This is a genomic window from Streptomyces indicus, assembly GCF_900100315.1.
Taxonomy (GTDB): domain Bacteria; phylum Actinomycetota; class Actinomycetes; order Streptomycetales; family Streptomycetaceae; genus Streptomyces; species Streptomyces indicus.
Window position 1 is genome coordinate 1 of sequence record NZ_FNFF01000002.1, and the last position, 57,671, is coordinate 57,671.

At 70.4% G+C, this 57,671-nt stretch carries 43 protein-coding genes (1 of these 43 running past the window's edge); 22 read left to right on the forward strand and 21 right to left on the reverse strand.

The genetic code is table 11. From position 1 onward, the window contains the following. Together dapA and BLT97_RS06610 are read right to left on the reverse strand one after the other, a co-directional pair. The coding region (gene dapA / locus BLT97_RS06605) for a 4-hydroxy-tetrahydrodipicolinate synthase (protein ID WP_093607821.1) at positions 1–608 on the reverse strand (608 nt) is incomplete at its 3' end. Positions 609–868: 260 nt separating this feature from the next. Beyond that, positions 869–1,105, reverse strand: a complete 237-nt coding sequence (locus tag BLT97_RS06610; RefSeq protein WP_093607822.1) for a hypothetical protein — start codon at positions 1,103–1,105, stop codon at positions 869–871. A 281-nt stretch (positions 1,106–1,386) separates the two neighbouring features. On the opposite strand from BLT97_RS06610, the gene BLT97_RS06615 reads away from it, so the two are divergent. After that, complete coding sequence (locus tag BLT97_RS06615; protein WP_093607823.1) at positions 1,387–1,941, forward strand: hypothetical protein; 555 nt, start codon at positions 1,387–1,389, stop codon at positions 1,939–1,941. Positions 1,942–2,045: 104 nt separating this feature from the next. Here BLT97_RS06615 and BLT97_RS06620 read toward each other — a convergent pair whose 3' ends face one another. The 6 genes from BLT97_RS06620 to eccD form a co-directional block, all read right to left on the reverse strand. Next, entirely contained in the window at positions 2,046–2,492 is a 447-nt protein-coding gene (locus tag BLT97_RS06620) for a hypothetical protein (RefSeq protein WP_093607824.1), read from the reverse strand. A gap of 7 nt (positions 2,493–2,499) precedes the next feature. Continuing rightward, positions 2,500–3,255, reverse strand: coding sequence for a 4-hydroxy-tetrahydrodipicolinate reductase (gene dapB, locus BLT97_RS06625; protein WP_093607825.1), 756 nt, complete (start codon positions 3,253–3,255; stop codon positions 2,500–2,502). 53 nt (positions 3,256–3,308) lie between these two features. Continuing rightward, positions 3,309–4,688, reverse strand: coding sequence for a M16 family metallopeptidase (locus BLT97_RS06630; RefSeq protein WP_093607826.1), 1,380 nt, complete (start codon positions 4,686–4,688; stop codon positions 3,309–3,311). Further along, positions 4,685–6,913, reverse strand: a complete 2,229-nt coding sequence (locus BLT97_RS06635) for a polyribonucleotide nucleotidyltransferase (RefSeq protein WP_093607827.1) — start codon at positions 6,911–6,913, stop codon at positions 4,685–4,687. The genes BLT97_RS06630 and BLT97_RS06635 overlap by 4 nt, the downstream gene beginning before the upstream one ends. Positions 6,914–7,180: 267 nt before the next feature. Continuing rightward, entirely contained in the window at positions 7,181–7,471 is a 291-nt protein-coding gene (gene rpsO / locus BLT97_RS06640; RefSeq protein WP_093607828.1) for a 30S ribosomal protein S15, read from the reverse strand. A gap of 222 nt (positions 7,472–7,693) precedes the next feature. Then, the gene (eccD, locus tag BLT97_RS06645) at positions 7,694–9,208 is read right to left on the reverse strand and encodes a type VII secretion integral membrane protein EccD (protein WP_245769192.1); all 1,515 of its coding nucleotides are present in this window, start codon (positions 9,206–9,208) and stop codon (positions 7,694–7,696) included. A gap of 426 nt (positions 9,209–9,634) precedes the next feature. Here eccD and eccCa point away from each other — a divergent pair, with 426 nt between their 5' ends. From eccCa to BLT97_RS37500, 4 genes are all read left to right on the forward strand, one after another. Beyond that, positions 9,635–13,600 carry a type VII secretion protein EccCa gene (eccCa, locus tag BLT97_RS06650; RefSeq protein ID WP_093607830.1) on the forward strand — a complete coding sequence of 1,322 codons (3,966 nt, stop codon included), beginning with the start codon at positions 9,635–9,637 and terminating at the stop codon, positions 13,598–13,600. A 142-nt stretch (positions 13,601–13,742) separates the two neighbouring features. Beyond that, entirely contained in the window at positions 13,743–14,225 is a 483-nt protein-coding gene (locus BLT97_RS06655) for a hypothetical protein (RefSeq protein ID WP_093607831.1), read from the forward strand. Beyond that, entirely contained in the window at positions 14,225–16,492 is a 2,268-nt protein-coding gene (locus tag BLT97_RS06660) for a DUF6571 family protein (protein ID WP_093607832.1), read from the forward strand. Before BLT97_RS06655 ends, BLT97_RS06660 begins: the two co-directional genes overlap by 1 nt. A 5-nt stretch (positions 16,493–16,497) precedes the next feature. Further along, positions 16,498–17,121, forward strand: a complete 624-nt coding sequence (locus BLT97_RS37500) for a hypothetical protein (RefSeq protein ID WP_143041314.1) — start codon at positions 16,498–16,500, stop codon at positions 17,119–17,121. A gap of 117 nt (positions 17,122–17,238) precedes the next feature. Here BLT97_RS37500 and BLT97_RS06665 read toward each other — a convergent pair whose 3' ends face one another. The 3 genes from BLT97_RS06665 to eccE all read right to left on the reverse strand — a co-directional run bounded on the left by BLT97_RS06665 (position 17,239) and on the right by eccE (position 19,654). Further along, entirely contained in the window at positions 17,239–17,472 is a 234-nt protein-coding gene (locus BLT97_RS06665) for a DUF397 domain-containing protein (RefSeq protein WP_093607833.1), read from the reverse strand. 131 nt (positions 17,473–17,603) lie between these two features. Then, on the reverse strand, positions 17,604–18,323 hold the full coding sequence (locus tag BLT97_RS06670; RefSeq protein ID WP_093607834.1) for a hypothetical protein: 720 nt from the start codon (positions 18,321–18,323) through the stop codon (positions 17,604–17,606). Further along, complete coding sequence (eccE, locus tag BLT97_RS06675) at positions 18,320–19,654, reverse strand: type VII secretion protein EccE (RefSeq protein WP_093607835.1); 1,335 nt, start codon at positions 19,652–19,654, stop codon at positions 18,320–18,322. The genes BLT97_RS06670 and eccE overlap by 4 nt, the downstream gene beginning before the upstream one ends. A 217-nt stretch (positions 19,655–19,871) precedes the next feature. Between eccE and eccB the strand changes: the two genes are divergently transcribed. From eccB to BLT97_RS06710, 7 genes are all read left to right on the forward strand, one after another. Beyond that, positions 19,872–21,383 (forward strand): type VII secretion protein EccB, encoded by a 1,512-nt coding sequence (eccB, locus tag BLT97_RS06680; protein ID WP_093607836.1) that lies wholly within the window; start codon positions 19,872–19,874, stop codon positions 21,381–21,383. 12 nt (positions 21,384–21,395) lie between these two features. After that, positions 21,396–22,763, forward strand: a complete 1,368-nt coding sequence (mycP, locus tag BLT97_RS06685; protein WP_093607837.1) for a type VII secretion-associated serine protease mycosin — start codon at positions 21,396–21,398, stop codon at positions 22,761–22,763. A gap of 264 nt (positions 22,764–23,027) precedes the next feature. Further along, positions 23,028–23,501 carry a hypothetical protein gene (locus tag BLT97_RS06690; protein ID WP_093607838.1) on the forward strand — a complete coding sequence of 158 codons (474 nt, stop codon included), beginning with the start codon at positions 23,028–23,030 and terminating at the stop codon, positions 23,499–23,501. Between the two features lie 5 nt (positions 23,502–23,506). After that, positions 23,507–25,252: a hypothetical protein gene (locus BLT97_RS37505; RefSeq protein ID WP_143041315.1), complete on the forward strand. Its 1,746-nt coding sequence runs from the start codon at positions 23,507–23,509 to the stop codon at positions 25,250–25,252. A gap of 37 nt (positions 25,253–25,289) precedes the next feature. Further along, the gene (locus BLT97_RS06700; protein WP_245769193.1) at positions 25,290–26,531 is read left to right on the forward strand and encodes a S8 family serine peptidase; all 1,242 of its coding nucleotides are present in this window, start codon (positions 25,290–25,292) and stop codon (positions 26,529–26,531) included. A gap of 54 nt (positions 26,532–26,585) precedes the next feature. Then, positions 26,586–26,927, forward strand: a complete 342-nt coding sequence (locus BLT97_RS06705; protein WP_093607841.1) for a WXG100 family type VII secretion target — start codon at positions 26,586–26,588, stop codon at positions 26,925–26,927. Positions 26,928–26,967: 40 nt separating this feature from the next. Continuing rightward, entirely contained in the window at positions 26,968–27,270 is a 303-nt protein-coding gene (locus BLT97_RS06710; RefSeq protein ID WP_093607842.1) for a WXG100 family type VII secretion target, read from the forward strand. A 69-nt stretch (positions 27,271–27,339) separates the two neighbouring features. On the opposite strand, the gene BLT97_RS06715 is transcribed toward BLT97_RS06710, so the two are convergent. Further along, positions 27,340–28,707: an outer membrane protein assembly factor BamB family protein gene (locus BLT97_RS06715; protein ID WP_176953680.1), complete on the reverse strand. Its 1,368-nt coding sequence runs from the start codon at positions 28,705–28,707 to the stop codon at positions 27,340–27,342. Between the two features lie 622 nt (positions 28,708–29,329). On the opposite strand from BLT97_RS06715, the gene BLT97_RS06720 reads away from it, so the two are divergent. The 9 genes from BLT97_RS06720 to BLT97_RS06760 all read left to right on the forward strand — a co-directional run bounded on the left by BLT97_RS06720 (position 29,330) and on the right by BLT97_RS06760 (position 44,537). Further along, positions 29,330–32,458, forward strand: coding sequence for an SCO5717 family growth-regulating ATPase (locus BLT97_RS06720; protein WP_093607844.1), 3,129 nt, complete (start codon positions 29,330–29,332; stop codon positions 32,456–32,458). A 347-nt stretch (positions 32,459–32,805) separates the two neighbouring features. After that, complete coding sequence (locus tag BLT97_RS06725; RefSeq protein ID WP_093607845.1) at positions 32,806–34,716, forward strand: ABC transporter substrate-binding protein; 1,911 nt, start codon at positions 32,806–32,808, stop codon at positions 34,714–34,716. 42 nt (positions 34,717–34,758) lie between these two features. Then, on the forward strand, positions 34,759–35,835 hold the full coding sequence (locus tag BLT97_RS06730; RefSeq protein ID WP_093607846.1) for an ABC transporter permease: 1,077 nt from the start codon (positions 34,759–34,761) through the stop codon (positions 35,833–35,835). Positions 35,836–35,849: 14 nt separating this feature from the next. Continuing rightward, positions 35,850–36,794 (forward strand): ABC transporter permease, encoded by a 945-nt coding sequence (locus BLT97_RS06735; RefSeq protein WP_093607847.1) that lies wholly within the window; start codon positions 35,850–35,852, stop codon positions 36,792–36,794. Further along, the gene (locus BLT97_RS06740; protein WP_093607848.1) at positions 36,791–37,876 is read left to right on the forward strand and encodes an ABC transporter ATP-binding protein; all 1,086 of its coding nucleotides are present in this window, start codon (positions 36,791–36,793) and stop codon (positions 37,874–37,876) included. Before BLT97_RS06735 ends, BLT97_RS06740 begins: the two co-directional genes overlap by 4 nt. Continuing rightward, the gene (locus BLT97_RS06745) at positions 37,873–38,853 is read left to right on the forward strand and encodes an ABC transporter ATP-binding protein (protein ID WP_093607849.1); all 981 of its coding nucleotides are present in this window, start codon (positions 37,873–37,875) and stop codon (positions 38,851–38,853) included. The genes BLT97_RS06740 and BLT97_RS06745 overlap by 4 nt, the downstream gene beginning before the upstream one ends. Positions 38,854–39,022: 169 nt before the next feature. Further along, positions 39,023–40,003: a protein kinase family protein gene (locus BLT97_RS06750; protein ID WP_176953682.1), complete on the forward strand. Its 981-nt coding sequence runs from the start codon at positions 39,023–39,025 to the stop codon at positions 40,001–40,003. Positions 40,004–40,089: 86 nt separating this feature from the next. After that, positions 40,090–42,288 (forward strand): protein kinase domain-containing protein, encoded by a 2,199-nt coding sequence (locus tag BLT97_RS06755; RefSeq protein ID WP_093607850.1) that lies wholly within the window; start codon positions 40,090–40,092, stop codon positions 42,286–42,288. Positions 42,289–42,398: 110 nt separating this feature from the next. Then, positions 42,399–44,537: a protein kinase domain-containing protein gene (locus tag BLT97_RS06760; RefSeq protein ID WP_176953683.1), complete on the forward strand. Its 2,139-nt coding sequence runs from the start codon at positions 42,399–42,401 to the stop codon at positions 44,535–44,537. Positions 44,538–44,658: 121 nt separating this feature from the next. Here BLT97_RS06760 and BLT97_RS06765 read toward each other — a convergent pair whose 3' ends face one another. The 9 genes from BLT97_RS06765 to rimP form a co-directional block, all read right to left on the reverse strand. Further along, positions 44,659–45,609 (reverse strand): bifunctional riboflavin kinase/FAD synthetase, encoded by a 951-nt coding sequence (locus tag BLT97_RS06765; protein ID WP_093607852.1) that lies wholly within the window; start codon positions 45,607–45,609, stop codon positions 44,659–44,661. Positions 45,610–46,015: 406 nt separating this feature from the next. After that, entirely contained in the window at positions 46,016–49,867 is a 3,852-nt protein-coding gene (locus BLT97_RS38405; RefSeq protein ID WP_093607853.1) for a trypsin-like peptidase domain-containing protein, read from the reverse strand. Between the two features lie 254 nt (positions 49,868–50,121). Further along, positions 50,122–51,033, reverse strand: coding sequence for a tRNA pseudouridine(55) synthase TruB (gene truB / locus BLT97_RS38875; RefSeq protein ID WP_093607854.1), 912 nt, complete (start codon positions 51,031–51,033; stop codon positions 50,122–50,124). Continuing rightward, complete coding sequence (gene rbfA, locus BLT97_RS06780; RefSeq protein ID WP_093607855.1) at positions 51,030–51,479, reverse strand: 30S ribosome-binding factor RbfA; 450 nt, start codon at positions 51,477–51,479, stop codon at positions 51,030–51,032. The genes truB and rbfA overlap by 4 nt, the downstream gene beginning before the upstream one ends. A gap of 70 nt (positions 51,480–51,549) precedes the next feature. Further along, positions 51,550–51,843 carry a DUF503 domain-containing protein gene (locus BLT97_RS06785; protein WP_093607856.1) on the reverse strand — a complete coding sequence of 98 codons (294 nt, stop codon included), beginning with the start codon at positions 51,841–51,843 and terminating at the stop codon, positions 51,550–51,552. A gap of 196 nt (positions 51,844–52,039) precedes the next feature. Next, positions 52,040–55,090: a translation initiation factor IF-2 gene (gene infB, locus BLT97_RS06790; protein WP_093607857.1), complete on the reverse strand. Its 3,051-nt coding sequence runs from the start codon at positions 55,088–55,090 to the stop codon at positions 52,040–52,042. Between the two features lie 148 nt (positions 55,091–55,238). Next, positions 55,239–55,517: a YlxR family protein gene (locus BLT97_RS06795; RefSeq protein ID WP_093607858.1), complete on the reverse strand. Its 279-nt coding sequence runs from the start codon at positions 55,515–55,517 to the stop codon at positions 55,239–55,241. Between the two features lie 138 nt (positions 55,518–55,655). Continuing rightward, a complete protein-coding gene (gene nusA, locus BLT97_RS06800) occupies positions 55,656–56,642 on the reverse strand; it encodes a transcription termination factor NusA (RefSeq protein WP_093607859.1) in 987 nt (328 codons plus the stop codon). A gap of 2 nt (positions 56,643–56,644) precedes the next feature. Further along, entirely contained in the window at positions 56,645–57,160 is a 516-nt protein-coding gene (gene rimP / locus BLT97_RS06805) for a ribosome maturation factor RimP (protein WP_093607860.1), read from the reverse strand. 220 nt (positions 57,161–57,380) lie between these two features. On the opposite strand from rimP, the gene BLT97_RS06810 reads away from it, so the two are divergent. After that, a protein-coding gene (locus BLT97_RS06810) for a hypothetical protein (RefSeq protein ID WP_245769194.1) crosses the window boundary here: on the forward strand, positions 57,381–57,671 show its 5' portion. Its footprint extends 237 nt past the window's final position; the window shows 291 of its 528 coding nt (coding positions 1–291); its start codon is at positions 57,381–57,383; its stop codon lies off the right edge, out of view.

Below are 57,671 nucleotides of genomic sequence, written 5' to 3' on the forward strand. Positions count from 1 at the left end.
GAGAGCAGCGGCAGGTTGAGCATGTCGTCGCCCGAGTACCAGGCGAGGCCGGAGCGGGTGATGGCCCAGCTGGCGCGGCCGAGGTCACCCTTGGCGTCCTTGTTGGCGACGATCCGCGGGTGCTCGGCGAGGCGCACGATCGTCTCGGTGGAGATCGGGACGCCGCTGCGGCCGGGGATGTCGTAGAGCATCACCGGCAACTCGGTGCTGTCGGCGATGGCGGAGAAGTGCCGGAAGAGGCCTTCCTGCGGCGGCTTGTTGTAGTACGGCGTGACCGTCAACAGGCCGTGTGCGCCTGCCTTTTCGGCGGCGCGGGCCAGCTCGATGCTGTGGTGCGTGTCGTTGGTGCCGACGCCGGCGACGATGTGGGCGCGGTCGCCGACCGCCTCGAGTACGGCCCGTACGAGATCCGCTTTCTCCGCGTCGCTGGTGGTCGGGGACTCGCCGGTGGTGCCGTTGATGATCAGGCCGTCGTTGCCTGCGTCCACCAGATGGGCGGCGAGCCGCTGTGCGCCGTCGAGGTCGAGAGCGCCGTCCGCCGTGAAGGGCGTGACCATGGCGGTGAGGACCCGCCCGAAGGGGGTCTGCGGAGTCGAGATCGGAGCCATGGGTAACACGCTACTCGCTGCTCAGTGCGTGGTCGCCCCTCGGGGGAGGCGGCGGGGCGTCACAGGGCGTGACAGAAGGAGCCCGGCACTGCCTGCTCGGGGGTTCAAGCAGTGCCGGGTCCGTTTGATCAGGCTAGATGAACTTCCCGAAATGCCGCAATACGGACACTTCGCAAGGAGGTTCGGGCGAGGACGCAAGATCACTCACGGTTACGGAAATGTGCGCCCGGCCCCGGTAACCGGGCCCATCCGGCAGGACGTCAGCGGTCGGCGGCTTCCGAGTGCTGCGTCTGGGCCGGAGAGGTGTCGGGCGACAGGGCGGGCATGCCGAACAGCAGAGCGCCCACCAGACCGGCGACGACGGTGAGGCCCACCAGGGTGCGACCGGCTATCTGGCCCGCGGTCGGGCGCTCCTTGGGCGGCGGGGTGACATTGCTGCGGAACTTGTCGGCTTCGGCGATGAAGGCGAACGGAACGGGCTCTCGCCGACGGAACATGGTGGGCGCTTCTCCTCGGGTCACTCGTGGCTTCTGTGGTCTCGTACCCATACAGACGCGTAGAACCGCCCAAAGGTGCCCCGTAAACGGAAATTTCATCGAAGAGCGCACACGCACCCGGCGGCAGCCGCCCCACTTGACGCACACGTACCCCGCAGGCGCCCGCCTAGCCTGAACGGCGCGGCGCGACTCCCCTTGGCCCCCCGGGACTGGTCGCCCGCGACATGCCTGGGTAGCCTCACCGAGCAAACCTTTGAGCGGGCTTGAGTGAGGATTACGTCGTGCCCCTAGCCTTCCTGACGGCCGACCGCGCATTCGACCAGGCGGACGACGTCGCGCTGCCGTACGACGACCGTGACCAGTGGCGGCGGCCCTACCGGCCCGGCCCCTGGCGCGTCGGTGCCGCCGCGCTCCTGCTGCTCCTGGCCTCGTACATGCTGCTCGCAGCGATGATCATCGCGCTCGCGGACGGGCCGTCCAGCGGTGCCGTGTGCGCGGGCGGCGCGCTTCTGGTGATCGTCGCCGCGCTCCGGCTGCTGCGCGTCGGCACCTGGGTGAGCGCCCGCGGGGTACGCCGGGTCGGCTTCTTCACCACGCGGACCGCGCCCTGGGCCGAGGTCACCGCCGTCCGCACCACGCAGCAGCCGGTGCGCTGGCTCGGGCTGCCGCGGACCGTGCAGGGGCAGGCCGTGGTGCTGGTGCAGGGCGTCGGCAAGCCGCTCACCGACCCGCTGATGACCTCGCACAACGCGGACTTCCTCGGCCGGCCCGAGGCGTTCGACCGGGCCGCCGACACCGTGGAGGCGTGGGCGGACGAGTACCGCTCGGGCCGCTGAGGACCTTGGCCCGCCGCTGAGTCGGCGCCGCTGATTTTCGGACAGATGTGAAAGAACCCCGCCGGGCCGGAGCCTGGCGGGGTTCTCTCATGCTTGCCGACCGGTCAGGCCGGTCGTCGCTCGTGCAGGGCGATCGCCCGCTGCATCGCCTTGCGGGCGCGCGGGGTGTCGCGGGCGTCGTGGTAGGCGACGGCGAGCCGGAACCAGCAGCGCCAGTCGTCCGGCGCGTCCTCGGTCTCCGCGCGGCGCCGGGCGAAGACCTCGTCGGCCGAGTCGCGGTCGATACGGCCGCTGGGCAGCCGCTTCAGCTCGTCGACCGGGAGCCCGCCCTCGGCTTCCAGCTCCGCGGCCAACTTCCCTGCCTTGCGGGCGAATTGGGTCGTCTTCCAGAGGAACCACAGGCCGATGAGCGGCAGCACGAGCACCGCCACACCGAACGTGACGGTGAGCAGCGTGCCCTGCTGTATGAGCAGGATCCCGCGGCTGCCGACCAGGACGAAGTACACGACCAGGGCGGCGGCCAGGGCGAAATAGGTGACCTTTGCGCGCATCGGTCCGTCAGTTGCCCAGGTCCAAGAAGTGCTCCAGGCCGAAGGTGAGGCCCGGGGTGTCCACCACGCGGCGCACACCGAGCAGGATGCCCGGCATGAACGACTTGTGGTGCAGCGAGTCGTGGCGGATCGTGAGCGTCTCGCCCTCCCCGCCGAGCAGCACCTCCTGGTGCGCGAGCAGACCGCGCAGGCGGACCGAGTGCACCGGGACGCCGTCCACGTCCGCGCCGCGGGCGCCGTCGAGGGCCGTGGAAGTGGCGTCGGGCTGCGGGGCGCAGCCTGCCTTCTCCCGGGCCGCCGCGATCAGCTGGGCGGTGCGGTGTGCGGTGCCCGAGGGGGCGTCCGCCTTGTTGGGGTGGTGCAGCTCGATGACCTCGACGGACTCGAAGAAGCGGGCCGCCGCTTGTGCGAACTGCATCGTGAGGACCGCGCCGATGGAGAAGTTCGGGGCGATCAGGATGCCGGTCGCCGGGGACTTCGCCAGCCAGTCCGTCACCTGCGCGAGGCGCTCGTCGGTCCAGCCGGTGGTGCCGACGACGGCGTGGATGCCGTGCGCCGTGCAGTACTCGAGGTTGCCGAGCACCGCGTCCGGGTGCGTCAGGTCGATGGCGACCTGGGCGCCGGTCTCCGTGAGCGCCTCGATGGAGTCGTCGCGGTCGAGCGCCGCCACGAGCTCCATGTCCTCGGCGGCTTCGACGGCGCGTACGGCCTCGGAGCCGATGCGGCCCTTCGCGCCGAGGACCGCCACACGCAGCTTGCTCATCTACTTGATTCCTTACGGGAGTTGGGCGACGAAACGAACCTGGAGCCGTGGGCTCAGGCGACCGTCTCGTGCAGTCGGGCCGCCTGGCGGTTCTTCAGCGGGCCGATCACCGACAGCGAGGGCCGCTGTCCCAGGATCTCGCGTGCCACCTCCCGTACGTCGTCGGGGGTGACCGCGGAGATACGGGCCAGCATGTCGTCCACCGACATGTGGGTGCCCCAGCACAGCTCGCTCTTGCCGATCCGGTTCATGAGCGCACCGGTGTCCTCCAGGCCGAGGACCGTGGAGCCGGAGAGCTGGCCGATCGCGCGGGAGATCTCCTCGTCGGTGAGACCGTGCTGGGCGACCTGGTCGAGCTCGTCGCGGCAGATCTTCAGGACGTCGTGGACCTGGTTCGGACGGCAGCCCGCGTACACGCCGAACAGGCCGCAGTCGGCGAAGCCCGAGGTGTACGAGTAGACCGTGTACGCCAGGCCGCGCTTCTCCCGCACCTCCTGGAAGAGGCGCGAGGACATGCCGCCGCCGAGCGCGGTGTTGAGCACGCTGAGCGCCCAGCGCCGGTCGTCGGTGCGGGCCAGGCCCGGCATGCCGAGGACGACGTGGGCCTGCTCGGTGGAGCGCTCGATGAGCTCGACCTTGCCTGCGGTGCGCAGGGTGCGGTGGCCGTCGCGCGGGGCGATCGGCCGGGCGTCCGTGGCCCGGAGCGCGCCGGCCTTCTCGAAGGCGGCGCGGACCTGGCGTACGACCTTGGCGTGGTCCACGTTTCCGGCGGCGGCGACCACCAGGTGGCGCGGGTCGTAGTGCTTCTTGTAGAAGCGGCGGATCCGGGTCGCGTCCAGCGCGTTGATCGTGTCGACCGTGCCGAGGACCGGGCGGCCCAGCGGGGTGTCGCCGAGCATCGTGTGCGCGAACAGGTCGTGCACGCAGTCGCCGGCGTCGTCCTCGGTCATCGCGATCTCTTCGAGGATCACGTTGCGTTCGGCGTCCACGTCGGCCTGCTCGATGAGCGAGCCGGTGAGCATGTCGCACACCACGTCGATGGCGAGCGGCAGGTCCGTGTCGAGCACCCGCGCGTAGTAGCAGGTGTACTCCTTGGCCGTGAACGCGTTCATCTCGCCGCCGACCGCGTCGATCGCGGCGGAGATGTCGAGTGCGGTGCGGCGCTTGGTGCCCTTGAAGAGCAGGTGCTCCAGGTAGTGCGTCGCCCCGTTCAGGGCCGGGGTCTCGTCGCGGGAGCCGACGTGCGCCCAGATGCCGAAGGTCGCCGAGCGTACGGACGGCAGGGTCTCGGTGACCACGCGCAGGCCGCCCGGCAGGACGGTGCGGCGGACGGTGCCGATGCCGTTCTCGCCCTTGAGAAGCGTTTGGGTACGGGCGACGGCCCGCACCTCCGAGGAGGTACGGGCCGTCGCCGCGGTGCTACGGGACGTCACTTGTCGGCGTCGTCCTTCTTGTCAGCAGCAGCCTCGTCGCCCTCTTCGCCCTCGATCACGGGGATCAGGGAGAGCTTGCCGCGGGAGTCGATCTCGGCGATCTCGACCTGGACCTTCTGGCCCACACCGAGGACGTCCTCGACGTTCTCCACGCGCTTGCCGCCGGCGAGCTTGCGGATCTGCGAGATGTGCAGCAGACCGTCCTTGCCCGGGAGCAGCGAGACGAACGCGCCGAAGGTCGTCGTCTTCACGACGGTGCCCAGGTAGCGCTCGCCGACCTCCGGCATGGTCGGGTTGGCGATGCCGTTGATCGTGGCGCGGGCGGCCTCGGCGGAGGGGCCGTCGACAGCACCGATGTAGATGGTGCCGTCGTCCTCGATCGTGATGTCGGCGCCGGTGTCCTCCTGGATCTGGTTGATCATCTTGCCCTTGGGGCCGATGACCTCACCGATCTTGTCCACCGGGATCTTGACGGTGATGATGCGCGGCGCGTTCGGGGACATCTCGTCCGGAACGTCGATCGCCTCCATCATCACGTCGAGGATGTGCAGACGGGCGTCGCGGGCCTGCTTGAGAGCCGCGGCCAGGACGGAGGCCGGGATGCCGTCCAGCTTGGTGTCGAGCTGGAGGGCGGTCACGAACTCCTTCGTGCCGGCGACCTTGAAGTCCATGTCGCCGAAGGCGTCTTCCGCACCGAGGATGTCGGTGAGCGTGACGTAGTGCGTCTCGCCCTCGATCTCCTGGGAGATCAGGCCCATGGCGATACCGGCGACCGGGGCCTTCAGGGGCACACCGGCGTTGAGCAGCGACATGGTGGAGGCGCAGACGGAGCCCATGGACGTCGAACCGTTGGAGCCGAGGGCCTCGGACACCTGGCGGATCGCGTACGGGAACTCCTCGCGCGTCGGGAGCACCGGCACGAGCGCGCGCTCGGCGAGGGCGCCGTGGCCGATCTCGCGGCGCTTCGGGGAGCCGACGCGGCCGGTCTCACCGGTGGAGTACGGCGGGAAGTTGTAGTTGTGCATGTAGCGCTTGCGGGTCACCGGGGAAAGGGTGTCCAGCTGCTGCTCCATGCGGAGCATGTTGAGGGTGGTGACGCCCAGGATCTGGGTCTCGCCACGCTCGAACAGCGCCGAGCCGTGCACGCGCGGGATGGCCTCGACCTCGGCCGCGAGCGTACGGATGTCGGTCAGGCCACGGCCGTCGATGCGGACCTTGTCCTTGATGACGCGCTCACGGACCAGGGACTTGGTCAGCGAGCGGTACGCGGCGGAGATCTCCTTCTCGCGGCCCTCGAACTCCGGCAGGAGCTTCTCGCCGGCCAGCGCCTTGACGCGGTCCAGCTCGGCCTCGCGCTCCTGCTTGCCGGCGATGGTCAGCGCCTGGGAGAGCTCGGTCTTGACCGCGGCGGTCAGGGCCTCGAACACGTCGTCCTCGTAGTCGAGGAAGATCGGGAACTCGCCCTCCGGCTTGGCGGCCTTGGCGGCGAGCTCCGACTGGGCCTTGCACAGGACCTTGATGAAGGGCTTCGCGGCCTCGAGGCCGGCGGCCACGACCTCCTCGGTCGGCGCCTGGGCGCCGCCCTTGACGAGCTCGATGGTCTTCTCGGTGGCCTCGGCCTCGACCATCATGATCGCGACGTCGCCGTCCGGCAGGACGCGACCGGCGACCACCATGTCGAAGACGGCGTCCTCGAGTTCGGTGTGCGTCGGGAACGCGACCCACTGGCCCTTGATCAGCGCGACACGGGTGCCGCCGATCGGGCCGGAGAAGGGCAGGCCGGCCAGCTGCGTGGAGCAGGAGGCGGCATTGATCGCGACCACGTCGTACAGGTGGTCGGGGTTGAGCGCCATGATCGTCTCGACGATCTGGATCTCGTTGCGCAGGCCCTTCTTGAAGGACGGGCGCAGCGGACGGTCGATGAGGCGGCAGGTGAGGATCGCGTCCTCGGAGGGCCGGCCCTCACGGCGGAAGAAGGAGCCGGGGATCTTGCCGGCTGCGTACATCCGCTCCTCGACGTCCACCGTCAGGGGGAAGAAGTCGAGCTGGTCCTTGGGGCGCTTGGACGCGGTCGTGGCCGAGAGGACCATCGTGTCGTCGTCCAGGTACGCGACGGCGGAGCCGGCGGCCTGCTTGGCCAGGCGGCCCGTCTCGAAGCGGATGGTGCGGGTGCCGAACGTGCCGTTGTCGATGACGGCCTCGGCGTAGTGGGTCTCGTTCTCCACTAGCGAATTCTCCTACGTATCGTCTGCGTCCCCCGGCCCGTGTGGCCAGGGAACGGTACGGAGGAGCGCGCCTTGCGTGCGGGCCGGTCTTCGATCGAAGCACCCGGGGTGATCCCGGGGGCCACTACCGAGGACCGGCGGCGGCTCGGTGGCGCCGCTCTTCCGTGAATGCGTTGTGCGACCAGACTACAAAGCCGGGGTGACACTCCGCACGTACAGCAAAGGGAGCGGCCCCCTAAGAGTGGGAACCGCTCCCTCTACGGCGTCTTACTTGGCGCCGCCGGCCGCACCGCGGCGGATGCCGAGACGGTCGACCAGCGTACGGAAGCGCTGGATGTCCTTCTTGGCCAGGTACTGCAGAAGGCGGCGACGCTGGCCGACCAGGATCAGCAGACCACGACGGGAGTGGTGGTCGTGCTTGTGGGTCTTGAGGTGCTCGGTCAGGTCGGAGATGCGACGCGAGAGCATGGCGACCTGGACCTCGGGGGAGCCGGTGTCACCCTCCTTGGTGGCGAACTCGGCCATGATCTGCTTCTTCGTGGCGGTGTCGAGGGACACTCGAACTCCTCTTAGTCAGTGATTGCCACCGAGTGCCCCTGGTCTACATCTCAGGGGAGCTTCCGTGACTCGGGAGGCGGGGATCCGCTGGGCGCGAGCCCCAGGCGCTTCTTTCGAGCGGGTCCGGGGATGCGTACACAAACGGCCGTTACACAGCGTACCAGCCGGGCGTGGCGCGCCCGACCACCCGGTGCCCCGCCAGGGTGCGGGCAGGTGCCCAGGTCAGGACGTCAGCGCGCGAATCGAGTGGTACACGTCGAAGACCGCGAGGCAGAGCGGGAGCAGGGTCAGGAGGACCATCGACTCGGCGATCTCCAGGAAGCGGCCCCAGAACGGGGTGACGCCCTTGGTGGGGACGATCAGGCCGATGGCCGTGATGAGCGCCGCACACAGGGCGATCGCCGCGGTGAGCCAGATCATCCGGATGTCCAGGGCCGTGCCGTCGCCCCGCAGGGCTTCGCGCCAGAGCTCGAGCGGCGGGTTCAGGGCGAGGCCGAGGCCCAGCAGGACCAGGGCGGCGAGGCCCGCGGCGAGCGCACAGCCGACCTGGGCGGTGTAGCGGAACAGATGGGCGCGCATCAGAAGCGCGACGCCGGTGGCGAAGGCGAGCAGCTGGCCCCAGACGTTGTCCGAGAAGCCCAGCACGCCGGCCGCGATCACGGCGACCAGGGCGCAGCCGCCGACCAGACCGACGAGCAGCTCGTGGCCGCGGCGGGCCTGGGCGGCGATGCGCTCGGCGTCGACGGGCCCCTGCGGGGTGCGGTCATCACCGTTTCCGTAGTCACCGACGGTCGTACGCGGCGGCTCGAAGCCGATGGGCAGGCGGGCGAAGCGGGCCGAGAGGCCGGGCAGGAAGGCGAGGACGCCGACGGCGAGCGGAGAGCAGGCCGCGGCGGACTCGATGGGCTCGAGCCCGGTGAGGATGGCCACGAAGGTGACGAGCAGGCCGACCGTGGAGGCGAAGACGAAGGCCACGAAGGGGCCGTCGCCGCTCGGCGTCACGATCATCAGGATCACGGAGAAGAGGAGTACGGCGGCGCAGGCCAGCAGGAACTGGAGCCGTCCGACGCCCTGGCCCTCGGCCGTGGGCAGCAGCCCGGATCCGGCCACGGCCGCGTTGGCCAGCGCTCCCACGCCGAAGGCGACGGTCGAGGCGCGGTCGTCGTACACCCGGGCCCGTACGCACGACAGGGCGAGGAGCGCGACGCCCGCGACGGCGGCCAGGATGCCCGGCAGGCCGTGCATGTCGTGGCCGAGGCCCGAGGTCCACAGGACGAAGGCGAGCAGGACGAGGAGCACGGAGCCGCCGAAGAGGCCCGCACCGCGCATCAGGCCGTCGGACCACAGGGTGCGGTCCTTGGCCACGGCCGAGGCCACCGCGTCCGAGACGTCGTCGAAGACGGCCGGCGGCAGGGAGTCGGCGAAGGGGCGCAGCGAGAGCAGCTCGCCGTCGAGGATGCGCTGGGCCGCGAGCGAGCCGGCGCTGTCGAGGACGGTGCCGTCGCGGCGCACGAGGTGGTAGCCGACGGGGGCGCCGGGCGCGGGGCTCTGTCCGGACAGGCGCAGGATCTCGGGGTAGAGGTCCGCGACCGGGATGTCGTCGGGCAGGGCGACGTCGACGCGGCTGTCGGGGGCCACGACCGTGACGCGGCAGAAGCCGGTGCCGCCGGCGGCCGGCGTTCCCGGGCCGGGGTGGCCCGCCGCGCCCGAAGCCGGCGCTTGGACGGTCGTACTCACTGCAGCTCCCCCTTTGTGCATGAGGCTCGATGAGGCTTGTGGTGCTCGTGGCGCTCGTCGTGCTGATGGCGCTCTTCGTGCTCGTCGTGCGAGGCGCGGCACGCGAGGCTGACGCCCGGTGCGTGCCGTGCCGATGCGTGGACGTTTCGTGAAATCGGCGAGATTCGCGAAGAGGGAGAAATGCCCGTCAAGTAGTGCTGTTGCGGACCTTCGCAGCAGGTTCCGTAAAGCCCCTGAATTTTGCGCTGGTTCGCGGCTGCGTACTACCGCAGGACGTCCTCCGGTGCTTACCTCATCCGTATCCCGCGACACCCTACCGCCCTTGCGTCCCGTGGTACGCAAGTAGGATCACCCCCCGCGGACGGTCCCTGTCGCCACGGGGGCGCCGAGAGGAACATTTCCGTCCGGCAAGGGAATTGGTGAGCTGTGAGCCAGATCGTCGTCAAGCGCCCGCCGCGCGCTCTGCCCACCGAAGTGCCTGGTGAGCAGGTGCAGTTGCAGCCTCCGCCGGAGCTGCCGCGCGGTCAGCAGGAGGGCGCGCTGATGCAGCTCCTGCCGATGCTCGGTATGGGCGGATCTGTCGTCTTCTTCTTCATGACGCCGAATCCGATCATGCGGATCATGGGCATGGTGATGATCGCCTCGACGATCGCGATGGCGATCGCGATGCTGGTCCGCTACCGACGCGGTACGCAGGGGCAACTGGCCGATATGCGCCGCGACTACCTCCGTTACCTCGCGCAGACCCGCCGCAGCGTGCAGCGCACGGCGCGGCTCCAGCGCGACGCGCAGTTCTATCTGCACCCCGCCCCCGAGCAGCTGTGGGCGCTGGTCGCCGAGGGCAGCCGGGTGTGGGAGCGGCGCGTCGGCGACGGCGACTTCGGCCAGGTGCGCATCGGCCTCGGCCCGCAGCAGCTCTCGACCCCGCTGGTGGCCCCCGAGACGGCGCCGGTCGACGAGCTGGAGCCGCTGACGGCGGGTGCGATGCAGCAGTTCCTGCACACGCACAGCACGCTCGACGATCTGCCCATGGCGGTGTCGCTGCGCGCCTTCTACCACGTGACGGTCAGCGGCGAGACGGAGGCGGTACGCGGCTCCGTGCGCGCGATGGTCGGCTCGCTGGCCTCCCTGCACTCCCCCGACGACCTGCTGATCGCGGTGGCCGCGCGGCGAGACACGGCCGCGCACTGGGAGTGGACGAAGTGGCTGCCGCATGTGCAGTCCGGCGGGGCGCCCGACGGTGCGGGCAGCCGCCGCATGATCACCACGGATCCGGCCGAGCTGGAGGAGCTGCTCGGCGGCCGGCTCGACGGGCGCCCGCGCTTCCAGGCGAACGGCACTCCCCTGCTCGACCAGCCGCACATCGTCGTCGTCCTCGACGGCGAGGGCCTGCCGCCGCTGTCGCCGCTGGCCGCGCCCGAGGGCCTGCAAGGTGTCACGGTCATCGAGGTCGTCCCCGGTGAGCACCACGGTGCGCGCGGCGGGCTGTCCGTCACGGTGGACCGCGACAAGCTGCAGCTCGAGTCCGGCCACGGCCTCGTCTACGACGGAACGCCCGACGTCCTCTCGTACCCGGCCGCCGAGGCCCTCGCCCGCCAGCTCGCGCCGCTGCGCATGGCCTCCGGCGGTGACGACGACGAACCGCTGCTCGCCAACCTGGAGTTCACTGACCTGCTGAACCTCGGAGACGCGGCCTCGGTGGACGTCTCGCGTACCTGGCGGCCGCGGGCGCAGGCGGAACGGCTGCGGGTGCCGATCGGTGTGGGCGAGGACGGGACGCCCGTCATGCTCGACCTCAAGGAGGCGGCGCAGGAGGGCATGGGCCCGCACGGTCTGTGCGTGGGCGCGACCGGTTCCGGAAAGTCGGAGCTGCTGCGCACGCTCGTCCTCGGCCTTGCGGTCACGCACTCCTCCGAGACCCTGAACTTCGTCCTCGCGGACTTCAAGGGCGGCGCCACCTTCGCCGGAATGTCCCAAATGCCGCACGTGGCCGCGGTGATCACGAACCTCGCGGACGACCTGACGCTGGTCGACCGCATGGGCGACTCGATCCGCGGCGAGCTCAACCGCCGCCAGGAGATGCTCCGCGACGCCGGCAACTACGCGAACATCCACGACTACGAGAAGGCGCGCGCCGCGGGTGCGCCGCTGCAGCCGATTCCTTCACTCGTTCTCGTGATCGACGAGTTCAGCGAGCTGTTGACGGCGAAGCCGGACTTCATCGAGATGTTCGTGCAGATCGGACGCATCGGCCGTTCGCTCGGCGTGCACCTGCTCCTCGCCTCGCAGCGCCTGGAGGAGGGCCGCCTGCGCGGACTGGAGACCTACCTCTCGTACCGCGTGGGTCTGCGGACCTTCTCGGCCGCCGAGTCGCGGGCGGCCATCGGCGTGCCCGACGCGTACACGCTGCCGAACGTGCCCGGCTCCGGCTACCTGAAGTACGGCACCGACGAGATGGTGCGCTTCAAGGCCGCGTACGTGTCCGGGACGTACCGCACCGGGACCCAGCAGGCGGTCCCGGGCGGGCCGCTGCCGGTGGACCGGCGACCGGTCGCCTTCACGGCGGCACACGTGCCGGTGCAGTACGTGGCGCCGGATCCGGCCGCCGTCGTCCCGCCCTCGCGTACGTCGGCGGACGACGACGCGCTCGCCGACTCCGTGCTCGACGTGATCGTGCGGCGGCTCGAGGGCCGCGGCGTCGCGGCGCACCAGGTGTGGCTGCCGCCGCTGGACAACCCGCCGTCGCTGGACGAGCTCCTGCCCGGCCTCACGTCGGTCGAGGGCCGCGGGCTCACCGTTCCGGGCTACGAGGGCGCAGGCCGCCTCGTCGTCCCGCTCGGCGTGGTCGACAAGCCCTTCGAACAGCGCCGCGACACCCTCTACCGTGACTTCTCCGGCGCGGCGGGCCATATGCAGATCGTCGGCGGTCCGCAGTCCGGCAAGTCCACTTTCCTGCGCACGCTGATCTCGGCGTTCGCGCTCACGCACACCCCGCACGAAGTGCAGTTCTACGGGCTCGACTTCGGCGGTGGCGGCATGTCCTCCGTCGCGGGCCTGCCGCACGTGGGCGGGGTCGCCTCCCGGCTCGACCCCGAGCGGGTGCGGCGCACCGTGGCCGAGGTCTACGGGATCATGGCCCGCCGCGAGGAGTACTTCCGTACCGCGGGCATCGACTCGATCGCCACGTACCGGCGGCTGCGCGCCCGCGGGGACATCTCCGTCGCGGATCAGCCGTGGGGCGATGTCTTCCTGGTCATCGACGGCTGGGGCAACTTCCGCTCGGAGTACGAGAATCTCGACCCGATCGTCCTGGAGATCGCGGCCCGCGGCCTCGGCTACGGCATCCACGTGATCCTGACGGCCTCGCGCTCCATGGAGGTCAGGTCGAACCTCAAGGACCACCTCATGAACCGCCTGGAGCTGCGGCTCGGCGACACCATGGACTCGGAGCTCGACCGCAAGGTCGCGGCGAACGTGCCCGCCGGGGTGCCCGGCCGGGGCATGACCCCCGAGAAGCTCCATTTCATGGCCGCGGTGCCGCGCATCGACGGCATCAACTCCGACAGCGACCTGTCGGAGGCGACGACGGCGATGAACCAGGAGGTGTCCCGGCACTGGACGGCGCCGCCGGCGCCCGCCGTCCGCCTGCTGCCGCGCGAGCTGCCGGCCTCCTCGCTGCCCGGCGGTGAGGCCCGCCCCGAGCTGGGCGTCTCCTTCGCCATCGATGAGAACAACCTCGAACCGGTCTTCGTCGACTTCGACCGCGACCCGTTCTTCCTGGTCTTCGGCGAAAGCGAATCGGGCAAGTCGAACCTGCTGCGACTCCTCATCTCGCAGATCTCCCGCCGCTACGACGGCAATACGGCGAAGTTCTTCGTCATCGACAACCGCCGCGCCCTGCTGGACGTGACCCCGGCCTCGCACCTCGCCGAGTACGTCCCGATGTCCAACGCGATGGACCACCACGTGGACGCCCTCGCGGACCTGATGCAGCGCCGCACCCCGTCCTCGGAGGTCACCGCACAGCAACTGCGGGACCGCAGCTGGTGGTCGGGCCCGGAGGTGTTCGTGGTCGTCGATGACTACGACCTGGTCTCGACCTCCTCGGGCAACCCGCTCGCGAAGCTCACGGAACAACTCCCGTTCGCCCGCGACGTGGGCATCCGCTTCATCATCGCCCGCAACACGGCGGGGGCGGGCCGCGCCTCGTACGAGCCCTTCATGCAGCGAATCATGGAGCTGGGCGCCCAGGGCGTCATCCTGTCCGGCGACCCGAACGAGGGCGACATCTTCGGCGGGGTCCGGCCGCGGCCGATGCCCACGGGGCGGGGGGTCTTCGTGTCGCGGCGGCGGGGGAATCCGTTGGTGCAGACGGGGTTTGTGGGTGAGTAGGGAAGTTTGTGGGTGAGTAGGGGCCGTGCGTGGGCGAGGCCACATGGTCTTGTCTGCGCCGACGGCCCGTCATGAGGTTGATCTGGATTGCATCACTCCGGTTTGATGCCGGGGACGTCGACGGGGGAAGGGAGTGCGCCGGATGGCGTGGGACGAGTGGGAACGGCTGAAGTCGCAGGCGGCTGAACGGCAGGGGGGTGGGCAGATGCAACTGAATCAGCTCGACGACCCGCCTCCCGGCCCCGATGGGTCCTCTTTCGGCGACCTCGTCGTCGGCCAGCAAGACCTGGCCAAGATCGGCAACAGCGCACACAAGTTGTACGACCGGTTGTGGAACGAAGCGCGGGTCGCCGTGCCGTCGAGCGACAAAGCAGCCGGGAACCTGACCTCACAAGGATTTGCGCTGGGCGCCGCTTTGCAGCACGTGTCGAACCGTTGGGAGAGCCAACTGCGGTCCCTCATGGACGCGTGCGCCCACATCAACAACCACTTGGCGATCGTCACGAAGCAGACCCGCGACGACGACGACTACATCCGGCGTCAGATGAGTGCCATCGCCACCCTCGACGCGGGCTTCGACGAGAACTGGGCTGCTGCCGACAAGAAGAACAAGGCGGACAGCTGATGAACTTCGACGACCTGCGCCACGCCAACTTCTCGCTGCTCGACGACGCGGTTTCCGACTGGTCGAAGATGGTCGACAACCTCAAGGACCTGGAGAAGGACGCGAACGACGGCCTGCTGAAGGACTCACGCAAGGCGAACTGGAAGGGCGTCAGCGCCTCGGTGAACCGCGAGTTCGTCGGAAAGACCGCCGGGGAATTCGGTGATGCGCACACTCAGGCGGAGAGCATCTGGAAGATCCTTCAGGACACTCGGGATGAGCTCAAGGATTACAAGAAGAAGCTGAACGATGCGGTGGAGCGGGCCGTCGGCAAAAAGGTCAGCGTCACCGGCACATCCGGCGGCGGCTTCAAGGCGCAGATGAACGCCGACCCCGAACCGAAGGACGCGAAGGCGACGGTCGACGCCATCGTCGAGGAGATCCAGGGGATCCTTGAGAAGGCCACGGAGTCGGACAGTTCGGCGGCCAAGGTCCTCAAGGCCCTGGCCGACCTGAGCAAGCACGGGTTCTCCGACGCCAAGTACAAGGACCGGGACTCTGCCGCAGACGCGTTGAAGGACGCGGAGCGCCTCGCGGCCCTTGCAAAGAAGAAGCCCGAGGACCTGACGGCCAAGGACTTCGACGCGCTGAACAAGGGGTTCAAGGACCACGCTGGTGACCCGCTCTTCTCGGAAAGCTTCGCCGGGAGGCTCGGCGCCAAGGGAACTCTCGAGTTCTGGGCAGGAATCAACGGTCATGGCGTCGCCTATGAACTGCGCGACAAGACCGACCAATTCGATGAACTACAGAAGAACCTGAGCCTGACACTGGCAGCTGCGACGCAAGCGGATACTCCTGAAATGCGCGAGTGGACGTCCAACATGACGAAACTCGGCAACCAGCAGATCGGTGGCATCGGTGGCCCCCACGGCTTCCAGGTCATGAGTAACCTCATGCGCTGGGGGGACTATGACGACAAGTTCCTCAACAGCTACGGCAACGAGCTGATCAAGATGGAGAAGCAGCTCACAGACAACGGGCGGCACGCGCCCCTCGCTTGGGAGCCCACGGGTCCCTTCACTCTGCTGAACCGGACCGGGTCGGATTCGGGTTCCGACCCGATGACCGGCTTCATGAAGGCATTGGCGAACAGCCCTGCGGCGGCCACGGAATTCTTCGGTGACACTTTTGTCACGAAAGATGAGGACCATGAGTTCCTTCGTGACACGGACGACGCCAATACCCACAAGGGCAAGGTCGGGCTCACCAACTTCCAGTACCTCTTCGAGGAGCGGGACTGGCCTCAGGATTACACCGACGATGGCGAGAAGAGTGTCGCTGGAAAGAACGCGTTGGGGCACGCGCTCGAAGCGGCCACTACTGGACATCCCCCTGGTGCCCCCTCCCCGGACACTGTAATCCACACCAGGCAGCAGGCAGATCTCTTTGAGGAGATCGTCAAGTCCGTCGGGCGAGACCAGAACCGCCTACTTGAGCATGGGTACATGTCCGACAGCCTAGGAAAGATCACTGCGGAATACATGCCGGACGTTCACGCCGCCCTGAATCCTGGCGAGAACGGGGACAAAACATTCACCGCACAGGGAGAGCGCGCCACGCTTGCCGAGAGCGACACGACGAAGTTGCTGCATGCCCTGGGACGCAACCCCGAAGGATACGCAGCGGTGAACCTGGGTCAGCATAATTACACGACCAACCTTCTGCATTACCACGCAGAGAATCCCGACGCTTTCCTCGATGGAGATCGAGGCCTCACCGCATCGCTCACTACAGGTGAAACCGCTGGAGAAATTCAGGGAATCATCAGCTCCGGAAGAGCATATGAGGCCGAACTCCAGGGTGGCGAATCCGATGCAAAATACAATGCAGCTCTGGACTCCGCCAGCACTTGGGGCGGAGCTCTCGCCGGCACGGGTATCGGATTCCTCGTCGCTCCCACAGCAGGTCCTGGCGCCATCATCGCCGCGGACGTAGCCAGTACGGCAGTTGGCGAGATCATCAGTTCAATCACTGACGGCGCAAAACAGGACAGCACTGGTGAGGTCCTCTACCAAAACGGAAGGGCCTGGGACGCTACACACAACGACACTTACACCCTGCTTGAACGCGAGGCGGAGAAGGCAGGGAAAGCGTCTGGCGATCCCAACCAACACATTCCTGCAAAGATCGCCGACGCGGCACAGGCAGGGTTCGGCAACGCCCAGGACAACATCTCGAAGTACATCGATGGTGAGGGAGTCCCCGGCAAACTCGAGGCGAAGGAATAGGGTTGGTGAACAAGAAGTACATCGCTGGAGGAGTGGTAGGCGCATTGCTCCTCACAGTCGGCATCGGTTACGCAGCGGGCTGGCCGCCGTTCGAGCGCCGCGGCATCATTTCCGCCGACAACGTATGCAAGCACCTCGGCCCTGGCAACGAGGCCGCAGCAGCCCTGAACTCGATTCTTCCGGCGAGCGAAAAATACTCCCTGATGGACGGCCCTACCAACCCGCGCACAGATTATGGGAGTTACGCGTCAAGCTGTTTCGTGGAAGGCGACGGCGACCTTCTTCTCAGCGTCAGGGCAGAGCTGATGATGCACGAGTCCCAAAAATCATGGTTCCAGAGTGTCAGGGATCATGACTTTCCAGATGACTCGACCACGCCCTTTGCGGCGGGCGATGGAGGTTTTCAATCTCCGCTTGCGGCTGCCATCTTCGTACCTTGCGTTGCTGACGGGAAGATTCCGGGAGGTCAGCACAACCTCAGCGTGAAGGTTCGTCTGACGACGGCAATGAAGGGCTCGAGTGCAGAGGACGAGGCAAACCTTCGAAGGCTGGCCATTGCAGCGAGCAACTACGCACACAAGCAGGCGCGGTGCGACCTACCGGCCAAACTCGACGGCTCACTGGAGTGAGAACCGGGCTGCGAGGCCAGGCAGACCTTCCGGCCGAGGCACCGGCACCCAGTGGGGGGTGAGTCCCGACTGGAACAGCAATGTTTCAGCCTGGCGTGACCGACGCCCCGGAGCCGGTCACGTCAGGTCGAACTCCCCATCCCTGGCCCCCAGAACAAACGCCCGCCACTCCGCCGCCGTATACCGCAGCACCGTGTCCGGATCCATCGAGGACCGCATCGCCACGCCGCCGCCCGGCAAGTAGGCGATTTCGACGCGTTCCGGGGACTGCTCCGTGCCCGGAGGGGAGAGCCACTCCACGTCCGAGATGTCGAGTGCGTAGAGCTCGTCCTTCTCCTGTTGGGTGCCCATGCCCGTCTCCCCTTCGGGTGAACTGTCGGTGACGCCAGTCATGTTGCCGCGACGGTCCCGCCCGCAGGGGCCGATTGCGGGAAAGTTCAGTCCATGCGGGGTCCGTCCCTGCGGATTCAGTCCCTGCCGCTTCAGTCCATGCGGCGGGCCACGCCCAGCAGACCCGTCTCCGCGTCCGTGCCCGTCGTCATGACCCACTGGCGGTCCGCGCCCGCGCACCACAGGGTGACGCCGTCGGCCAGGGTCGGCAGGGCCTCCACCTCCGCCGCGGACAGGCCGAGGATCTTGCCGATCTGTTCGGCCTCGCCCGGGGAGACGCGCTGGATGCCGACCAGGGCCGAGTTGCGCATGAGGCGGGGGGCTACCGGGCTCATGTAGGGGAGCAGGGTCAGTACCGACTGCCACGGGGAGGCGACGACGCGGCCGCGCGGTGGGCGCATGCCGCAGTCGCGGACGACCACGACCGGGCTGCCCACCGTGGCACCCATGGGCGGCACGCGGCCGACGCCGTGCAGCGTGATGCACTCCAGGCCGGCGCCCGCGGCCTGCGCGAGGGTGGTCCAGGCTTGGGCGCGGCCCGTCTCGACGGCCACCCGCGCGCCGGTGCCCGCGGCACGCAGCGCCAGGACCTGGGCCGTCCACAGGCCGCCGATGAGGAGGACTTCATACGGGATCGGGCGGTGGAAGCCGATCATCTGGGGGCGGCCCTCGGCGTCGTCGCCGATGACCACGCCGTCGTCGCCGACGGGCAGGGTCAGGGCGCCGAGGTCGTCGAGGGGCATCGCGTGACCCGGGTGGCGCGGTCCGAGCAGCCCGCGCAGGCGTCCGGGGACCGTCAACGGCGAGCTCATCGGGCGCCTCCCAGCGGCAGGGTCGCGAGGACTCCGGGCACTTGCTCACGGTCCAGGCGGACGAGGCCCACCTTGGCGGAGCGGGCCGCTCCTTCGAGTGAACGGCGCACGTTCACCAGGTCGTTGTCCGAGCCGCCCGTGATGCGCACGTGCCCGTTCACCGTCATGGTGCTGCGGTGGTCGCCGCGGCGGACGGTCAGGCTGAAGGTCGTGGCGTACGCGGGGATGGAGGTGAGGAGGGAGACCAGGCGCGGCAACGGGGTTGCCGCGCGGCCGAGTTCCGGCCAGCGGCCGACCGCGTACGTGGTGTGCCAGCGGTCGTCGCAGCGCCACACGCGCGCCGTCTCTGCCGTACGGCGCTGCGGCGCGGCGTCCGGGCGGGTGGCGCGGGCGGCGAGCATCGGGTTGGCGCAGGCGGAGGTGGCGAGCGTGGCGTTGAGCTCGTCCTGGTCGAGGACGGTGGCGCGGAACCCCGCACCCGTGATGCGGCTCGCGACGTGGTCGGCGGCGCGGACCAGACAGCGCTGGGCTCCCTCGACGCCGCCGCCGCGGGCCGCGACGGCCTCCGCGCAGAGCTCGGGGTCGAGCTTGAGCGCCACCCAGGTCATACGGAGGGCCGGCGCCCCGGTCTGCTGCTGGAGCGGGGCATAGGAGAGCCGGGCCACGGACTGCTGCGGCAGATGCGGGGCGGGCGCCGAGCGGACCTGCTGCACCAACTGGGCGGATTCCAGGACGATGTCGTCGACTTCCAGGGCGTCCGCGAGCAGCGGCAGCGGCAGCGCGCGGGCGCCGAAGGCGGGGCGCAGAGCCTCGCCTCCCGCCTCCACCCGCACGACCGCCGTCAGGAACGTGCCGTCGCCGAGCATCCCGACTGTGCGCCGCTCGCGGTCGACGTAGGTCTGCGGCACCAGGCCCGGGACGCATTCGACGGCGGGCGCGAGCTGCGGGTCGACCCCCGGCAGGACCGGCTCGGCGGCCAGCCGGCGGCGGGCGCGGAAGGCCAGGACGGTCGACGCCCAGTCCTGGAGTGCGTGGCCACGGCGCCGTATCACCGCGAGCAGCACGAGAACGGCGGCGACCACGGCCGTCGGGATCAGCCACAGGTCACCGAGCACCGCACCCACGGCGGCGACCGCGAGCGCGGCCTCAAGCAGGACGAGCTGGCGCAGTTGGACGGGTCCGAGCCGGCCCGTGCGCGAGCGCGGGCGCAGCTGAGTCTTCGCGGCGGGGGCGGCGGGGCGCACGGGGGCCGAATTGCTCCGTTGCCCTCGGGAACGCGCGGAGGTGCCCGCGGTGCCGCGTCCGGTGCGGTCACGCGTCGCAGTGGTCATCGCCGCGTTGTCCCCCTTTGTGTCCGTATGTGCCGCAGATCGCTTGCCCGTTGGGACGGGCGCTCACCCTACCCGAGCCCCGATGGGGCCCTCCCCTGTACCACCTGGGCGTGGGCAGGCCGCCGCCTACAGGCATAGTAGGGGTCCGTTACGACAGTGAGCTCCTGGGTCGCGTGTGGGACCCTGGTCGCCCGACGGGGAGAGGGGCACAGAGCAAATGGCATCACGGCGGGATGAACTTAACGCCTACACCTTCGCGAAGCGGAGGCTCGTGGCGCAGTTCCTGCAGCCCAACCCGTCGGGCACCGAAGAAGGTGCGCCGAAGCCGCTGCGTGCGGTGATGCCCGGGGCGATCGTCGGGGTCGTGGTCCTCGCCGTGTTCGGCGCGTGGGGAATGTTCAAGCCGGTGGCGCCCAAGGGGTGGGACACCGCGGGCGAGAACGTGATCGTGGCCGACAAGTCGACGACGCGCTATGTCGTTCTGAAGACCGACGGCAAGGACCAGCTGCACCCCGTTCTCAACATGGCCTCCGCCAAGCTGCTGCTCAACTCCGGGAGCAACGGCAAGGTCGTGACCGTCAAGGAGGAGCTGCTCGACAACAGCGAGCTGCGCCACGGCCCGACCATCGGCATCCCGTACGCGCCGGACCGGCTGCCCTCGGCCGAGGACGCAGGCCGGGCCAAGCGGTGGGCCGTGTGCGAGCGGCCGGGCGCGGGCGGCCGCAGCATCGAGAAGGCCGCCTTCGTGCTGGCCGAGCGCGAGCAGGGCAGGACGGACGGCAAGGAGCGGCTCAAGGGCGGGGAGCTCCTGTATGTGGAGGACCCGAAGCAGGACCGCTACCTCGTCGACGCCGAGGGCGTCGCGTACCAGGTCGACAAGACCGACCGCGTCCTGATGCAGACCCTCGTCGGCAGCGGCACCGCACCGCAGCGGGTCTCCGACGAGTGGCTGGCGACCCTGAAGAAGGGTGACCCGGTGCGTACCCCCGAGCTGCCCGACCGGCCGGGGACGGCGTCCGAGGTGCCCGGCGGCTACAAGGTGGGCACGGTCCTGCAGACCGAAGAGGCCTCCGAGTCGCAGCAGTACGTGGTGCTCGCGGACCACCTCGCGCCCGTCTCGGACTTCATGGCCCAGGTGCTGCTCAACAGCGAGGACCTGGCGGTGGTCGGGCAGGGCGGCGAGCCGAAGTCCGTCAGCGTCGGCGAGCTCGGCAGCGAGCCGGGCGCCGCCTTCGACCTCGGGCTCGAGTGGCCCGAGAACGCACCGGACCCGGTCAACGAGGCGGGCAGCCGCGACACCGTGTGCAATGTGCTGCGGGGTGTCGACAAGGACAGCGGCGCCACGACGCTGAGCACCTGGGCCGGCGACGGCTTCCCCATGACGCCCTCGAACGGCGGCAGCAGCGCGTACGTCACCCCCGGGACCGGGCTGCTGTTCCGGCAGGTGATGGGCAGGGACATGAAGTCGGGCCCGATGTTCCTGGTGACCGACACCGGTCTGCGGTACGCGATGCAGGCCAACGGCGACACCGCCACCGACGACGCGGGGATCGGCGAGTCCGGCTCGGCCGAGGAGAAGAAGGAACAGCAGGCGGAGCAGCAGGACGCGCAGACCCGGCTCGGTTACGAGGGCGTCGACCCCACGCCCGTACCGGCGGCGTGGTCCACCTTCCTGCCGACCGGCCCGCGGCTCTCGGCGGGCTCCGCACGGCAGCCGCAGGGCTCGTAGGGCGGCGCGGTCATGACGAATGCGATCGGGCGGAGTGGGGCCGGTGCTGCGGCGAGGCGGCTTGCGGCCGGTGCTGCGGCGAGGCGGCTTGCGGCCGGTGCTGCGGCGAGGCGGCTTGCGGCCGGTGCTGCGGCGAGGCGGCTTGCGGCGGGGGCCGCCGCGACGGCACTCACCTGCGTAACTCTCACTGTTCTCCCCGTACTTCCGGCGGCGGAGGCGGCCGCGGACACCACGGGCCAATGCACCTTCGGCGGGGAGAAGTTCAAGGGCCGGCCGTGGGCGCTCCAGCGCGTACTCCTCGACGAGCTGTGGAAGGAGGCGACCGGCAAGGGCGTCCGCGTGGCGGTGATCGACACGGGCGTGGACGTCAAGAACGAGCAGCTCAAGTCCGCGGTGGACGTCAGGGCCGGCCGCAACTACATCCCGAAGGACGCCAAGGACGAGAACGGCAACAAGCTCGAACGCGGCAAGGAGAACGGCACGACCGACACGGTCGGCCACGGCACCAAGGTGGCGGGCATCATCGCCGCGCGGCCGGCCAAGGGCACCGGGTTCGTGGGCCTGGCTCCCGACGCGACGATCATTCCGATCCAGCACAACGACGCGGCGGGCAACGGCGATTCCGGCACCCTCGCCACCGCCATCCGGCATGCCGTCTCGGCCGGCGCCGACGTCATCAACATCTCCCAGGACACGGTCAATCCGATCGCCGGCGACTCCGACCTCAAGAAGGCGGTGGACTTCGCGCTCGGCAGGAACGTCGTGGTCGTCGCGTCGGCCGGCAACGACGGCCTGGGCGGCAACGTCAAGGAGACGTACCCGGCTGCCTTCGACGGTGTGCTCGCCGTCGCGTCCTCCGACCGCAACAACGAGCGTGCGGCCTTCTCGCAGTCCGGCGAGTTCGTGGACGTCGCGGCGCCGGGTGTCGACATGGTCTCCACCGTTCCCGGTGGCGGGCACTGCGCCGACAACGGTACGAGTTTCTCCGCGCCCTACGTCGCCGCCGTCGCGGCCCTCCTCAAGGAGGAACACCCCGACTGGAAGGCGCACCAGATCGTGGCCCAGATCGAGCAGACCGCGGAACGCTCGATCGCCGGCCACGACCGCCTCGTCGGCTGGGGCGTGGTGGACCCTGTGCGTGCTCTTACGGAGGACGACAGGCCGCTGGAATCCCCGGTCCCTCATGAGGGTGTATCGGCGGCGAAGGCCCCTGAGCCGGGCGAACTCGTCCGGGGCGAGACGCCCGACGAGCGCAATGCCCGTCTTGCCACGTATGTGCTGATCGGTGGTGGGGTGTTGGTGGCTGCGGTGGCGGGCGGAGCGATCGCCTACCGGGACGCACGGCGCCGGGCGGCCCGCGTCTCCGGCGGCGAGGCGTGACGACCGCACCACCGCCTTCGCGGCTTCTTCGCATTCCTGTTACGGGAGCGATGCCTGCGCGTGGGCAAATCGGACGGGCCGGAGCATGCCCGGCGCAATGCGTGCCGCACAGGCCCCGCAAGGGAAGTTACGTGACACGGAAGACAGTTGGTGCTGTCGTAGGCAGTGGATAGAGTGGTCATCCTGCGATAGGTGATATTCGCGTTACTGCTATCGCAATGAGTTGCCGGTGGTGCAAACGGGGAAACGGGGAGGGCGAGCAGCGTGCTGGAAGCTGTGGGAGGCGGAGTCGGCGCACGGGCGTCCGGGGCGGGCGACCTGGAGAAGGGTGTCGGGGCGCTCAAGCGGTTTCAGGCGAAGGTCGATGCGCTGCTCTCCGAGTTGGAGAACAGCGCCGCCGGCAGCACGAAGGTCGCCCAGCAGCGGGTGTCCCGCGCCGCGCTCAGCGGATCCAATCTGCCCTTCGTCGAAGCGGACGGATTCTTCAAGCAGTACAACCGCGTGCATGAGGCCCTGGTGAATCTCTCGCGCTCACTGGGCGACCAGCTGGAGATGCTGCAGATCGCCGTGCGCGCCTCCGAGGTCGGCTACGACAACCTCGAAGAAGAGCTGCGGCAGCGGTTCTACGCGATCCAGACGCGGGTCGAGGCCGAGCGGGAGCGGGCTGAGGCCTCGAAGCCGAAGGACAACAGCTCGGTCAACGACGGCAAGTCGGTCGGCACGACGGATTTGGGATGACGGACATGAGTGACGACAACCAGCCCCAGCCGGCTGCTGAGCCCAAGGCGTCCTCGGAGACACCGAAGGAGCTCACGCCCGAGGAGTACGGCGAGAAGTACGAGGCTGCGCAGGATGCCCGCTCGGCCGACATTCACGCCATGCACAACATCTCGGACGCCTTCACGAAGGTGCAGGAGATGTTCCCCTTCGGGGGCGGCAGCCCTGGTGGGGCGTTCGGCCGCACCAACTTCGACGAGACCGACCTCAATGCGATGCTCGACCTCCTCGAGCAGGCGAAGCCGAGCGAGATCGAGGACGCCGGCAATGCGCTGATCAAGGCCAAGGACAAGCTCAACGAGGCGGCCGAGGAGCTCGACCAGTACGTCACGAAGGTCGACTGGAAGGGCGAGGGCGCGGAGGAGTTCCGCCGGTTCGGGCGCGCGCTGGCCCAACACGCCTGGTCGATCGGTTCGTTCGCCAACTCGGCGGGCACGCAGATGCAGACGGCGAGCACAGGGCTGGCGTCCGTACTCGGAGCCCGCCCCCCTCGCGACGACCGCCCGGTCGAGAAGAGGCCGTGGCACTTCGACGCTGCGGAGCAGGTCGCGGACAACAAGGAGTACCAGAAGGCGCTGAAGTCTGAGGAGAACCGCCAGGAGGCGATCACTCAGATGAACCGGCTGGCGTCGTTCTATGCGGTGTCCGAGGAGATGTTGGCGGGGCAGAAGGTGCCGACGTTTCCTGAGGGGTTGAAGGCGGCGGTTCCGCCGCCTTCAAACCAGCGCGACAATCCTGACGCAGCAATGCGAACAGGCGCAGCTGCCAGCGCTGCGTCGGCCGCACCACTCGGGCGCGATGGCTCGGAGGGCGCGGCCGGAGACACTGTGCAAGGGGTCGGAGCCACGACACCGCCACCTTCGCGGGACGTTTCGATGGAGATCGACAGTGTGGCGGCGCCGCCTGCCCCGACTGCGACTACCGGATCGGTTCCTCCCTCAACGACGCTGCCCACCGGGCCATCCAACGGGCCCGTGCCCCCGTTCGCCCCTAGCTACACGAACACCACGCAGGTGGGTGCCGGACGGCCGGCGAACTCAACTGGTAACTCGCGCCCCAGCCCCACGACGGTTCGTCCGACTCCAGCCGGAACGAACCCCACGACCGGACGATCTCCTGGGATCACGGGCCGTCCAACTGCGATCGGGCCTGGCGGGTCCAGTCCCGGGCGCGCGCCCTCGGTCGGTCGACCTGGAATTGTTGGTGGCACGCCCAGCGCCAAGCCGGCTGGAACCACCGGACAGACAGGGCCTGTTGGCCGTGCAGGAACAACCGGCGGTATCCGTGCCGGAAATCCGAACGGCATCATGGGCGGTTCTCCTCAGCGTGGGGGCGGAGGCTCGTCCTCATCACGTCTTCCGCGCGGCACGGTAGTAGGCGGACCAGAGACCTCTGCCGGACGGGGCACAACGGCAAGGCCTGGACGATCGGGCGTTATCGGCTCGAACGCAAGCGGTCCGCCCCGTCCCACTGGTCTGGGCACACCCAGCTCAAACGGCATCGTCGGCGCTCCCCGTGCCAACGCCCCCGGGCGTCGCCCCGCGGGAGGCTCGTTCACCACGGGGGGTACAGGTCTGGCCGGAGGTAGGTCAGGGCCGCGACGGCCGGACGAAGAGGAGCCGTCCAGCACCACGCGCCCGGACTACTTGACGGAAGACGAAGAGACATGGACGCCCCGGCGGCGCGATGCCGTTCCGCCAGTGATCGACTAGATACGAGAGAGGCCCGGAAGTCAGGATGAGGCACGGTTTGAGCGCGCTGCACCAGCACAACGCCCCAAAGCGGTTGCTGTGGGGTGCGCTTGCCAGCACGGCAGCGGCGGCACTTGCCGTCGGAGGAACTTCCGTGCCAGCGACAGCAGCGGACGCCCAGTCCAAACAGTGGTACCTCGACAGCATGAAGGCAGAGGCGATCTGGAAAAGCGCCACTGGTGACGGGGTCAAGGTCGCTGTCATCGACTCCGGCGTGAACCCGACGGTGCCGTCCCTCAAGGGCCAGGTACTCGAAGGGTTCGATGCCACGGAGGTCAAAGGCGAAGCCACCGACGACTTCGACGGCCATGGCACGACCATGGCCGAGTTGATCGCAGGTAGCGGTGCCGGAGGTGGGCTCAAGGGCCTTGCACCCGAAGCCAAGATCATTCCTTACCGCACGAGCGACAAGGACTTCCAAGGCGGCGAGCGTGTGAATGCCTTTGATGACGCCGACGCTATCCGTGCTGCCGCTGACAGCGAAGCCCAGATCATCAGCATGTCGTTCGGCAAGGACACCCTCGACCTTCGGGAGCGCGATGCAGTGAAGTACGCGCTGGGCAAAGGGAAGCTTCTCTTTGCCTCCGTCGGCAACAACGCCAAGGAAGGCAATAAGCGTCACTACCCTGCCGCCTATCCCGGCGTTGTCGGTGTCGGAGCTGTGGACCGCAATGGAAGCGTCGCCGACTATTCCCAACACGGCGACGTAGTCGACCTTGCTGCACCAGGGAACGACATCCCCAAATGGTGCGACAACACCTTCAAGAGCTACTGCGACGGCGACGGCGGTACCAGCGCCGCCACCGCCCTCGCCTCCGCCTCCGCCGCCCTCATCTGGTCCCAGCACCCCGACTGGACCGCCAACCAGGTCCTCCGGGTCATGATCGAGAGTGCCGCGCGGGCGAAGGGCACGGAGAAGGGGTCGGTCAGCACGTACCTCGGCCACGGCGTCATCCGCCCCAACGCAGCCATCAACCGCGGCATCGGCAAGCCCGGGGATCCGGACGTCAATCCGCTGACCAACGAGAAGACCCTCAACACGAAGGCCTCCCCCACCCCCTCTGCCTCGGCGGCGCCGAAGGATCAGCAGGCGAAGGCTGATGACAAGGCCGAGGTGGCGGGGGCGGGTGAAAGTTCCGAGAGCGGCGGCAGCACGGGGCTGCTCATCGGTGGGGCCGCGGTGGTGGTCGTCGCCGCGGCGGCCGGATTCGCCGTAGTCCGGAGGAAGCGCGCTGCCTGAGCGGCGCCGACCGAACAGTCCACGCTCAGTTGTCCATGAGAGAAGGAGAACCGCATGTCCGGCGGCAGGAAGCTAACAGACGGCGAGCTCAAGAAGCTCGAACAGGAAATGATCGGCGGTTACGAGAACCTTCAGACCGCGGTCCGCAAGCTGCACCAGATGCTCGACACCATGCAGGGCCAGTGGATGGGTGCCGCGGCCGGCAAGTTCGACTCGAAGCAGCGCGAGATCAACATGCGTATCAACAACATCAACGGAACGCTCAACAAGTACCTCGACGCGGCCCAGATGATGCGCTCCGACAAGGACGACCTCGAAATGGCGCTGGACGCGGAACTCGGCAAGGTGGACCCCGAAGTCGGCGCCACCAAGTCGGCTTTCAGCTCGTACTCCTAGTCAGCTCTGATTTCGACAGGCCGTAAACAAGGGGAACCAGATGGCTTACAACAATCCCGACGAGCTGCTCGTCAAGTACGGGACGCTCGACGAGATGACCACCGCGCTCGGCAACGAGGCGAAGCGCGTGGAGGAGTGCCTCAAAGCACTCCAGACTGCCGTGATCAAGGTGGCCGAGGGCTGGGAAGGCACCGCCAAGGAGACCTTCGACGGCGAGATGAGGCGCTGGGACAATGACGCCCAGGCGATCCACAACGCCCTCAAGGAGCTCGGCGGCATCATCGGCCGTGCCGGCGGTGACTACATGGCCGGCGACAAGAAGGCGGCCAGCTACTTCCAGTAGGAAGTCATTCGCTGACGTCGAAGGGGTGGGCACGCGCGGGAGGTGCCCACCCCTTCGACGTGCGCGGCATCAGAGCGCGGGGCCGAAGATGAGAATCACCGGCTTGTCCGCATCGGGCACCTCGCCCTTCTTGTTCTTCGGCGGCCTCTCCATCATGTTTTCCGAGAGGAACAGCCGACCGTGCTCGTACAGCGCTTCGCTGCGGTAGACGTCGTTCAGCATCCCGTCGTCGTCACCCTTGGGGTAGATCATGAGCACCTTCTGCTCGCCGGTCGCGGGATCCAGGCTCAGGATCACGCCGGTGTGAGCGAAGCTGCGCTGCGCGATGACCTTGTCCCCGCTCATCCGGAGGGGCGCCAGAGGAGCGAGCGGCCTGGCCGGGAACCTCTTGCCTCTGATCTTCCCCGTGTCGAGGTCGAACCCGACGATTTCATTGGCAGGGCTATCGAGGTCGAGCGCGTCCCCCTCTTTCGTACCCAGGTAGAGAGTGTCGCGGGTGGCGGCGTAGCCCCGGCACTGCTCCATTCCCGGTCCGCAGCGCACGCGGTACTTTCCGTCTTCCAGGCGGATCAAAGAGCGCAGTTTTCCGTTGTCGTCCAGGGCGACGATATCCGTCGTCAGGGCATCACCGGCCGAGAGTCCGAGCAGGGTCGGCTCGGTGGACAGGACTTCCACCTGCTTGATTCCCGGCGAGACGCGGTACGTCCACTCCGCTTCTCCAGTGAGGGGGTTGAGTTTCTGCGCTTTCACCACCGGAGCGTCATAGTCGCCGCAGTGCGCAATCGCCACGAGCTCCGGCCCGCCGCCGAAATCCGTATCGCGGCAGGTCGAGGCCGCATTCTTGGTCCACCGCTGCTTACCGGTGGCCAGGTCGAAGGCCGAAGATCCTTCCACCCAGGTCACCGCCGCCACGCCCTGGCTGACGGTCACCCCGAGCATGAAGGGCGGAGATCCCTCTGCCTGCTCGATGTGCTTGCGCCAGAGCTGCTTTCCCGTATTGACATCGAAGGCAATGACTTCCGCGCAGGACTCCTCCGCCGGCGCGGTACCGAACTTCTCCTCGGTCACCACTGCGGTCATTCCACCGAAGGTGACGTGGCGAGATGCGGCGCAGATCTCCCCGGGAAGCTGAAGACGCCATTTCTGCTTGGCGTTTTTCGCGTGGTGCCCGTAGACAGCACCTCCGTCGCTCTTGGCGTAGGTGTCCTTCGTCGCCCACGAGCCCGGTGTGCGGGCAGTGACCCCCGGCGGAATATCGTCGCCCGGGACCATCTCTGCGATGAGCTCCCCCTCCGGAGTCTTCGGCTCCTTCTCCACCGTGGTGACGACATCTCCGGCTTTCGGCGCAGAAGCGGCGGACTTGCCGTCGTCCCCGCTCCCGCTCCCGGGCCAGAGAAACCAGCCGGTGCCGGCCAGTACCGCCAGGGCGACGGCCACGACCGTCACCACGAGAACGGATCTGCGTCTCGATGCTCTGCGCCGCCCTGCTACGGATTCGGTGAAGGGGGAAGGCGGCGGCCCGAACCCTTGTGGGGGTGTCGGAGGCGGAGGCGACGAGAGCGTCATGGGATCCCCGTTCAATCGGCAGTTCGGACCTTCGAAAGGCCACGCATTTGCGGCAGTTGATGATGTGACCGATGGCGAACTCGGCGACCGGCCGCGCCCTACTATGCCTGCCTCTTCAAGGTGGGAGGGCGTCGGGGTCAAGCGTCCCGATTGCAATTCGGGCGGGAGGTGAGCGCGTCATGCGCACGCGATCCAGGTCACTCGCCGGAACGGGTGGATCTGATCCGTTTGTGCGGCGTCGCCTGGTTACGTGCCGGGCGTGGCCGGGGTGGGTGTGGGCAGGACGTGACGTACGGGACAGTCGAGAGTGGGCTGTCCGGCCTGCCGTACTGACGGTCTTGATAGTTAGGCTGGGGGCGGAGACGTATCAGAACCTGTGCGCGGGTCGGGTGCGTCCCAGGGGGAGAGCCGGGATCGGACGATGGCGGCTGTATCGGCGATACGAGTCGCCCCACCACGGCACGCAGGGTGCTAGACCACACCAGGAGGCATTGTGAACAGCGATCGGGACGGGATCCACGGGGGCTGGAACACACCCGTCGATGATCAGTCCGACGCGGAGTCCGTCGAGATGACGGGCGAGTTCACCATCGACTACACGCCCCCTGCTTGGTACACGCAGAATGCTGCGGGCTCCGGCGGTGCGAGCGGTGCGAGTGCGTCGACCGGTGATGTGTCCGCTTCCGCGCCGGGGCACGGTGGGTTCTCCGCCACGCCTCCCCCGCCGCCTTCCGGTTATCCCGTGGCTGTGCCGGGGCTGCCCGAGGGGGGCGGGTTCCAGCCTGCGTCTCCGTCCGCTGAGCCCTCGGTGCCCGTCGAGCCCCAGGTGCCTGTCGCGCCCGCCGAGCCGGAGGTCCCCGCTGCGCCGGTCGCCTCTGCGTCCGCGGATCAGGAGGGAGCCGGGTCCGGTGGGAACGGTGATCTCGAGAGTGGCGCCACCATGCGGTTCTCCTCTGCTTCTCTGAAGCGGGAGATCGAGGAGCGGGCGGCTGCCGCCAAGGCCGCTGTGGATTCGATCGGTGTGCCCTCCAGTGGCGACGGTTCCTCTTCCGGTGACGCAGGCACAGATGCGGCCGCGGATGCGGATACGGATGCCACGGCTGGTGCGGACGGTGAAGGGGCGGAGTCTGCCGCGGTCGCGCCCACCGATGGCGACCTCGACGTGCAGGATTCCGTGCCGGCGGGTGCAGAGGCCGAGTCCGAGGTCGAGGCCGCTCAGGATGGCTCCGCTGAAGGCGGAGAGAGTGGTGCCGGTGAGGGCGAGGCCGGCTCAGGCGATGCGGACGTGACCGCGGAGGCAGATGCACCGGAGACGGATGCAGGTGCGGATGCGGAAGCGGAAGCGGGTGCCGACGAAGTGCAGGACGCCGTTCCCGCGCCTGCCGCCGAGGCCCAGTCGGCCGGGCAGGCCTGGGCTGCCGCGCCCGGCGGCGAAGGTGGGCTGCCGCCGTTGCCGCCCGCGTACCAGCCGGCCGCCGCCGACGGTGTGCCGCAGGCCCCGGCCGCTGCTCCGCAGTGGCCCGCCCCGCAGCAGCCCGTACAGGAGACGCCTCCCGGCTGGCCCGCACCGGCCGCGCCGCAGCAGCCGGTGCCCGGCCCCGCCTCGGAGGTGCCGTCGCCAGCCGGTGGCCAAGCCGCCGGCTACGGCTTCCCGCAGCCCGGCACCCCGCAGGCCACGCCGCCCAACGCCCAGCCCCCGCAGCCCGGTTACGGATTCCCGCACCCCGGCGCGCCGGGTCAGCCCCCGGCGCCCGCGGGCGGCTACGGGTTCCCGCACCCTGCCGCACCCGCGAACTCGCCCGCACCGACCGGCGCGCCCCAGCACCCCCCGGCCGCCCCCGGCTCCGGCTACGGCTTCCCCCAGCCGACCCCCGGTCAGCCCGCCCCCGGTCAGCAGGCCCCCGCGCACCAGGCACCTGGAGCCCCGGTGCCGGGTCAGCCGGTCCCAGGCGCCATGCCCGCCGCGCCCGCCACCCCCGGCTCACCGGCCGCTCCCCCGGCGCCCAACCCCAACCTCCCGGCCCCGATCGCGAACCAGCAGCCCCAGCCCTACCAGTCCCACCCCGGCGGCCTGCCCGCCGAGGGTCAGGCGGCCACCCCGGGCCAGCCCCACCCCGGCCAACCGCACCCCGGGCAGCCCGTGCCCAACCCCGCCCAGTCCGCCCCCGTCCAGCCCGCCGACCCCCGCGCCGGGGCCGCCTGGCCGCAGCCGGTGACGCATGACCAGCGGGAGCGGCAGGTGACCGGTGGTGCGCCGCTCGGGTACACGGCCGCCGTCGAGCTGTCCTCGGACCGGCTGATCAACAAGAAGCAGAAGACGAAGAGCAGCCGCCAGCCGGGTGCCGCCTCGCGCTTCAAGCTCGGTGCGAAGAAGGAAGAGGCCGAGCGGCAGCGGAAGTTGGATCTGATCCGGACTCCCGTTCTTTCCTGCTACCGGATCGCCGTCATCTCGCTCAAGGGCGGTGTCGGCAAGACGACGACCACGACGGCCCTGGGTGCCACGCTCGCCACCGAGCGGCAGGACAAGATCCTCGCGATCGACGCCAACCCGGACGCCGGTACGCTCGGCCGCCGCGTGCGCAGGGAGACCGGGGCGACGATCCGGGACCTCGTGCAGGCGATCCCGTATCTCAACTCCTACATGGACATCCGGCGGTTCACCTCCCAGGCGCCCTCCGGGCTCGAGATCATCGCCAACGACGTGGACCCGGCGGTCTCGACGACCTTCAACGACGAGGACTACCGGCGCGCGATCGACGTGCTCGGCAAGCAGTACCCGATCATCCTGACGGACTCGGGTACGGGTCTGCTCTACAGCGCCATGCGTGGAGTGCTCGATCTGGCCGACCAGTTGATCATCATCTCGACGCCTTCCGTGGACGGGGCGAGCTCCGCGTCCACCACGCTCGACTGGCTGTCCGCGCATGGTTACGCCGACCTCGTCTCGCGGTCGATCACGGTCATCTCGGGGGTCCGTGAGACCGGCAAGATGATCAAGGTCGACGACATCGTGCAGCACTTCGAGACCCGCTGCCGCGGTGTGGTCGTGGTGCCCTTCGACGAGCACCTGTCGGCCGGCGCCGAGGTCGACCTCGACATGATGCGGCCGCGTACGCGCGAGGCGTACTTCACGCTCTCCGCCATGGTCGCGGAGGACTTCGCGCGCGCGCAGCAGGAGCAGGGCCTGTGGACGCAGAACGGGACGGGCATGCCCCCGCATGTCGCCCCGCCGATGCCCGGCCAGCAGCAGCCGGTGCCGGGACAGCAGCCCATGCCCGGTCAGCAGCCCATGCCGGGTCAGCCCCTGCCGGGTCAGCCCATGCCCATGCCGCAGCAGGGCCAGCCCTACCCGCAGCAGCCCCAGCCCCCGCAGCAGTACGGAGCCCAGCAGCCGTATCCGCAGCAGCAGCCCCCGCAGGCCGCAGGGCCCAACTCCGCCGGCGTACCCCAGGGTTGGCAGCAGCCCGCACCGCCGGCGGCACCCGCACCCGCGGCACCCGCCCAGCCCGCGGCCCCCACGCCGCCCGCCGCCCCCGGTGCCCTGCCGCCCGCCCAGCCGCAGCAGCCGGGCGGGGACCTTCAGGGCCCCGTGCCGCCGGGAGGGATGCCGCCCCAGGCGTGATCCGCCCCCGGAGGGCAGCTGCTCGCGAGCGTCCACCCCCAACAATCGGCCCCCTAGCGGGCCCTGAAAGACCGTCACAAGCCGAACGGCCGTGCAAACCGACGTCGATCCGACGTCCGGAAGCTGCACGGCCGTTCGGCGTTCCCGGGCACTTTCACGTGACTAGACCAATGCCGTTCCCGAGGCCCCCAACTCCCCACCCCTTCAAGGTCGTTCCCGCAGGCCAACCCCCCTACGGCGACCGTTGACATGTTTAGACCACCGCTGATAGACACACAGACCACTCAGACACTTCGGCGCTTGTTCCTGCCGTTTCCATGCGAGCGATGACGCGAGGTCACCGACCCATGAACGTAAGAGATCAGCACGACCCGCAGTCCGAATCCCCACCGCAGAACCGGCGCCGGCGCCGGACCCTGTTCGCCTCCGGTGTCGCCGCGCTCGCCCTGACGGCAGGTCTCGCCGCAGCGCCCGCGGCGCCCGCCGCCCCGGCCGACGCACCGCAGGCCGTGGCCCCCGCCAAGGCCGGCGGCAAGACCCTCACCGTCGCGCTCGCGCAGAGCGTGGACTCGCTGAGCCCGTTCCTGGCCCAGCGCCTGGTCAGTACGAGCATCCACCGGCTCATGTACGAGTACCTGACCAACTACGACCCCAAGGACAACAAGACCATTCCGGGCTTCGCCACGGAGTGGAAGTCCTCGGCGGACAAGCTCACGTGGACGTACACGATCCGCGACGACTCCACGTGGTCGGACGGCAAGAAGGCCACCGCCAAGGACGCGGCCTTCACGTTCAACAAGATGATGACCGACGACAACGCCGCCCAGGCGAACGGCAGTTTCGTCGCGAACTTCAAGAAGGTCAGCGCGCCCAGCGACACCGAGCTCGTGATCGAGCTCAAGAAGCCGCAGGCGACGATGACCGCCCTCGACGTCCCGATCGTGCCCGAGCACATCTGGAAGGACGTCAAGGACTACTCGAAGTTCAACAACGACGAGAAGTTCCCGATCGTCGGCAACGGTCCGTTCGTGCTCACGGACTACAAGACCGACCAGTACGTGAAGCTCAAGGCCAACAAGAAGTTCTGGCGCGGTGCGCCGAAGTTCGACGAGCTGGTCTTCCGCACGTACAAGGACCAGGACGCCGCGGTGGCCGCGCTCAGGAAGGGCGAGGTGTCCTTCGTCGCCGGCGCCCCCGCGCTGACGCCCGCTCAGGCGGCAAGCCTCAAGGGTCAGAAGAACATCAAGGTCAACGAGGGTCCGGGCCGCCGGTTCTTCGCCATCGCCACCAACCCGGGTGCGCGCACCAAGGGCGGCGAGAAGTTCGGCGACGGTCACCCCGCGCTGCTCGACCAGAAGGTGCGCCAGGCGCTGTTCCTCGCGGTCGACCGCAAGACCATCGTCGACAAGGTCTTCCAGGGGCACGCCGTGGAGGGCGCGGGCTACATCCCGCCGCGCTTCAAGGACTACTTCTGGGAGCCGAGCGACAGCCAGAAGCTGGCGTACGACCCGGAGCGGGCGGCCAAGCTGCTCGACGAGGCCGGCTACCCGAAGAAGGGGGACAAGCGCGTCGGCAAGGACGGCAAGCCGCTGGACTTCCGGATCCTGTGCCACGCCACCGACCCCAACGACAAGGCCATCGGCAAGTACCTGAAGGAGTGGTGGGGCGACCTCGGCATCGGCCTGGAGGTCCAGTGCCTCGACGACGTCTCCGTCCCCTGGTACGCGGGTGAGTACGACCTCGCCTTCGACGGCTGGTCGGTGAACCCGGACCCGGACTTCGTGCTCGGCATCCACACCTGCGCGGCGCTGCCGGAGAAGGCCAAGGAGAGCGCGGCCACCGACAACTTCATCTGCGACAAGAAGTTCGACGAGCTCTACCAGAAGCAGCTCGCCGAATACGACCCGGCCAAGCGGGCCGCCACCGTCAAGGACATGCAGTCCTGGCTGTACGACTCGGGCTACATGAACATCATCGCGTACCCGAACGCGGTCGAGGCGTACCGCACGGACCACATCAAGTCCATCAAGACGATGCCCGAGGCCTCCGGCAACATCTATGGCCAGGACGGGTATTGGAGCTGGTGGTCGGCGGTGCCGGCGAGCGCCGGCAGCGGTGGTGCGAGCGGTGGCGACGGAGGTGACGACTCCGGCTCCACCGGCGTCGTGATCGGTGTCGTCGTCGGTGTGCTCGTGCTCGGCGGTGCCGTGTTCCTGTTCTCGCGGCGGCGCGCGGCCACGGCCGACGACCGCGAGTAATCGCCAGCGCCCCTCGGGGTCCGCACGAGTAACGAGAGTCCCATGACAGCTGAGAGCACTCCGGCGCTCGTGCACAGCGCGGAAGCCGACGGCCTGGCAGATGCCGGGCCGTCGGCCGGCCGCGGACCACGCGCGCGCAACACCAAGGCGTACCTGCGCTATGCGGCGACGAAGATCCTGGGGGCAGCGGTCTCCCTGTTCGCCGTGCTCGTCACGAGCTTCTTCCTCTTCCGCCTGATTCCCTCCGACCCCGTCAAGCACATGACGGGTGGGCGCCCGATCTCCAGCGAGCAACTGGAGAACCTGCGCCGGGAGTTCGGCCTCGACCAGCCCATGTGGCAGCAGTTCCTGGACTACATCGGGGACGCCCTGACCGGCGACTTCGGGATGTCGTACCAGTTCCACGCACCGGTGATGGAGAAGATCACGGCGGCGCTCCCGGCGACGCTGCTGCTCACCGGCACCGCGTACATCCTCTTCACCGCGCTCGGCCTGTGGCTCGGGACGCGGACGGCCTGGAAGCACGGCGGCAAGGGCGACCGCTTCAACAGCGCCCTCGCGCTGACCCTGTACTCCGTGCCGTCGTTCTGGCTCGGCCTGCTGCTCATCATCGTCTTCTCGGTCGGTGTCGGGCCCATCCCGGGGCTCTTCCCGACCGGCGGTCTGGAGTCCGGCGGCGAGACCGGTTTCGCGTACGTCGTCGACGTGGCGCACCACATGATCCTGCCGGTGATCACCCTGGTCGCCGTGGGCTATGCGCAGACGCTCCTTGTCATGCGCTCCTCGCTGCTCGACGAGATGGGCAGCGACTACCTGACGACCGCGCGCGCCAAGGGACTTCGCGACGATGTCGTACGGCGCCGGCATGCCGTGCCGAACGCGCTCCTGCCCACCTTCACGCTGATGTTCGTGAACCTCGGCCATGTGGTCGCCGGGCAGATCCTGGTCGAGACGGTGTTCTCGTGGCCGGGGCTCGGCGGTCTCTTCTACGAGGCGCTCGCCGGTCCCGATCTGCCGCTGGTGCAGGCCCTGTTCTTCTTCTGGGCGGCCGCGGTGATCCTGGCCAACACCCTTGCCGATGTGCTGTATCCGCTGCTCGATCCCCGGGTGGGCCGATGACCGCAGAACCTCCGATGACCACACAGCCGCCGAGGACGGCGGAGCCGCCGGCCAAGGCCGCCGCGGCAAGGAGCCCACGCGCGCTCAAGGCCGCGCGCATGCGCCAGTCCTTCGTCCGCTTCTGGAAGGAGTACCGCACCCACCGCAGCGGCCTGTGGGGCCTGGGCGCCCTGGTGCTCATCGCCCTGATCGCACTGGCCGCTCCCCTGCTCGTGGGCGCCGACTCGGAGTCCGTGACCGACGCCCCGGGCCTGCCGATGGAGGATCCGAGCGGTGAATTCCCGCTCGGCACCGACCAGTTCGGGCGCAGCGTGCTCGCCCTGCTGGTGTGGGGTGCGCGGGTGTCCCTCACGGTCGGTCTGCTCGCCGCGTTCCTGTGCGTGGCGATCGGCACGCTCGTCGGGATCGTGGCGGGCCACTTCAAGGGCTGGTTCGCCACCGTCCTCATGCGGATCACCGACTGGTTCCTGGTGATGCCGACGCTGGTGCTCGCCATCGCGCTCGCGACCGTGATGGACCGCTCGATGTGGACGGTGATCCTCGCGATCGGCGTCACCACGTGGCCGACCACGGCCCGGCTCGTCCGTGCCCAGACCCTCGCCGTGGAGTCGCGCCCGTACATCGAAAGGGCCCGCGCGCTGGGCGGCGGGCACGGGCACATCATGCTGCGGCACGTCCTGCCGAACGTGATGCCCCTCGTCCTCGCCCAGACCACGCTCGTCATCTCCAGCGCGATCCTCACCGAGTCCACGCTGGCCTTCCTCGGTCTGAGCGATCCCACGATCACCTCGTGGGGCGGCATGCTCCAGGACGCGCGCGAGGCGGGCGCGGTCAGCGCCGGACACTGGTGGTATCTCGCACCGCCCGGACTCGCGATCGCCGCGGTGGCGCTGGCGTTCACGCTGTGCGGACGAGCGGTCGAGTCGGTTCTCAATCCCAGGCTGGGGGTGGCCCGTTGAGCCTCTTGGAGGTACGTGACCTCACTGTCACGTATGCGAACGGCGCCCGGGCCGTACGCGGCGTCGATCTGACCGTGGAGGCCGGGCAGAAGCTCGGCATCGCGGGCGAGTCGGGCTGCGGCAAGTCCACACTCGCGCTCGCGCTGCTGCGGCTCCTTCCCGCCGGCACCGAGGTGACCGGGCAGATCCTGCTGAACGGCGAGGACGTCCTCGGCATGAAGTGGGGCCGGCTGCGGGCCGTGCGCTGGGCGGGCGCCTCGATCGTCTTCCAGGGCGCGATGCACTCGCTGAACGCGGTGCACCGGATCGGCGACCAGATCGCCGAGCCGATCGTCCTGCACAAGACGGCCCCGGCCGGGAAGGTCAAGGCACGCGTGGCCGAACTCCTGGAGCACGTGGGCCTGCCGGCCGCGCGCGCCCAGGCCTACCCGCACGAACTCTCCGGCGGACAGCGACAGCGCGTGATGATCGCGATGGCGCTGGCCTGCGCCCCCGACCTGATCATCGCGGACGAGCCGACGACCGCCCTCGACGTGATGATCCAGGCGCAGATCCTGCGGCTGATCGAGCAGTTGGTGGCCGAGCAGGACCTCGGCCTGGTGATGATCAGCCACGACCTGGCGGTGCTCGCGGACACCTGCGACCGCCTGACGGTCATGTACGCGGGCCGCGTGGTCGAGGAAGGCCCTGCCCGGCAGGTGTACGAGGCCGCGCAGCACCCGTATGGGAAGGCGCTGTCGGCGGCGTTCCCGCGGATCGGCGACCCGTCCTCGCGCTTCGCGCCGCAGGGCCTGCCCGGCGACCCGCCCGACCCCTCCGACCTGCCGACGGGCTGCACCTTCCACCCGCGGTGCCCGGTCGCCCTGGACATCTGCTCCTCCCGGGACCAAGTCCTGGTCGACGCGGGTGAGTTGTGGCGGGCGGCCTGTGTGCATGTACGGGGAGCGGAGGCGTCGTCGGTGCCGGACACGGCGGACGCGCCGGCGCCGGGGGGCGCATCGGATCCGGACCCGGCCGCCGCCCCGGCGAACGAAGCCGACTCTGCGGGCGCCTCCGGCGCCTCGGTGGGGAGTGAACGATGAGTGCGTTGCTGAGTGCCTCGGGCCTCCAGGTGACCTTCCCCGGCCGGCGGGGCGCCCCGGAAGCCCGGGCCGTCGACGGAGTCGACCTCGACATCAAGCGCGGCGAGATCGTGGCGCTGGTCGGCGAGTCGGGCTGCGGCAAGACGACGCTGGCGCGCTCGCTGCTCGGCCTGGTCCCGCCGACCTCCGGCCAAGTCCTCTTCGACGGCTCCCCGTTGACGTATCGCGGCAAGGCCCTGAAGGCCTACCGCAAGCGGGCCCAGCTGGTGCTCCAGGACCCGAGCGGTTCGCTCAACCCGCGGCACACGGTGTACGACGCGGTGGCGGAAGGCCTGCGTATCCACGGATACACGGGCGACGAGCGCGAGGCCGTGGCGAACGCCCTGTCACGGGCCGGGCTGCGGCCCCCCGAGCGGTTCTTCCTGCGCTATCCGCACGAACTGTCCGGCGGTCAGCGCCAGCGCGTCGTCATCGCGGGCGCCCTGGTCCTCGACCCCGAACTGATCGTCGCGGACGAGCCGGTGGCGTCCCTGGACGCCTCCGTGCGCGGCGAGATCCTGGCGCTGCTGCTCTCCCTGCGCGCCGACCTCGGCCTCTCGGCCCTGGTCGTCACGCACGACCTGGGGCTCGCGTGGAACATCGCGGACCGGGTCGCGGTGATGTACCTGGGCCGGATCGTGGAGACAGGCACGGTGGAGGAGGTCCTCACCTCACCCCAACACCCGTACACCCAGGCCCTGTTGTCCGTACTCCCGGAGGCCCCGGGCGACCCGGTGGTCCTCACGGGCGAGCCCCCGGACCCGTCCCGCATCCCGGGCGGCTGCCGTTTCCATGCACGCTGCCAGGTCCTGGACTCCGGCGAGGCGGAGCGGGCCGGGGTGGCCGGGGACTGCCGCAGGACGGTGCTGCCGGTGCTTTCGGGGGGTGGGGAGCGGCAGGTGGCTTGTCATTGGGCAAGCGCCAAGGTGCGCGGCTGAGGTTGTCTGCGTACTCCACCGCCGATGGAGATACGCAGGCTCCGACGCTGCCCGTCGGCCCGATCCGGAACCCGGCGGGCAGCACCCGCCACAGCCCGCCCCCTTGCCCGCCACGCCCCTCTAGTAGGCTCACGGCGCTCGATCCGACGGGGGCTGGGAGTGGTTGCACATGCAGAGCGGGCACGGGGCGGAGAGCCGGGCAGAAAGCGGGACGGGTGTCCAGCAGGTCGGGCCCTACGTCGTCCTCGCGGCGCTCGATGCGATGAAGGGCGCGGGTCACAGGTATCCGCCGCCAGCCGTCCGCCGCATCGGCCGTACGCCCGACGGCGAGCGCACCGTCCTCCTCAGCAGCCCGCTTCCCGGGAGTGACCCCGCACGCTTCCTGGCCGAGGCGGACGCCTCGCGCTATCTGGTGGGGCGGTGGGTGCTGCCGGCCGCCGAGTTGGCGCCTGCCGGCCACGGAGTCTGGCACGCCGTCCCGTATCTGCCGGTACTGCCGCTGCCCGTCGCGCTCACACTCCATGCTGGTCCGTTGCCCGAGCGAACGGTGCGCGCCCTCGGTGTCGCGCTGGCCGAGTCCCTCTCCGTGATCCACGGGCAGGACCTCACGCACGCGGGCGTCTCACCCGCCTCCGTCCTCCTCGCCCACGACGGCCCCCGCCTCGGCGGATACGGCGCTGTGCGTGCCGCCAGGCCGGATGGAGCACCGGATGGCGGCCTTACCGGGATCGACCACAGCGTTCTCGCGCCCGAGCAGGTGGCGGGCGAGACGCCGCAGCCCATGGGCGACGTATACGCGCTGGGGGCGACACTCGCCTTCGCCGCCACCGGGAGCACATCGCCGGAGCGGGAGGAACTGCCGGGCTGGCTCCGGTCCGCCGTGACACTGTGCCTGGCGCGCGACCCCGCAGCACGCATGCAACTCGCCGATCTCATAAGGGAGCTGGCCGACGACGACCCGGGCTCGGTACAGCAGCCGGCCGGGTTCGGGGCCCCCGACCGCGCCACCGGACTGCTCACCCCTGGCTGGCTGCCTCCTCGCATCGGCGCCGCGCTGGCCCACCAGGCCGCTTCCGTGCTCGGCGCCGAGGCGGCCTCGGGGGCCGGTACGGCGGCGGCACGGGCAACAGCCGTTCCGGCATCCGCGTAAGCCCGGTGTCGACATCCCCGATGCCCGTACCCGCCTGAGAACTCCACCCTTGCCTCCGCCAGCCACCCGACGACGGACCCCCTCCCATGCCCACACCACTGACGCACGACGACCCCGCATCCCTCGGCCCCTACCGCCTCGTCGCCCGCCTGGGCAGCGGCGGCATGGGGACCGTGTACGTCGCCCGCACGCCGGGCGGCGCCACCGTCGCGCTCAAGACCATGCACCCGGGCATCGCCGAGACCCCGGAGGCCCGGACACGGTTCCGGCTCGAGATCGATGCGGCCCGAGTCATCGGAGGACAGTTCGGGGCCAGGGTCATCGACGCCGATCCACTCGCGGCCACTCCGTGGCTGGCCACGGAGTACGTGCTCGGTCCCGCGCTCGACGAGGCGGTGGAAGCCGCCGGGCCACTGCCGGAGAAGACGGTGCGCGCGGTCGGGGCAGCTCTGTGCGCCGCACTCGAGCAGCTGCACCGGTCCGAAGTCGTACACCGGGACCTCAAGCCGTCGAACATCCTGATCACGGCGTACGGGCCCAAGGTCATCGACTTCGGGATCGCAAGGGCGTTGGGGGACGCTCGGCTCACCCGCACCGGTTCCGCCGTGGGCACCCCGGCCTTCATGTCGCCCGAACAGGCCACCGGACAGGACCATGGCGCGGCTGGCGATGTCTTCGCGCTCGCCGGGGTGCTCGTGTACTCGGCACGGGGCAGCTCCCCGTTCGGGTCCGGGCAGGCGGCCGACCTGCTGTACCGCGTGCGGTACGGGGAGGCCGATCTGGACGGCGTGCCTGCCTCGCTCGCGCCCGTGCTCGCACGGTGTCTGGCCAAGGATCCGGCGCAGCGTCCCAGAGTGCTGGAGCTGGCGGCGCAGCTCCACGACGGAGGCGGGGAGTTCGCCGAGCAGCTGCCTGACTCGCTGATGGGTCTGATCGGGCAGCGGGCCGCCGACGTCTGGCATGTTCCGCCCCAGCGGCTGCCCGCACCGGTCGACGCCTTCACCCCCGGCGGCGTCTCAGCACCGGTTGCGGCGGGCGCGGACACCTCCCGACGGCGCTTCCTGTTCGGCGGCGGGGTGTTGGCCGCCACGGCGCTGATGGGCGGCGGCGCCTGGTGGTGGAGCACGTCGGGCGAAAAGGACAAGAGCGGTTCCGGCGCGGCGGCCTCGGGGCCCGAGCAGACAAGGAACCTGGATCCCCTCTGGAGCACGAAAAGTTCGTACCGCATCCTCGAGTGGGGGCTTCCCACGCCCCTGCCGGTCGAAGGAGTGATCCATCTCCCCTTCCGCGCCGTCACGATGCGCTTCGACCCGGAGACCGGCTCGCGCACCGAGGACCTGGTCGCCGACGGTTCGCCCTGGCAGGTCGATGTCGTCGAGGGCCGCGAGTACCGGCTCGGCCCGAACCACGACAAGGCCGTGGGCGGAGTGACGCCGGCGGGCATCGATGTCTGGAACAAGGCACAGGACTATCTGCAGCCGACCCCTGCCGTCTTCAGCGGCACTGTCGCAGGTCTCGACGGGAACCAACTGCTGTGTGTCAGGGGCTCGGTGGCGTACGTCGTGGTCGGGACCGGCAAGGAATGGAGCAACGGCTTCCTCGCCTCCCAGAAGTTCACGCTGCGCGCCGCCGACATCAGGACCGGTAGAACCCTGTGGTCAAAGCCGCTGCCCAAGCGCCCGGACAACAACTGGCGGTTGCACTTCCTGACCGCCGAGGTCGTCGGCGAACGACTGGTGACGCTACAGGAGACCGAGCCCGGGACGGTCCGCGTCGTCGTGCGGGACGTCGGCAGCGGTAACGTCCTGTGGGAGAAACCGTACGGGAAGGCCGAGGATCCCGACGCGCTGCAAAGCCCGTTGGCGGTCGCCGGCGGTCTGCTCTTCCTGGGGGGCGAGCGGCTGCGGGCCTGGCGGATCGAGAACGGCGACGAGGTGTGGAAGAGCGCGTCCGGTGTCGCCTACAGCCCGCCCGCGTACGCCTCGGGGGTCGTCTACGCGGTCGGGCAGGGAGTCGGGCTGAGCGCTCTCGCCGCCGACAGCGGTGAAGTGGCGTGGACCGAGACCTCGGACACGGTCAGCGAGGCGTCCCTGGCCTGGCGGCCGCTGGTGACGAGGCGCTACGGCTACTACCGCAACGGCGTTCAGCTGCATGCCATCGACCTCAGAAACCACAAGGCAGGGCTCACGTACAAGACCGCCGCGACACGCTTCTACGCGGACGCCCCGGACCGGCTCGTCCTCGGAATGGGGGAGTCGACGTTGAGCGCGTATCCGCTGAAGTGAGCCGCACCCCCGGGCAACCGGAGCCCGAAACCCCCGGGATGTAGCCGACTTGCACCGCCTACCCCACCCACCTGCCTTTCCCCTCGTCCCCCGCGTGAAGGAAACCCATCATGACCCCGCTCGGCCCCGGAGACCCGATCCGCCTCGGCCCGTACCGCGTCTTCGGTGTGCTCGGTGAAGGCGGTATGGGCAAGGTGTATGTCGGTCAAGACGCGGCCGGAACGCTTGCGGCAGTCAAGGTGCTGCGGCCCGAGCTCGCCCATGACGCCGGCCTCGCCCAGCGTTTCGTGCGCGAGGCGCAGGCCGCGCAGGCCGTACGCAGTCCAGGCGTCGCGGCCGTGCTGGGGGCGTGGACCGAAGGCGGGCGGCCGTGGATGGCCACGGAGTTTCTCGCGGGGCTCACCCTCGACGAGGCCGTCGACCGGTTCGGGCCGCTTGACGAGGGCGCGCTGCGGGCGCTCGCCGCCTCGCTCGCGCGCACGGTCGCCGACATCCACGCGGCCGGGTTCGTGCACCGCGACCTCAAGCCGCAGAACATCGTCCTGACCGCGGACGGCCCTCGCGTCATCGACTTCGGCATCGCCCGGCCCGAGCACGGACTCACGCTCACCACAACCGGGCAGGTGCCGGTCACCCCCGGCTACGGCGCGCCCGAGCAGGTCCTCGGGCAGCGGGTGGCGCCTCCGGCCGATGTGTTCTCGCTGGGCGCTGTGTTCGCGTACGCGGCCACCGGGCGGCGGGCCTTCGACGGTGGCCACGTGGCGGCCGTGCAGTACGCCGTGGTGCACGACGAGCCCGAACTGGCGGGTCTCTCATCTGAGTTGATGGCTCTTGTGGCACCCTGTCTCGCCAAGGATCCGGCGCTGCGGCCCACCCCGGCGCAGATCCAGGAGGCAATGGCCCCCGCCAAGGGGGCCGAGCGGCACTGGCGACGCGGTGCGCTCGCCGAGGCCATCAAGGAACGCGAACGCGACGCCGGCCGCCTCACCCCGCAGACTGGGGTCACCGCGGACGGCCGGGCGCCTTCACCCGATCGGCGCCGGCTGCTCACCGGCCTTGCGGCAGGGGGCGCGGCCCTCGCCGCGGCAGGTGGTACGGGTGTCTGGTGGCTGGCGGGCCGGGGCACCCAGGACGAGGCGCGCCCGCCTGCGCGGAACGGCCCCTTCGACATCCCGCCCGCCGCCCGCACCCCCGAGCAGCCCCTCGACAATCCGGCCGACAAGACAAGCATTGGCACCGCCATACCGTCCGCCACGGTCCTCTGGCGCGTCCTCAGCGAGGCCGACATCTACGCACCGAGTCTGCTGCCGGTGCGCGACGTCCTCGTGTTCGGCGCCGCGAGCGGAGGCATCTCCGCGTACGACGTACTGGACGGATCGCGTCGCTGGCAGGCACCCGGCATCCGCGCACAGGCCGAATACCTCTCCCTGTCGGACCGGTTGGTTGCGGCGGCCGACGAGGAGGGGGTGCTGCGTACGTACGTGGCGTCCACCGGCGTCGCCAAGTGGACCTGCCGGGAGGCCGAGGTGCAGTACCTGCTCGCGGCGGACGAGGACGCGGTCTACTTCCTCACGAAGGACAAGAAGCTGCGCAGTGTCGGCAGATCCGACGCGAAGGTGCGGTGGACGGCGAGCGCTCCCGCCTCCTTCAAGGGCAAGGCGGCCGTGTCCGCGGTGGCCGCCCGGGGCCGGCTCGTGATTGGGGATGACGAAGGGGGCGTCCTGGCGTTCGACACACGAAGCGGCAAGGTCGCGTGGTCGCATCCGGGGAACTCCGACGTCCACGTCCATCCGGCTGTCGACGACGACACGGTGTTCCTCAACGGCCCGCGCCTGTACGCCCGTCGGCTCCGCGACGGGCGGGAGATCTGGCGTGCCGGGATCCAGGACCCGGAGCGCGAAGGCGAGAACTGGGGGCCGCCCACGGTCCGTTCGGGTGCCGTGTACGCCAACGGCGGTTACTACCCGCGGCGCCTCGACGCCCGCGACGGCCGCGAGGTGTGGCAGGGGGACACCGCCACGGACCGTGGCTGGCCGCTGCTCGTGCAGGGCAACAGCGCCTGGTGCCTGCGGACCGAGACCCGACACACCGGCGACGAGATGCTCACCATCAACGGACTGACCGCGGGCGAGGGCGAGAGAGCTCTGGTGTACCGCATCCCGGCCGCCAACCAGCAGTCGATCGCTGCGGAGGGCAACAGGGTCTTCGCCCGCAGCGGCAGCGAGGTGGTGGCGCTGGCGGCGTTCTGATACGCCGCCCTGCTGCCGGTTGGCGGGGCCGGACACGGCGACCGCACGAGACGCGGGTCCCGCACGCAACCGCCCCGCACCGGATCAACTCCCGTGCGGCGCGGTCGCGTTCCCGAAGGGCTTACGCCTCGTGCTCCGCCAGCAGTTCCTTCGCCCGCCGCACATCGTCCGCGATCGCGTCGACGAGCTGCTCCAGGGAGTCGAACTTGGCCATGCCGCGGACGTACGCGACGAAGTCCACGGCCACGTGCAGGCCGTACAGGTCGAGGCCCACTCGGTCGATGGCGTACGCCTCCACGGTGCGTTCCGTGCCGTCGAACTGCGGGTTGGTGCCCACCGAGATGGCGGCCGGCATGGCCTCGCCCTCGACGTGGAGATAGCCGGCGTAGACGCCGTCGGCGGGGATCGCGGTGTGCGGCAGGGTCTCGACGTTGGCGGTCGGGAAGCCCAGTTCGCGGCCGCGCTGGGCGCCGCGGACCACGACGCCCTCGACGCGGTGCGGGCGGCCGAGGATCTCGGCGGCGCCCGCGACGTCGCCCTCGGCGACGAGGCGGCGGGTCAGCGTGGAGGAGAAGGGTTCGCCGCCGCCCGCCGCGCCGCTCACGAACAGGTCGATGACCTCGACCTCGTAGTCGTAGGTCTCACCCTGCTCGGCGAGGAACTCCACATTGCCCGCGGCCTTGTGGCCGAAGCGGAAGTTGGGGCCCTCGACGACCACACGGGCGTGCAGCTTGTCGACGAGCACCTTGGCCACGAAGTCGGCCGGCGAGAGCTTCGAGAACTCGGTGGTGAAGGGGAGGATCAGCACGGCGTCCACGCCCAGCTCCGCCATGAGTTCGGCGCGGCGGTGGTGCGGGGCGAGCAGCGGCGGGTGGCTGCCGGGGCGGACCACCTCGCTGGGGTGCGGGTCGAAGGTGACGACCACGGAGGGGATGCCGAGCTCGCGGGCACGCTCCACGGCGCGGCCGATGATCAGCTGGTGACCGCGGTGTACGCCGTCGTAGGAGCCGATGGTGACGACGCTGCGCCCCCAGTCCTGGGGGATGTCCTCCAAGCCACGCCAGCGCTGCACGGTGTTTGCTCCTCGCCGAACCTGTGTACGTCCTGATGTTTGCGCAGGACTAAGAGTGCCATGACTTTTCCGGCCCCTCCGCCTCCGGGGGTGCCCGTCGGCGCTCCCCGGCGGGTGGGCGGTCTTCCGGTCCGGGCCGGAGGGGTGCCCGGCCTCGGCGGCGCGGTGGGCGGCAGGTGCAGGTCGGGCGTGCAGGGCGGGGAGCGGAGGGGGCGGACGCGGTCGTCTGTCAGGGGCGGGATGGCTGTGGGCGAGACGGAGGCCGGGTCGCCGGGTGTGGCGCCGCAGAGGCGGGCCGCAAGTGCACGGGGGCGCCGGGGTGCCGCCTCCGACCATGGCGCCGGGCGCCGGGGTGCCGGCGCCGGATCGCCTCGGCCCGGATCGCCAAGCCCCGTGGCGCCGATGTTCAGGCCGACACCCGCTCCCCCACCTCGTTCACGATCATCCGCCGCGCGCTGGGCCCGACCAGGACCGTCCACACCCCGGGCGCCCCGTCGAGCCAGTCCGCAAGCATCCGTGCGCGCTCACGGCCCGACCGCGCCAGTTCGACCAGGCGCCGGTCGAAGGCCGCCGCGCCTTCCGGGGTGCGGACGAGCAGCAGGCCGCAGCGGCGGACCAGGTCGGCGGTGCGGTCCGGGTCCGGGCCGCAGGTACGGACGGCGACGTCGACCACCTCGTCCAGGACCAGCGGGTCCTGCGCAGGCGACAGGAGCACGTCGAGCAGTTCCCCGCGCAGGGTGCGCGAGGCCGCCGTGCCGGGCGTCGCGAGCACCCGCGCGAGGGCGCGCCGCACCTCGACGGGTCCGCCCTGCAGCAGCCCCGCCACCAGTGGGAACAGCGTCTCGCGCGCCGCGGAGCCCTGGGCGAGCCGCCGCTCGACGTAGGCCGCGGCCTGGCCGGCCGCCTCCGGGCGCAGCTCGACGAACTCCCGTACGAGAGGGCTCACGCGCCGGGCGGCGGCGGGGCCGGTGACCTCCGCGAGGGCCGCGAGCACCTCGGCGGACCCCGACCCCGGCTCGCGCAGCCGCGCCCGGAAGGCGTCGAGCACCGGCTCGGCGTGCGTGGTCAGGGCCACGGCCAGCGCGGCGGAGGCGAGCTGCGGGTCACCGGCCGCGTACCGCCGCAGCGCGTGCGGCAGATGGCGCTCGCGGGTGAGCGGGTCCCGTACGAGCAACGAGAGCGCCGCTCCGTACAGCGCGCCGTCCTCGGGCCGGGCGAGCAGGGCGAGCGCGGCATAGCGCAGGAGGCTGCGGTCGGCCTCACTGCGGGCGTGCGGCCGGACGAGCAGGCCGTAGGCGGCGGCCGCGACCCGCCGTTCGGCGCGCTCGTCGTGCGCCCAGCGGTCGACGGCGCGGCAGAGCGCGGAGGGTTCCTCCTCGGCGAGCGTGGCGAGCAGTTCGTCTCCGCGGGGGTGTGCGCAGTCGGCGAGCGCCTCCGTGAGGTCGTCGAGGGCGCGGTGACGGTGGGTGTGCAGGAGCGCCTGGGCGGCCTGCGCGACGGTGGCCGCGGGAGCGGCGGCCAGCGGCCGGTCGTCGGTGAACCAGCGGGTCAACAGCGGCTGTACGAGGGCGGGTTGGGCCTTCAGGAGATCTGCCGTGGTGTCCAGGTACCGCTCGCCTTCGGGCGTGGGCTCGGCCACCACGAGGCGGCGCAGCAGGTCGAGCCGGTCCTCGGCGGGCAGCGGCAGGGCACGCCAGAACCACGGTCCGAAGCCGTCGTACACCCCGCGCACCGGCCCGCGCGCGAGCAGCCGTTCGGCGAGCAGGCGCAGGACGGGCAGGTACGGGCGCGCGTCCGGGACGCGGAGCAGGGTCTCGGCGACCAGGCGGGCGGCCCACCAGGCGGCGTCCGCGGGCCGCCCGCGCCCGCCCCCGGCCGCGCTTGGGGCGGCCCAGCTGGGTGCGGGGCGCAGGCCGCGTACGGCGAAGTGGTCGGCGGCGAGGACGAGTTCGTCCAGACGGCGCCGGAGCTGGTCCGGCCCCTGCTGGCGTTCGAGGAGCAGGAGGGCCTGGAGGACGGGGCCGATGCGGTGGCGCGGTACGGGGAGCGCGGGGGCAGGCCGCTCCTCACCTTCCGCCCGTGGCGCACCCTTGCGTGCCCGCACGGCCCCGGCCTGCCCCTTGACGCTCCCGCCCTTGGAGACCGCTCCCCTGACTCCCTTCGCCCCCTTGGCGCCGCCCGCTTTCGCGGCGCTCTTACGCGGACGCCGCCGCGCCACCTCGGCCCGCGCGGGCAGCCGCTCCGCCGCCGACGGACCCTCACCCGGCTGCTCGCGCCAGCGGTGGACCAGGGCGAACAGGGCCGCGTCCAGGTCGAGATGGGCACCCTGGATCCAGTCGGCGAGCTCCTCGTGGGCGAAGCGGTAGCCCGCGCCCGCGGGCACGAGGGCGCCCTCTGTGAGCACCGCGGAGGCCCAGCCCGTGGCCCACGGGAAGATCTCCTCGAAGGCCTCCCGGTCCAGCTCGCCCTGCCCCGGTCCCAGACAACGGCGAGCCGCCTCGTGCAACCGCCCGGACACCTTCGCGGCGAGCCGCCGTACCGCCGACAGCCGAAGCCTCTCCGCCGGCAGCGGCCCGCCCTCGTCTCCCGCCCCGGCCCTCTCGCCGGCCTCGGCCCCGGGACCACCCCCGCCCTCTCGCCCGTCCGCACCCCACAGCCCTTGCAGCGCGGCCAGCCGCACCGCGATCCGCAGACAGAGCAGATCCAGATACGCCGAGAAGATCTCCGACCGGTCGGGACACCCTCCGACGGCCTCACCCCGCTCATCGTCCCGCTCACCGCCCCGGCCGGGCGCGACGGACTCCCCGCGATCACCGGACTCCCCGCACATCCCCCGTTCCCCCCGCTCCCCACCCTCCCCGAGCGCAGCCCGCACCTCCCCCAACAGCCGTACGGCCAGCGGATGTTCGGCATCACGCGCCGACAGGCTGCCCTCCGGCACCCCGTACAGCGACCGCACCCAGCCGGCCTGCCGCTCCCCCAGCTCCCCGATCCGCACGCACGCGGGCAGCCGTCCGCCGTGCGTGGATCCGTACAGCGCGGCCTCGGGAAACAGCGCCCCAGCCTGCTCCCAGTACTCCGCACGGCAGGCGATCACGAGCCGCGCCCCGGTCGCGCGCAGCCACCGCCCGGTGCCCTCGCTCCACTCCGCGAGCCGGTGCGCGAGCTGCGGCGGCATCTCCTCGGGTCCGTCGAGCAGGACGAGGAGTGGCCGCCCCGCATCCCGTACGAGCGAGGCGATCCGGTCGGGACCGATGTCCCCGAGCTCGCCCTCCGCCCCCTCGGCCGGCACGTCCTCGGAGGCGGCGACGATCCGTCCGGCGTGCGCGAGCGCCCGCGCGACCGCGTCGGCCACCGAGGCGTCGGCGGCGTGCAGGGAGGCCCCGCGCAGCCAGACGGTCGGTGCCGGGACGGTGCCGCGGGCGCGGCGCCGGGCGAGGGCGCCGAGTTCGGTGGTACGGCCGCTGCCCGGGTCACCGACGAGGGCGCACACGGACGCGGCGGACTCGGCGAAGGCCGCGAACTCCCTTCCCACCTCGACCCGTTCCACCGGCTCGCGCTCCTCGCGCGGCAGGTCGGAGCCCACCGAGATGGCGCTCAGCTGGAGCGCTCCGGCGAGGTTCAGGTCGGGGCCGTACGCGGGGACGCTCGCGGCGTTGCGGGTGAGCAGGGCGTCGAGGGCGCCGGTGGTGTCGGCCCGGGCGGCGGCGCGCAGCGGGACCGCGTAGCCGGCCGCGCGGTGCCCGGCGTCGAGCGCGGTGCCGAGGACGGCGAGCACGGCGCCGGTCCCGGTGTCGAGCACCGGACCGCCGGCCGCACCCCCGCCGAGCTGCAACGCGTCGCTGGCGTCGGTGCCGACCGCCAACTCCAGGGCGCCGCCGAGCAGATGGAAACGGTCGGTCGCGGTGTACGTCACCTGCGCCCCGGCATCGAGCACGCGCGCCTCGCGCCAGCCGAGCGCGGCGATCCGCACGTACGAGCCGGGCTCCACGTGCTCGCGCACGGACAGCGGCAGAGCCCGGAGGCCCAGCCCCTCCGTGCTCACGAGCGCGATGTCGCTCTCGGGAAAGGCGGTGACGGCCTCGGAGGTGACCACGCACGTGCGCCCGCCGGGGGCGTGCAGCACGATGCGCGCGAGCCCGTCCACGGCCTCATGACTGGTGACGACGGTGCCGAGCTCGTCGGCCGCGAAGCCGGTGCCCCGGGGACGGCCCGCGAGATCGCAGATCCTGACCAGTTCCTCCCGACCCCCGGCCATGCTCGTCCTCCCCGCGGTGCTGCTGCTACGACCGTAGGGAGAGTTGATCCGCGGCACGCCCCGCCAACCGGATGCGCCCCCTGAGAGCCGGGGCGTGTGCTTCGAGCGCCTGCCCGATGGGGTGAACGGGGTGGTGTGGTGTTTACCGCGGGGCCAGGCCCGCGGTAGCAGCCGGCCGCCTGCGACCGTATGCCGAGCCGCCCGGGGGCGAACCCCCGGGCCGACCCGTCACACGAACACCGGCGGACCGCCCGTCAGGCGAACACGGCCAGACTCTTCGCCTTCCCCTTCTGGTTCTCCACCAGGGCCACGAACGTGCCCGTCGGGTCGAAGACCGCGACCGGGGCGCCGGGGGCGTACTCGTCCGGCATCTCGATGCGGACGCCGTTGAGGAGGAGGCGGGCGCGCTTGGCGTCCACGTCCCAGCGCGGGAACGCGGCGGCCGCCGCGTCGGCGATCGGCATGACCGCGAGCGACTCCTGGTGCGCGTCCAGGGTGCGGGCCGCGTCGAGGCCGTACGGGCCGACGCGGGTGCGCCGCAGCGCCGTGAGGTGGCCGCCCACCCCGAGGTCCGCGCCCAGGTCGCGGGCGAGCGCGCGGATGTACGTGCCAGAGGAGCAGACCACCGAGACGACCAGGTCCATGACCGGGGTGCCGTCCTCGGCGACGGCGTCGCGCACGTCGTACACCGTGAAGGACGAGACCGTCACCGGCCGCGCCGGGATCTCGAACTCCTCGCCGTCGCGCGCCCGCTTGTAGGAGCGCACGCCCTTGATCTTGATGGCGCTGACCTTGGACGGCACCTGCATGATGTCGCCGGTCAGCTTGGCGATCCCCGCGTCGATGGCGTCGCGGGTCACGCGCGAGGCGTCCGCGGACGAGGTGATCTCGCCCTCGGCGTCGTCCGTCAGGGAGTTCTGGCCCAGGCGGATCGTGCCCAGGTACTCCTTCTCCGTCAGGGCGAGGTGCCCGAGGAGCTTGGTGGCGCGCTCCACGCCGAGGACGAGCACACCGGTCGCCATCGGGTCGAGCGTGCCGGCGTGGCCGACGCGGCGGGTCTTGGCGATGCCGCGCATCTTGGCGACCACGTCGTGCGAAGTGAAGCCGGACGGCTTGTCGACGATGACAAGGCCGTCCGGCGTCGTCTGCTGTTGCTGCTTGCTCATGCGGAAGCGGCGCCCTCGTCGTCGTCTTCCGGCTTCTTGTACGGGTCGGCGTCACCGGCGTACGTGGCGCCCGAGGACGCCTGGCGCACCTGCGCGTCGGAGGCCCGCGCCTTGTCGAGGAGGTCCTCGATCGTCTTGGCGGTCTCCGGCAGCGCGTCGGCCACGAAGGTCAGGGTCGGCGTGAACTTCACGCCGGCCGCCGCACCCACCGCGGACCGCAGGACGCCCTTGGCGCTCTCCAGACCACGGGCCGCGTTCTCACGGTCCTCGTCGTCGCCGTAGACCGTGTAGAAGACGGTCGCCTCCCGCAGATCGCCGGTGACCCTCGTGTCCGTGATGGTCACGTGGGAGCCGAGGCGCGGGTCCTTGATTCCGCGCTGCAGCTTCTGTGCGACCACTTCCCGGATGAGGTCCGCCAGCTTCTTCGCCCGCGCGTTGTCGGCCACTGGTCCGTCTCCCTCTGTGTTTCTCCGTCCGTACGTCCCGTACGGACCTCTCGTACACGTCCTGCGTACGTCAATCATCGTCCCCGTGCAGCCGTCGGCGCACCGAGAGCAGCTCGATCTCGGGGCGGGCGGCCACCAGGCGCTCGCACCGGTCGAGCACATCGGACAGGTGCCCCGTGTCCCCGCTGACCACCGCGACGCCGATCTCGGCCCGGCGGTGCAGGTTCTGGTCGCCGACCTCCGCCACGCTGACCGCGAACTTGCGGTGCAGCTCGGCGACGATCGGGCGGACGACGGAGCGCTTCTCCTTCAACGACCGTACGTCGCCGAGGAGCAGATCGAAGGACAGAGTCCCTACGTACATGTGAGTCCGGATGTCCCGCCGGTACGGGGTCGTGTGTACGGCGCCCTGATCCCTGTCGGGGGCCTGCGCTGCATTGATCCGGGGGATGCCCCCGGACCCCGGCCGGACAAACCGTACCCGCAACGGCCGGGGCCGATCGACGGAATTATCGTCCCGTCGACCGGCCCCGGATCACGCTGCGTGATCAGCTACGCGGTCAGCCGCGCGGCTTCTCGCGCATCTCGTACGTCGCGATGACGTCGTCGATCTTGATGTCGTTGAAGTTTCCGAGGTTGATACCACCCTCGAAGCCCTCGCGGATCTCGGTGACGTCGTCCTTGAAGCGGCGCAGACCGGTGATGGTGAGGTTCTCGGCGACGACCTTGCCGTCGCGGAGCAGGCGCGCCTTGGTGTTGCGCTTGACCTCGCCCGACCGGATGAGCACACCGGCGATGTTGCCCAGCTTGGACGAGCGGAAGATCTCGCGGACCTCCGCCGTACCCAGCTCGACCTCTTCGAACTCCGGCTTGAGCATGCCCTTGAGGGCCGCCTCGATCTCCTCGATCGCCTGGTAGATGACCGAGTAGTAACGGACGTCCACACCCTCGCGCTCGGCCATCTGCGTGGCACGCCCGGCGGCGCGCACGTTGAAGCCGATCACGATGGCGTCGGAGCCCATCGCCAGGTCGATGTCCGACTCCGTGACCGCACCGACACCGCGGTGCAGGACGCGGATGTCGACCTCTTCGCCGACGTCCAGCTGGAGCAGGGAGGACTCGAGGGCCTCGACGGAACCAGAAGCGTCACCCTTGATGATGAGGTTGAGCTGCTGGATCTCGCCTTCCTTGAGCACCTTGTCCAGGTCCTCGAGCGAGACGCGGCGCGTGCGCTTGGCGAACGCGGCGTTGCGCTCACGGGCGGCGCGCTTCTCGGCGATCTGACGGGCCGTACGGTCCTCGTCGACCACCAGGAAGTTGTCGCCGGCACCCGGGACGTTGGTGAGACCAAGGACCAGGACGGGAGTCGACGGAGCCGCCTCCTCCACGTTGTTGCCCTTGTCGTCGAGCATCGCGCGGACACGGCCGTACGCGTCGCCGACCACCATCGTGTCGCCGATACGCAGCGTGCCTCGCTGCACCAGGACGGTGGAGACCGCACCGCGGCCCTTGTCGAGGTGCGACTCGATCGCGATGCCCTGCGCGTCCTGGTCGGGGTTGGCCCGCAGGTCGAGCGAGGCGTCCGCCGTCAGGATGACGGCCTCGAGCAGCGAGTCGATGTGCAGACCCTGCTTGGCGGAGATGTCGACGAACATCGTGTCGCCGCCGTACTCCTCGGCCACCAGGCCGTACTCGGTCAGCTGACCGCGCACCTTGGTCGGGTCCGCGCCCTCGACGTCGATCTTGTTGACCGCGACCACGATCGGCACGTCGGCCGCCTTGGCGTGGTTCAGCGCCTCGATCGTCTGGGGCATCACACCGTCGTTCGCCGCCACCACGAGGATCGCGATGTCGGTGGACTTCGCACCACGGGCACGCATGGCGGTGAACGCCTCGTGACCCGGGGTGTCGATGAAGGTGATGCGACGCTCTTCGTCGTTGACCTCGGTCGTGACCTGGTAGGCACCGATGTGCTGGGTGATGCCGCCGGCCTCGCCCGCGACCACGTTGGTCTTGCGGATCGCGTCGAGGAGCCGGGTCTTACCGTGGTCGACGTGACCCATGACGGTCACGACCGGCGGACGGGACACGAGGAGCTCCTCGCCGCCCTCGTCCTCGCCGAACTCGATGTCGAAGGACTCGAGCAGCTCGCGGTCCTCCTCCTCCGGCGACACGATCTGAACCGTGTAGTTCATCTCGTCACCGAGGAGCTGCAGCGTCTCGTCGGAGACGGACTGCGTGGCCGTGACCATCTCGCCGAGGTTCATCATGACCGCGACGAGCGACGCCGGGTTGGCGTTGATCTTCTCCGCGAAGTCGGTGAGGGACGCACCGCGCGACAGGCGAACGGTCTCGCCGTTGCCGCGAGGCAGCATCACGCCGCCGACCGACGGGGCCTGCATGGCCTCGTACTCCTGGCGCCTCTGCCGCTTCGACTTGCGACCACGACGCGCCGGACCGCCGGGACGGCCGAACGCACCCTGCGTGCCACCGCGGCCACCCGGACCACCGGGACGACCGCCGAAGCCGGGACGACCGCCGCCGCCACCGAAACCGCCGCCACCGGGACGACCGGCACCGCCGCCGCCACCGGGACCGCCGGGACGGCCGGCGAAGCCGCCGCCACCGCCACCGGGACGACCGGCGAAGCCGGGACGACCGCCGCCGCCACCGCCGGGACGACCGCCGCCACCGGGACCACGGCCGCCGCCGGGGCCACCGCCGGGACGCGGGCCCGCAGCGGGACGCTGCGGCATCATGCCCGGGTTCGGACGGTTGCCGCCGCCGGGACGCGGACCGCCGGGACCGGCCTGGCCGCCCTGCGGACGGGGCATGCCGCCCGGAGTCGGACGGGCGCCGCCCGGACCCTGCGGACGGGGACCGCCCTGGCCGGCGCCCTGCGGACGCGGGCCGCCGGGCGCACCCTGGCCGCCGGGACGCGGGGCACCGCCGGGACGGGGCGCCTGCGGGCGGCCCATGCCGGTGGAACCGCCGGACGTGAACGGGTTGTTGCCCGGACGCGGGCCCGCGGGACGGGCGCCGGGACGCGGGGCGCCCTGGCCGCCGGGACGCGGAGCGCCGCCGGGACGCGGGGCCTGGCCCTGACCGCCCTGGCCGGGGGCCGGACGGGAGGCACCGGGCTTGGGCGCACCGGGACGGGCAGCCGGACGCTCACCGGCGGGCTTCGGCGCCGCGGGGGCGGCCGGAGGCGCGGTGAATTCCGGTGCGGCCGGCGCGGGCTTGGGCGCCGCGGCCGGCTTGGGGGCCGGGGCCGCGGGACGCGGACCAGGCGCAGGTGCCGCGGGCTTCTCCGCCGCGGGCTTGGGGGTGACCGGCGCGGGCTTCGGCGCCGCGGGCTTCGCCGCAGCAGCCGGAGACGCCGGCTTCGCGGCGGCCTTCTTGGGCGCCGCGGGCTTGGCAGGGGAGGCCTTCTTGGCGGCACCGCCGCCACCGGGACCCTGCAATGCGTCAGTCAGTTTGCGTACAACAGGCGCCTCGATCGTCGAGGACGCCGAACGTACGAATTCACCGAGTTCTTGGAGCTTGGCCATGACGACCTTGCTCTCAACCCCGAACTCCTTGGCGAGTTCGTATACCCGGACCTTAGCCACTTCGCTCCTTTTAGGTCCGGGTTACGCCGGACCGTCGCTACTTCATGGGCGTACTCATCGCGTGCTCATCGAGTGCTCATCGCAATCTCGACCTACTTCCAACTCGCGGGGTACCTAGACCGCACGGGGCTCCGTGCGGCACGTCTTCTTACGGTTGCGCCTGCTCGACATACCGGCGCAGGGCCGCGGTGTCGAGCGGACCCTCGGCGCGCAGCGCCCTCGGGAACGCCCGGCGGCGGACCGCCGTGTCGATACAGACCAGGGCGGGGTGTACATACGCACCCCGGCCGGGCAGCGTACCGCGCGGGTCGGGGGCGCACTCGCCCTCGATCAACACGGTCCGCAGCAGATCGTGCTTGGCCGCTCGCTCCCGGCAACCCACGCAGGTTCGCTCAGGGCAGGCTCGGGCGTGCGTCCGGCCAGACACCGTTAAGTCTACCTCCCCGCACCGACCTCACCCCTTTGGGGCAGGAATCGAATGGCTGCGCGCATCAATAACGGCGCGATCTTTGCGCCGCTCGCTGACCTGCGGCCGGAAAGGTGTAACGCTTCCCGGCCCCTCCGGTTATTCCCCGGCCTGCTCCGTGTCCGGCCGGATGTCGATCCGCCAGCCCGTCAGGCGCGCGGCGAGGCGGGCGTTCTGGCCCTCCTTGCCGATCGCGAGCGACAGCTGGTAGTCCGGCACCGTCACACGGGCCGAGCGGGCCGCGAGGTCCACGATCTCGACCTTGGAGACCCGCGCCGGCGAGAGCGCGTTGGCCACCATCTCGGCCGGGTCGTCGGACCAGTCCACGATGTCGATCTTCTCGCCGCCGAGCTCCGCCATGACATTGCGCACGCGGCCGCCCATCGGGCCGATGCAGGCGCCCTTGGCGTTGAGACCCGAACGGGTCGAGCGGACCGCGATCTTGGTGCGGTGGCCGGCCTCGCGGGCGATCGCGGAGATCTCGACGGAACCGTCGGCGATCTCCGGGACCTCGAGCGCGAAGAGCTTCTTCACGAGGTTCGGGTGCGTACGGGACAGGGTGACGGACGGGCCGCGGACGCCCTTGACCACGCGCACGACATACGAGCGCAGGCGCTGGCCGTGCGGGTACTGCTCGCCGGGCACCTGCTCCTGCACCGGCAGGATGGCCTCCAGCTTGCCGATGTCGACCAGCACGTTCTTCGGGTCGCGGCCCTGCTGGACGACGCCCGTGACGATGTCGCCCTCGCGGCCGGCGTACTCGCCGAGCGTCGCGTCGTCCTCGGCGTCGCGCAGCCGCTGCAGGATGACCTGCTTCGCGGTGGTGGCGGCGATCCGGCCGAAGCCCGAGGGGGTGTCGTCGAACTCGCGGGCCTCCTGGCCCTCCTCGAGGTCCTCGGCGTCCTCCTTGGCCCACACCGTCACGTGGCCGGTGCTCCGGTCGAGCTCCACGCGCGCGCGCCGGCGGCTGCCTTCGGTGCGGTGGTAGGCGATCAGGAGGGCCGACTCGATCGCCTCGACGAGGAGGTCGAAGGAGATCTCCTTCTCCCGGACCAGACCCCGCAGGGCACTCATGTCGATGTCCACGGCTACGCCTCCTTCTCTGCGTCGTCGGCAGTGTTCTTGCGGTTGAACTCGATCTCCACGCGCGCTTTGGCCACGGAGTCGAAAGCGATACGGCGGGCGGTGGGCTTGCGGCCCTTCACACCCGGAACTTCGAGGTCGAGGCCCTCGTCGTCGACCTTCAGGATGCGGGCGATCAGCTCGCCCGTCTTCCCGTCCTCGTTCAGCTGGAACTTCACCAGCCGGCCGACGGCCCGCACGTAGTGACGGTGCTCGGTGAGGGGGCGGTCGGCGCCCGGGGAGGTGACCTCCAGGACGTACTCGCCGTCGCCCATCGCGTCGGTCTCGTCCAGCTTCGCGGAGAGCTCACGGCTGAGCTCCGCGCACGTGTCCAGCTGGACGCCTTCGTCGGAGTCGACCACGACACGCAGCACACGACGCTTTCCGGCGGGAGTCACGGTGATCTCTTCGAGATCCAGGTCCTTGGCGCCGACGAGCGGTTCAAGCAGACCGCGCAGCCTCTCGCTCTGGGTGGTGCTCATCCGGGTGACTCCTCGGCCGCGTGTGCTGTTGTGGGTTTCTCGCGTGTCAGGTCAAAGGGTATCCGGTCCCGGGATGTGTTGCTGTCCACCGGGTGGCGGCATCCCCGCGGTCCGGGTGTCCCGCTTACGGGTTCGGGGCACCCGCGCGCGTAGGGTGATCACCACCCGGCTGTTGACCGGGTCACCTTCCTGCCCCCCGACCGCCCCGAGGACGTCTGCCGTGCCGTACGACGAACCGATCTCCCGGCCTGTCCGCGCCGGCGGGCCGCGCCGCCGGAGCCTGCTGGCCGGGGCCGTGACGGCCGCGGGCGCCGCGCTCCTCGCCGGCTGCTCCGACGACGGCGCGGACTCCGGCTCGTCCGGGGCCGCGGGCCGGCGCAGGACGGCCGCCCAGGTGCGGGCCGCCCTCGCCAAGGACAGCGCCGGACTGCTCGCCGAGTACGAGGCCGCGATCGCCGCGCACCCGGCGCTCCTCGACCGGCTCGGGCCGCTGCGCGCCGAGGTGCTCGCG

Excerpts from the sequence above, each read along its gene's own strand:
- BLT97_RS06610 (WP_093607822.1), bottom strand. The coding sequence starts at position 1,105 with ATGTTCCGTCGGCGAGAGCCCGTTCCGTTCGCCTTCATCGCCGAAGCC.
- BLT97_RS37505 (WP_143041315.1), top strand. The coding sequence starts at position 23,507 with ATGAGTGACGACAACCAGCCCCAGCCGGCTGCTGAGCCCAAGGCGTCC.
- BLT97_RS38405 (WP_093607853.1), bottom strand. The coding sequence starts at position 49,867 with ATGGCCGGGGGTCGGGAGGAACTGGTCAGGATCTGCGATCTCGCGGGC.
- BLT97_RS06665 (WP_093607833.1), bottom strand. The coding sequence starts at position 17,472 with ATGGGCACCCAACAGGAGAAGGACGAGCTCTACGCACTCGACATCTCG.
- truB (WP_093607854.1), bottom strand. The coding sequence starts at position 51,033 with ATGAGCAAGCAGCAACAGCAGACGACGCCGGACGGCCTTGTCATCGTC.
- rimP (WP_093607860.1), bottom strand. The coding sequence starts at position 57,160 with ATGAGCACCACCCAGAGCGAGAGGCTGCGCGGTCTGCTTGAACCGCTC.
- BLT97_RS06660 (WP_093607832.1), top strand. The coding sequence starts at position 14,225 with ATGAACTTCGACGACCTGCGCCACGCCAACTTCTCGCTGCTCGACGAC.
- BLT97_RS06705 (WP_093607841.1), top strand. The coding sequence starts at position 26,586 with ATGTCCGGCGGCAGGAAGCTAACAGACGGCGAGCTCAAGAAGCTCGAA.
- BLT97_RS06655 (WP_093607831.1), top strand. The coding sequence starts at position 13,743 with ATGGCGTGGGACGAGTGGGAACGGCTGAAGTCGCAGGCGGCTGAACGG.
- eccB (WP_093607836.1), top strand. The coding sequence starts at position 19,872 with ATGGCATCACGGCGGGATGAACTTAACGCCTACACCTTCGCGAAGCGG.
- BLT97_RS06750 (WP_176953682.1), top strand. The coding sequence starts at position 39,023 with ATGCAGAGCGGGCACGGGGCGGAGAGCCGGGCAGAAAGCGGGACGGGT.
- BLT97_RS06785 (WP_093607856.1), bottom strand. The coding sequence starts at position 51,843 with ATGTACGTAGGGACTCTGTCCTTCGATCTGCTCCTCGGCGACGTACGG.
- BLT97_RS06735 (WP_093607847.1), top strand. The coding sequence starts at position 35,850 with ATGACCACACAGCCGCCGAGGACGGCGGAGCCGCCGGCCAAGGCCGCC.
- BLT97_RS06730 (WP_093607846.1), top strand. The coding sequence starts at position 34,759 with ATGACAGCTGAGAGCACTCCGGCGCTCGTGCACAGCGCGGAAGCCGAC.
- BLT97_RS06710 (WP_093607842.1), top strand. The coding sequence starts at position 26,968 with ATGGCTTACAACAATCCCGACGAGCTGCTCGTCAAGTACGGGACGCTC.
- eccE (WP_093607835.1), bottom strand. The coding sequence starts at position 19,654 with ATGACCACTGCGACGCGTGACCGCACCGGACGCGGCACCGCGGGCACC.
- BLT97_RS06755 (WP_093607850.1), top strand. The coding sequence starts at position 40,090 with ATGCCCACACCACTGACGCACGACGACCCCGCATCCCTCGGCCCCTAC.
- BLT97_RS06620 (WP_093607824.1), bottom strand. The coding sequence starts at position 2,492 with ATGCGCGCAAAGGTCACCTATTTCGCCCTGGCCGCCGCCCTGGTCGTG.
- BLT97_RS06670 (WP_093607834.1), bottom strand. The coding sequence starts at position 18,323 with ATGAGCTCGCCGTTGACGGTCCCCGGACGCCTGCGCGGGCTGCTCGGA.
- dapB (WP_093607825.1), bottom strand. The coding sequence starts at position 3,255 with ATGAGCAAGCTGCGTGTGGCGGTCCTCGGCGCGAAGGGCCGCATCGGC.
- mycP (WP_093607837.1), top strand. The coding sequence starts at position 21,396 with ATGACGAATGCGATCGGGCGGAGTGGGGCCGGTGCTGCGGCGAGGCGG.
- BLT97_RS06725 (WP_093607845.1), top strand. The coding sequence starts at position 32,806 with ATGAACGTAAGAGATCAGCACGACCCGCAGTCCGAATCCCCACCGCAG.
- BLT97_RS06760 (WP_176953683.1), top strand. The coding sequence starts at position 42,399 with ATGACCCCGCTCGGCCCCGGAGACCCGATCCGCCTCGGCCCGTACCGC.
- BLT97_RS06745 (WP_093607849.1), top strand. The coding sequence starts at position 37,873 with ATGAGTGCGTTGCTGAGTGCCTCGGGCCTCCAGGTGACCTTCCCCGGC.